This is a genomic window from Pseudomonas schmalbachii (genome assembly GCF_017589465.1).
Taxonomy (GTDB): domain Bacteria; phylum Pseudomonadota; class Gammaproteobacteria; order Pseudomonadales; family Pseudomonadaceae; genus Pseudomonas; species Pseudomonas schmalbachii.
Map to the genome: position 1 here is coordinate 344,289 of NZ_JAELYA010000006.1, position 56,306 is coordinate 400,594.

Sequence of the window (56,306 nt, forward strand, 5' to 3'; positions counted from 1 at the left end):
ATGGCCAGGAGACTTCGATGGAACCTGCCCTCAGACATCACTGTATTCATTGCTACGCTCCAAAGGTGGCGGGTTCCGACGCAGGCGGACCGCCTTTCTTGTCTGTGTTTTCCCAACGAGCGAGGTGCTTTCCGGCCATACCGGCGCTGCCGCGAATGACCGTGCAGCGCCGTGACCGATTCCACCCCGCCTGGACAGCGTGATCGGAACTTCGCAGGCAGTTCGCTGCCGTTGCGGCAAGCGCTCCCCTCGAATCCGGCGAACTTCCGTGCCTCTAAGATCGCAAGTGGCAACCCCCTGCGACTCGCCAGCGAGCGCCATAGTTTTTGTCATCAGCCGCCAGCCCTACCCGACAAGGGTGGGAGGCCGAAAGAGCGGAAAATCACCCGCATGGCACATGAATTGCCCATGAATTCAATGCCATGGAGGTGCAGACGAAACGATGGGTGGGCCCTGCCCCAAACTTGACCGCGCCAGCGCGATTCGGTGACCATCGTTGCACCTGATGGAGGCAGTCCGAAGGCCGTCAACGACGGACCTCGGGCAAGAACAAATACAAAAGCTGTGCAGGTGTCCCGTTATGTCCGTTCCGACGTTCACCTTCTTCACCGAGACGTTCTTCAAGCATCATCGCGAGATCTTCCAGCCGCATCTGGCTGCTATCGGCCTGGGCGAGGAAGCGCTGGACGATCCCGACCTGGAAATCCCCAACGCCAACTTCGTCGAATTGCTCGAAGTGATCAGCCGTGCCGGCGATCCGTCGATAGGCCTGCGCGTTGCCCTGGCCGAGTCGGAAGTCGGCCTGTTCGGTTCGTTCGGCGTATTCGGCGCGGCGGTGCGCTGCGCTGGCGACGTCCGGGCGATGCTGGAGTGCCTGAGCAACTATTTCGTGGTGTGCTGCCAGGGGGTGGAGATCAGTTGGCAGATCGAGGGGCAGCAGGTGTCGCTGCACTACCAGACCATCGATCCGACCGTGATCCAGCGCCGCCAGGACTCGGAGCTCGCCATCGCGCGCTTCCACTGCCTGATACGTCAATTGACCGGCAAAACGGTCACCCCCCATTCAGTCGAGTTCGAACACCCGCGCCCGGACGACATCAGCCTGCACAAGGAGCTGTTCGGTTGCCCGCTGTCGTTCGACTGCGCCACCAACCGCATCGTCTGGCCGGTGGAGATTCTCGACCTGCCGCTGGTCAGCGCCGACCCACGGCTGTTCCGTACCCTGCTGACGGCCCTGGAGGAACAGCGCAAGAAGCGCCTGGCGAGCAGCGACCTGCCGTCACGCATCGCCCAGGCCATCGTCGCCAACCTGCCCAGCGGACGGATCGGCCAGGACCAGATCGCCCAGAGCCTGTGCATGAGCACGCGCACCCTGCAGCGGCGCCTGCAGATGCTGCAGATGGACTTCAACGAACTGGTCGAGGAAATCCGCCGCCACCAGGCGCTCGACTACGTGGCCAACAGCGACCGCAACATCACCGAGATCGCCGCGCTGCTCGGCTACAACGAAACCAGCTCGTTCAGCCGCGCGTTCCGGCGCTGGACCGAGACATCGCCCAAGCAGTACCGGCAGCAGACGCAGCGGCGGCTGGTCGGCTGAGTCTGCAACGCGCCTGCGTTTCCCATCACTCGTAGGGCGGGTGCAACCCGCCACCCGCGTCATGCCAATTTGGCGGGTTTCACCCGCCCTACGCAGCCCTATCGGTGGGTGTACCTGTAGGAGCCAGCTTGCTGGCGATCATTCGAGCCAACTGGCTACTTTGTGCTTGCCGGTGGTTCTGGGATCGCCAGCAAGCTGGCTCCTACAAAAAGCCCCTCGGCCACAGGACGGTTGCTCCTGCATGACCGTAGGGCGGGTGCAACCCGCCATCTGCGCCGTGCCAATTTGGCGGGTTTCACCCGCCCTACGCAATTGGATTTCCGCACTCGCGGGACAATCCGTAGGGTGGAAAACCGCGAAGCGTTTTCCACCATCGCCAGCCCCTCCGATCGCTCAGCGAATGAACACCTGCAACCCCGACAACCCCATGTCGCCGCCCGGCAGATGCACCTGGCCGGTGCGTTTCAGGCTGTCGGCGTCGTACACCGCGATGTCGTTGTAGCCGCCGGCGATGTATACCTTGCTGCCGGCCTTGTTCAGGCTGAGGGTGTAGTAGGTGTGGTCGATGTCCACCGCGTTGAGCAGCTTCTTCTCCCTGGCGTCGAACTTGGCCAGGCGGTTGAACACGCCGTACATCAGGTCCGGGTTCTTCGGCGAGCGCATGGTCGAGGAATACACCTCCGTCAGCGGGCCGAAGTCCTCGGTGCTGGTCTTGCCGGTGGCCAGGTCGACGGTGAAGGAACCGTAGAGGAATTTCGCCTCGGCCAGGTTGCGCTTCTCGTCCTTGAACTTCGCCGTGTTGTAGTGAATCTCCAGCTTGTGCAGGTAGTTCTGGTACACGCCGCCTGCGGTCACCAGTGCCGGCGGGCTGTACAGCGGGCGCTGCCAGTTGCGCGAGGGGATGGCGACGTCGTACTTGCCGCTCTTCACGTCCATCCGGTAGATATCCGGGCCGACCATGTACAGGCTGCCGTCGTCGGCCGCAATCATCCCGGAGATCTGCCGCGGCACCGGGAAGGTGCGGACCGGCTTGGCGTCCATGCCGCCGTCGGTGGCGTAGACCTGCAGGCGCGAGTCTTCCACCTTGTAGCGATCGTTCAGCAGCAGCGTCGGGTTCACCGCGCTGTAGACCTCCTTGCCATCCTGGCTCACCGCGACGGAATAGATTGCCCGCGCGCGCTCGCCCGGCTGCAGCGCCAGCTTGGCATGGAAGGTGGTCTTGCAGGTGTCCAGCTCGATGCCGTAGAGGGCGCCGAAGTGGTCGGTCAGGATGTAGGCGATCTTGCGGTCGGGCGAGATCTGGAACGAGCCCGGGCCGAACGCGCCGGGCAGCTTGCACTGCTTGTACAGCGTATCGGTGCCCATATCGACGACGTTCAGATTGCCCGGATAGTTCACGGCGACCAGATACTCGTGGCCGGCCTTGAGCGCCACAGCGGAATCGTTCGCCGCCTGCACGGAGGCGGCCAGTGCCAGGCCGGCGAAGGCGGTTGCCAGGGTGCCGATGGTTTGCAGCTTCATTGCATTTCCCCTTGGTTGCGGTTCGCCGGTCAGTGGTCTTTCGGGAAGACGGTGCTGAGGTTGCGCCAGTTCGAGGCGGAATCGGCGGCATCCTTGTTCCAGTCCGGGTAGGTATTCATCATGTCCGGCACCTGCGCCGGCCACCAGCAGGGGTCGGAGCAGCCGTAGAGGTCGGATTCCATCGGCTGGCAGAGCGAGGCGACGCCGCCGAAGGCGTCGATCTCCCACCCCGGGTCGGTGCTGGTGGTGCAGCCGGCGACGCTGCTCATCGCCACCACTTCCTCGATGCGGTCTTCGGCGGCGGCCTGTTCCAGAATCTGGGCCTTGTTGTTGATTGCCTTGAGATGTTTCATGTCAGTGCGCCTTCCGCGGAGTGATATGGCGGTCGATGAATCCGGGGTTGTGGGTCATGATCCGGCTGTAGACCTCGATGCCGAAGTCGACCCAGTCCCGCATCAGTTCGCAGTAGTGGTAAACGGGATGCGCCGGATCGCCGAAGCGGGCGTAGCTCTCGTGGTAGCAGCCGCCGGAGCAGAGGTTGCGGATGCGGCAGGTGTTGCAGCCGGTGTTGCTGCGATCCAGCCGCTGGGAGAGGAAGTCGTTCAGCTCGACCTGCTTCACCCCGCTGTGCACGTTGCCGAAGGTCGGCAGCGAGGAGCCGGTGAAGCGGTGGCAGAGATTCAGCTCGCCCTTGTGATCGACCGCCAGCATCTTCAGCCCGGCGCCGCACGGCAGCGCCTTCTTGTGCCCTTCGTGGATGTCGGTGATCAGCTGGTGCAGGTTGGAGAAGCCGATATTGCGGCCCTGCAGCGCCTCGTCGAGATAGCGCCGCCCCAGTGCCTTCATGTTGGCGAAGACCTGCTCCAGCTCGTCGTGGGTGAGGTTGAAGCTGCTGATATCGCCTGAAGTGACCGGCGCGAAACCGACTTCGGCAAAACCCAGTTCGTTGAACAGGTGATCCCAGATCGTCTCCACATCGGTCACGCCGGTGGTCAACGTCACCCGCGCACCCACCGGGCGGCTGTTGTAGCGCGACAGCAGCATGTCGGCCTTGCGCCGCACCACATCGTAGGTGCCCTGCCCGCCCACGGTGATGCGGTTGCGGTCGTGCACGGTCTTCGGCCCGTCGATGCTGACCGACAAACCGAAACGGTGCTTGTTGAGGTAGTCGACGATCTCTTCGGTGAGCAGCGTGGCGTTGGTGGTCATGACGAAGTCCACCTGCTTGCCCAGCTCGCCGAAACGCCGCTCGCAGTAGTCGACCATATGCTCGATCAGCGGGCGGTTGGACAGCGGCTCGCCGCCGAAGAACACCACGGTGTAGCGCTGTTCGTCCGGCGACTCCTTGATGAGCATTTCCACCGAAGCCTCGGCGGTTTCCGCGCCCATCTTCTTGCCGGCCGACGGCTTGTCCAGGTCTTCCTTGTAGCAGTAGGTGCAGCTCAGGTTGCAGCCGGTGTTGACGTTCAGCACCACGGTATTCAGTGCGGTGCGCTCGACCCTTTTCGTGCCGATTTCCGGGGTCAGCGGCGAGCCGTCGCTGACCACTTCCAGCGCGATCAACTCGCGCAGGGTTTCGTCGATTTCGGTGTTGGCGAAGCGTCCGTTCAGACGCTGCGCCAGTTCTTCCGGCGAGCAGGCCTGCCCGCGCAGGGCATCGATGATCCCGCCGGTGAGTTCGTCGCTGGCGAACAGCGACGAACTGGGGATGTGGAACAACAGGCGGTCGGCGTCGACCTGCACTTCATGCAGGTTGCGTTCGACCAGATTGAGGATGGCGCCCATGGCAATCTCCCGGAACTCTTGTAATCAGCCCGCCGCACACAGCGGGCACTCAGGTTCTGTCCGATCCCCGGCTTACGGGATCGGCGGGTTGTTCCAGCGCTGCACGGTGACGATCATCTGGCCCTCGCCCTTCAGCGACTTGCCGCCCTCCTCCACCGCCGCGACCACCTTGAGGTTGCCGGCGTTGTTGCCAGTCTTCTTGCGCTGCGGGTTGGGGCCGGCGTCGCCCGGCACGAACACGCCGCTGGCGGCGTCCATCAGGCCGGCGAATTTCACGTCCTGGTCCTCGTGGGCCTGCTTGTCGAACGGCTCCACCGACCACTTCGCCGGGAACACGCCGATTCGGTACGGCTGGCCGTCGGCGCCCTTGCCCCAGGCTTCGGCGTCGAAGCGGCCCTGCACCTTCGGCGTCGAACCGCCGTTGCCACCGACCCGCGCCACGGAGAACTCCGGCACCACCTTCACTTCGGCGATGTCCTTGTACAGCGCGAGACTGGCGCCCTTCGCCGCGCCGACGCTGACCTCATGCACACCGGCCACGGCATCGGCGGCGGCCTTGACCTTGACGCGGACCTTCTGCGGCGACTGCTCCAGCACCTGCAGCACTTCCACGCCCGCGCCGAGATCCGGCTTGCCGGAAAGATCGCTGCCGACCAGGGTCAGCTCGGCCTCGCTGCCGGCCTTCAGGTAGCCCGGCTGCACGGCGAGCAACTTGCTCTGGCCCTCTTTGGCGGCGGTGATATCGAGGCCACGCTCGTCGTGCTCGGTCTCGAACATGCGGCCCTTCATTTCGCCATTGAGCGCGCTGAACACCTGGCGCATGGCGACATCGCCAACCTTGAGGTTGGCGCGCCATTCGTAGCCGCTGAACAGCACCGCGCTGCCCTCGCCATCGAACGGCGTGCCGTCCGCATACTGGCCCTTGACCTGCACGGCGAACTGGTCGCCCGCGTCGGGCTTGACCGTCATCACCCCGCGTACGTCGCCGCGACTCGGCATGTGTCCGCTGAAGCTCCACTGCCCGGCCAGGCTGGCAGCCTGCGGACGCTGCTTCTGCCAGTCGCCCCAGGCCGGGTTGTCCAGCGCGTACTGCTCGGCCAGGGCCGGCACGATCTTGCTGCGGGTGATACCCAGCCAGTCGCGGTCGCGGGACTTGGTCTGGTATTCGAGGGTCGCGAACTGGCCGACGTGGAAATCGACCAGGTGATTCCACTCCTCCGCCGGACGCCGCTGCAGCGCCACCCGCGCGCCGGAGTGGCAGCGGCCGCACATCTGGGCGACCAGCGGATCGAATTTTTCCACCGTGTTCAGACGGCGCTCCATGGCGTAGCGCATACCATCGGTCTCGCTCGGCGCCAGACCCTGGGTGTCGGCCAGGTATTTCACCAGCTCGCGGCGGTCGTCATCGGCGATCTTCAGGCCATGCATGATCTGCATGCGGGCGATGGTCATCACCCAGCCCTCCGGCGTCTTGCGCTGCTGGCTGATGCGGCTCAGGCCATTTTCGCCTTCCGGGGTATGGCAGCCCTGGCAGTTCTGCTTGAGCAGGGCGGCGCCATCGGTAGCCGCCTGGGCCGCCGGGGGTTGCATCACCGCGGCGATGGCCACCGCCAGTGCGCTGGCGCCGAGGTAGTAGCGGAATCGGTTGCTGTTCACGGACAAAGCTCCAGACGTTGTTCTTGTTGGGTGCCCACCGCCAGCCGGCGCTGCGGGCCTGGTCCGGATGCTACGGAAGCCGCCGCCAGGCAACTTGTCATCGCGTGACCAGTCGGCTTGTCATTTCCCGCCATCCGACGACCGCTCCGGGCCGCCGGGCGCTGGCGGCGAGTGGCAAGCCTGCTGGCGGGTACGGACAAGCCATTGACGCAACGTGCGGGGCAACATCGGCCAGACTCGAAGCGATCACAGGAACGCGGCTACGAGGGATTCGTAGGGCGGGTGCAACCCGCCAATCCACTCGATAAATGGCGGGTTTCACCCGCCCTACGCCAAATCGACACCGCTCGAATCGAGGCCCTACGACAGCACCGAGATCACCGCGCTGGCCGGTGCGACGCTGGAGATGGAGATGGAGATGGAGATGGTCTGTCTGTATGCGGCGCGGCACAAGCTTGGGGAGCAGGCGTAGCAAGCCCGCCCCTTGGGAAGCACCGGTGTTGTGACGCCCTCACCCCTGCCCTCTCGCAGAGGGAGAGGGGGTATGACGGCATCGGGATGCATATCGTGCCAACCGGCAACTCCGGCCAGTCTCCTCTCCCCCTCCCGCCCAATATCCGCCTGCCATACTTGTCCCCATGGTCAGCGCCACATTCCGCTTCTACGAGGAACTCAACGACTTCCTGCCGGCCGCGCGGCGTCGGCAGGTGTTCACCTGCGCCTGCGCGCAGGCGGCCACGGTGAAGCACATGATCGAGGCGCTCGGGGTGCCGCATACGGAAGTCGAGCTGGTGCTGCTCAACGGCGAGTCGGTCGGCTTCGAGCGGATGATCCTCGATGGCGACCGCCTCGCCGTCTATCCGCGGCTGGAGGTGCCGAACATCAACCCGCTGCTCAAGGTGAACGCCCATCCGCTGCGGGTGCTGCGCTTCGTCGCCGACGCGCACCTCGGCGGGCTGGCCAGCCTGTTGCGCATGTGCGGTTTCGACACCCTGCACGACAACCATTTCGAGGACAGCCAGATCGCCGAGCTCGCCGCCCGCCAGGGCCGCATCGTGCTGACCCGCGACCGCGAGCTGCTCAAGCGGCGGATCATCAACCACGGCTGCTACCTGCACGCGATCAAGCCGTCGCTGCAGTTGCGCGAGCTGTTCGAACGCCTCGACCTAGCCCGCAGCGCGCGGCCGTTCAGCCGCTGCCTGCACTGCAACCTGCCGCTGCACGAGATTCCCGTGGAGCAGGCGCGCCCGCACGTGCCGCCACAGGTCGCCCGGCTCTACTCGCACTTCCTGTTCTGCGATGCCTGCCGCCGGGTGTATTGGGAGGGGTCGCACTGGCGCAGCATGCGGGCGCTGTTGGCGCCGTTGCTGGATTTGCATTGAGGGAAGAATGTTGGGCTTCGCTGCGCTCAGCGCCAGCGGCTCCCTCAACGACGTTTCGCGGGCATGGCCCGCTCCTACGGATGACCCGGAGCTAAGGCAAATTCCTGTAGGAGCGAACCATGCCCGCGAAATACAGGCTGCTCCACAGCCGCATTTGCAGGGCATGCCATGTAGGTTGGTGCTGAACGCAGTGAAGCCCAACAATGCACCCGGCAATGCTGGGCTTCGCAAGCTCAGCGCCAACCTACGCGCCAACCGTTGGTGGAAATGAAAACGGGCCCCGAGGGGCCCGTGGCATATCAGAAGTGGTACTGCAGCAGCAGGCTGGTCGCACTCTGGTTGGTATCGAAGAACTTGCTGTCCTCGATGCCGTACTTGTTCGACCAGTAGTCGTACTCGATGCCCACCAGCAGCTTGCGCGGCTCGGAGCCGAGCGCCTTGCCGAGGTCGTACTTCACCTGCGGGTTGATGTGCAGGTTCTTGTGGTAGCTCTGCTGGTTCGGCGTCTCGGCGTCCTTGCTGTTCACCGCCCAGTGGATCACGCCGTCGAGGATGATGTCCGACTTGCCCACCGGGAAGTGGGTGCTCCACGCCGGCACCACCTGCCAGACGCCATCCGGCGAGCGGTTGCCCTGCGGCATGCGGTAGTAGAAGTTCAGCTTGAAGAAGTCGAAGCCGGGGATCGCCAGGTCGAAGCCGGGGCCGAAGCGGAAGGTTTCCACGTCGCCTTCGCCGAACTCGTAGGTGGTCGCCAGCAGCACATCCTTGACCGGGCCGAACGACAGGTCGCGGCCGCTCAGCTTGCCGATGGAAAAGCGCGGGGTCAGCTCGCCGTAGTAGGCGTGGCTGCCGTTGATGCTCTTGCCGCCGTTGAACCAGGTGTTGTCGACGAAGGCGAACACATCGCCCCAGTTCCACAGGCTGAAGTGCTCCAGGGTCACGGTCTGCTGGATATGCGGATCGACCTGGAAGTCCTTGCCCCACAGGTAGGTAATGCTGTTGTCCATGAACAGCAGCGGCGACGCCGACCTGGCCTGGCCGACCGTGCCGAGTTCCTCGACGTCGGCCGGCGGCGGGTTGTACAGCGCCAGCGGCATCTTCTCATCTGCCAGGACCGCCGAGCTGGCGGCCAGTGCTCCTAAAAATGCAACCAGGGAAAAACTGCTTCTCATGCTCGCCTCGTATTTATTGTGATGACGCTAGGCAGTGAACGAATTGGCTTTTGTTTCTTGTGCCTGCCCTGGCGGAATTCCGGGCGAGGGTTTCCCCCTCGTCCGTCCCCTTCTCCAGGACGCGAAAATCCCTGCTCCCGTTTGCTCCCGCGGGATTTCGCGATGTGGGGAATCCGTGCGGAAAGGAGCCGCCCCCACGCGGGACAGCCCTTCCACGCCGATCAGTTGTTGCCGGCGAGAATCACGCGCTGGCGGATGCGGTCGGCCATCACGGCGAGGATCAGCAGCACACCGAGGACGATGGTCTGGGTGTAGGCACCGATGCCGATCAGGTTCATGCCGTTCTGCACCAGGTTGATGAACAGCGCGCCGAGCACCACGGCACCGACCCGGCCCTGGCCGCCGCTCAGGCTGACGCCGGCGATCACGCAGGCGGCGATGGACTGCAGCGGCATGTCCGCGCCGAGGTTGGCTTCGCCGGTGTCCAGGCGGGCGGTCAGCAGCAGGCCGGCGATGGCGGTGATCACGCCGACCATCAGGTAGCAGGCGAATTGCACGCGGGCGGTGCGGATGCCCGACAGCTCGGCGGCGCGGGCGTTGCCGCCGGTGGCGTAGATGTGGCGGCCGAAGCGGGTCCAGTTCATCACCAGGTACAGCGCGACGATCAGCACCAGGGCGAACAGCACCGGCACCGGAATGCCGAGCAGCGAGCCGAAGCCGAAGACCTCGCCGAAGTCGCCCGGCATGCCGTAGACCGGGGTGCCGCCGGTGATGAACAGGGTCAGGCCGAAGACGATCGACGAGGTGCCGAGGGTCATCATGAACGGCGGGACGCGGAACTGCGAAATGCCGAAGCCGTTCAGCGCGCCGACCGCGATACCGGACAGGCAGCCGGCGCCCATGCCGGCGGCGATGGCCAGGCCCGGTGCATCCGGGAAGGCGGCGAACACCGCGGCCATCACCGTGGCGCCGACCACCGAGGCCAGCGCCATGGCGCTGCCGACGGAAAGGTCGAGGCCGCCGACCACCAGCGCGACCATCTGCGCCAGGGCGACGATGACCAGGTACACCGACTGGCGGGCGACGTTCTGGATGTTGTCGCCGCTGAGGAATTCGCTGCTCTGGGTGGCGAAGAACAGGCAGGCGGCCACCAGGATCAGGGGCAGCACGCCGATCTTCACGAACACCAGGTGGTTGAAACGGCGCAGGGCGTTGCCGCGGGACGCGGTCCCGGCTTGGGTCAGGGTAGTCATAGCTGCATTACTCGAAGAAGTGCGAGAGGACGCTTTGTTCGTTGATGTCGCTGCCGGTGAGTTCGGCGGCTACCTGGCCTTCGCGCATGACGTACAGGCGCCGGGACAGGTTCATGACTTCGCTGAGATCCGAAGAAATCAGCAGGATGGCGGCTCCCGCCTCGCAGAGTTCCTTGAAGAACCGGTAGATGGCCGCACGGGTCGTCACATCGACGCCGACGGTGGGCTCATCGAAGATGTACAGGTCGGTCGGCTGGGTCAGGCCCTTGGCCAGCAGCACCTTCTGCTGGTTGCCGCCGGAAAACTCGTGGGCATTGCGGTCCAGGCGCGCGGAGGGGAAGCCCACCCGCTCGGCCAGTTCCGCCGACCAGCTGCGCTCGCTGCCCTTGTGCAACCACCAGCCACGCGCCACCGGCTTGCGGTGCAGGGCGCTAAGCGAAAGGTTGTCGCGGCAGGCGTGCTGCAGCAGCAGGCCCTCGTTCTTGCGGTCCGAGGTCAGGTAGAAGATCCCGGCGCGCAGCGCCTCCTGCGGATGGCGGGCGACGAAGGGCTGGCCCTTGTAGAGGATTTCGCCGGCGGCGATGCGCTCGACGCCGAAGCAGGCGCGGCCGACTTCCGACTTGCCGCAGCCGACCAGGCCGGCAATGCCGACGATCTCCCCGGCGCGCACGGTCAGGTCAGCACCGCACACCAGGCCGCTGCGGGTATGCAGACCGCTGATGCGCAGCACTTCCTTGCCGGGCAGGGTATCCATGTGCGGATAGACCTGCTCGACCTGGCGGCCGGTCATCAGCTCGACCAGATCGTCATGCCCGATGCTCGCCGGCACGGTCGCCACCAGGCGGCCGTCGCGCAGGATGGTCATGCGATCGCCGATCTCCTGCAGCTCGTGCATGCGATGGCTGATGTAGATGATGCCGACGCCGTTCGCCTTGGCCTTGCGCACCAGGGCGAAGAGCTTGTCCTTCTCGTTCTCGGTGAGCGAGGCGGTGGGTTCGTCGAGGATCAGCACGGAAAGCTCGTGCTGGAATGCCTTGCAGATTTCCACCATCTGCTGCTCGCCGCGGGTCAGGTCCTGCACCAGCGTATGCGGGTCGATATCGAAACCCAGGCTGTCCAGCGCCTCGCGGGCCTTGCGCTGCATCTCGCCGCGGGCGAGACGACCGCCATGGGTCTTCTCCGCGCCGAGGAACAGGTTGTCCGCCACCGACATCTGCGGCACCAGGGAGAACTCCTGGAACACCGCGCTGATGCCCAGGCTGCGCGCATGCTGCACCGACTGCAGGTCGACTTCGCGACCGTCGAGCATCAGCTTGCCGTCGCCCTTGTTCGCCCCGGCGATGATCGAGATCAGCGTCGACTTGCCCGCGCCGTTCTCGCCGAACAGCACGTGGACTTCGCCGGGCAACACCTCGAAGTTGACATCGTCGAGCGCGACGACACCGGGATAACGCTTGCCGATGCCGCGGCACTGCAGGCGTGGCGTTCTGGCCGCGAGGGCCTGGACTGCCATATTCATGATCGAAAACCCGCCTTTACTTCACGGTGAACACTGGCTTGAAGCCGTTCGGCGCCAGCGCGTCGCCCAGCGGAATCTGCTTGGCGTCGCCCTTGGCGAAGACCCTGCCGATCGGCTCGACATTCTTCATCAGCGGCTGGCCTTCGGCGGCGCGTACCGCCAGGTCCACCGCGATGCGCGCGGTCAGTACCACCGGCGCCATGCCGGAAGCCTCGATGCGGCCACCGGCGAGGTTCTGGTACACGCCCGGGGTCAGGTACACCGAGACCACCTTGGTCTTGCCGGCCAGGCCGCGCGCGCGCAGCACCGGCACAGCGGCTTCGGCGGTCACCGCGCCGCCGGCGATGTAGTCGATGTTCTTGTGGGTCTGCAGCACGTCCTCGATCAGGCGCGACTGCACCTCCTTGCCGAGGTCGCCGTACTTGGTTTCCACCAGTTCGATGGCGCTGCCCTTGATCGCTTCGTTGAAGCCTTCGTTGAACAGCTGCACGAAGCCGGCGCCGGCCGGGCCGGGGAACCAGGCCACGCGCACGGCGGGCGAACCGGCCGGGTGCTGGGCGGCGAGGAACTGGCCGGCGCGCAGGCCTTCGTTGCGCGGGCTGGTCAGGACGCGGGCGGCGATCTTGTCGGACTTCACGCCGTTGAAGGCATCGATCACCGGGATGTTCTTCTGCGCCAGTTCGGCGACCAGGTTGGCCGTGCCCTCCTCGGAAATCGCCCCGAGGATCACCGCGTTGCCGCCACCGGCGACGCAGTTCTCGACCTGGGAAATCTGGTTGTTCAGCGCGGTGAAGCCGCCGGCGTCGAGCACCTGCACGGCCACGCCCTGGCGCCTGGCCTCCTCGACCACGCCGTAGTTGGCGGCAAGCCAGAAGGCATCCTTCATGTGCGGGAAGGAAACGCAGAGCTTGAGGGGTTTGCTGGCCTTTTCCAGAGGCTGGTAGTCGACTTCCGTGGCCTTCGACTGCTCGTCGAGGGACATCACCTTCAGCGGGAACCAGTCGGCTGCGTGGCTCGCCAGCGGAGCCGCCAGCAGCAGTCCGAGCGCCACAGCGGAAATCGCGGATTTATTGTTGATCTTGGTAGCCATAAAAAACCCTGCAAAGTTTTTATTTAAAAGGGAGGGTATTCCCACTCGCGCGCCAGCCAATTGCATGAACTTATCGATGCAATCGAGAAAGGCAATTTCTAATGGGAGACGTGGGCTTCCTGCCGGAATACTCGCAAATAAACCGTATAACCGGAGATATCGATGGGCGCGGCGGAAATGATTGCCGCTTGTGCAAATTTATAGATTTCGAACAAGCCGATATCTAATGACTTTTTTGATGATCCGACATAACCCGTTGGCAATGGCCTGATTCAAGTCAGAATTCCCGGCACCGTTCATCGACCCCCGAAACACACGAAAGCCCCGCCATGCATGGCTCGCATAGCCGCCATGCAGCCCTCGGCAATGCACGAAATGCATCGACCCGATGCCTTGTGCGAATTGCAGGAAGTGCATCGCGCATATGCGGAAGAGCGCGCCGCCACTGCACTTCCACGCACTTCAGGATCTGCCCGCGGCAGTCATAGCCTGTTGGTTATGGAGATGCCCCGAAAAAATCATTCGACGTTTATGACCCGGGCTTTTAATACTTGAGTCGCAGCACAGCCGGAACCGGCTTTCGATTGACATATCGCAAACGGATATTTGCGCGAGCGATCCAGACTTCGCCCCATCTGAATATTTGCAGAGGCAGTTCTAATAAAATGACTATCGATACTCCCGAACTCAGCCTGGGAACTTCCCAAAAGTCAGTAAACAAGGATTTCATCCCGTTCACCGGGAAGGAATATCTGGAAAGCCTGAATGACGGCCGCGAAGTCTGGATCTATGGCGAGCGCGTGAAGAACGTCGCCGAGCACCCGGCCTTCCGCAACTCCGCCCGCATGATCGCCCGCATGTACGATGCCCTGCACGATCCGGCGCGCAAGGACATCCTCACCGTTCCCACCGAATGGGGCGGCTTCACCCATCGTTTCTACCGCGCGGCCAACAACGTCGCCGAGCAGGTCGCCTCCCGCGATGCCATCGCCGAATGGCAGAAGATCGCCTGGGGCTGGATGGGCCGTTCGCCGGACTATAAAGGCTGCTTCCTCGGCACCCTCGGCGCCAACGCCGGCTTCTACGAAGGCTACGAGCAGAACGCGCTGAACTGGTACCGCAAGGCCCAGGAAAAGACCTGGTTCATCAACCACGCCATCATGAATCCGCCGGTCGACCGCGACAAAGGTCCGGACGCCGGCAAGGACGTGTTCATCCGCGTGGTCAAGGAAGATGACAAGGGCATCTACGTGACCGGCGCCAAGGTGGTGGCCACCGCTTCCGCCCTGACCCACTACACCTTCATCGGCCACGTCGGTCCGGTCGCCTTCCAGGACCCGGCCTACTGCCCGGTATTCATCACCCCGACCAACGCGCCGGGCGTGAAGCTGCTCTCGCGCATCTCCAACGAACAGCGCGCCGCCGTACTCGGCAGCCCGTTCGACTACCCGCTGTCCAGCCGCCTGGACGAGAACGACGCCATCCTCGTGCTCGACAACGTGTTCGTGCCCTGGGAGAACGTGTTCATCCACAACAACCTGAAGCAGGCCAACGCCTACAACACCGGCTCCGGCTACCTGGAGCGCGCCTCGCTGCACGGTTGCACCCGCTTCGCGGTGAAGATGGACTTCCTCGTCGGCCTCTACAGCCGCGCCCTGGAAATCACCGGCGCCAGCACCTTCCACGGCGTGCAGTCGCAGCTCGGTGAAGTCATCGCCTGGCGCAACGCCTTCTGGGCGCTGTCCGACGCCATGGCCAAGAGCGCGATGCCGTGGAACGGCATGATCCGTCCCGACCCGCACTTCGCCGGCGCGTACCGAGTGCTCAACCAGATCGCCATGCCGAAGATCAAGAACATCATCGAGCAGACCGTCGCGTCCGGCCTGATCTACCTGAACTCGCACACCGCCGACTTCAAGAGCCCGGAAATCCGCGGCTACCTCGACACCTATGCCCGTGGCTCGGGCGGCGCCAGCGCCGAAGAGCGCGTGAAGGTGATGAAGATGCTGTGGGACGCCATCGGCACCGAGTTCGGCGCCCGTCACGAGCTGTACGAGATCAACTACATCGGCTCCAACGACGTGACCCGCCAGACCAACCTGTTCGCCGCCCGCGGCACCGGCATGCTCGCCAACTGCCAGGCCTTCGCCCAGACCGCGATGGACGAGTACGACCTGAACGGCTGGACCGTGCCGGACCTGATCAACCCCGACGACGTCAGCATCCTGACCAAGCGCTGAAACCCGAGCCGGAGAAAACAACAATGTCCGTCAAGCTGTCAGTTTCCAACGAAGCGCCGGAAGACTTCGATTCCCGCACCTTCCGCAACGCCATGGGCCAGTTCGCCACCGGCGTGGTGGTGATCACCACCGAAGTGGACGGCGAGGCCCACGCGATGACCGCCAACGCCTTCATGTCCGGTTCGCTGGAGCCGCCACTGGTGCTGGTCTCGGTGGCCTGCACCGCGCGCATGCACGAGAAGATCCCGGCCGCTGGCGGCTTCGGCATCAGCATCCTGTGCAACGAGCAGGTGGACACCAGCCAGCACTTCGCCGGCAAGCCGACCCCCGCGCACCAGCCGCAGTTCGAACAGATGGGCGAGCTGCCGGTAGTCGCCGGCGCCAACGTGCAACTGGTGACCCGCCTGGTCGAGGCCTACCCGTGCGGCGACCACACGCTGTTCGTCGGCGAGGTGCAGAAGCTGAAAGTCGCGGAGCAGCCGGTCAAGCCGCTGCTGTTCCACGGCGGCCGTTACTCCGAGCTGGCCCAGGCCTGCTGACAGCGATTCCCCTTTAGGGCCCTGCCCCGGCGGGCCCTGTTTTATTCGAGTGAACGATCATGGCCAGAGTGATTGATGTTGTTCAGGTGACCTACGAGTCGCCGGACCTGGACCTGTCGGAGCGGTTCCTCACCGACTTCGGGCTGACCCGCGCCGTGCGCAACGACGCCGAGCTGTACATGCGCGGCGCCGGCCAGCAGCACCACATCCACGTCTCCCGCAAGGGCGAGAAGGCGCGCTTCGTCGGCGCCACCTTCGAAGTGGAATCCCGTGCCGACCTGGAACAACTGGCCGGCTTCGCAGGCTCCTCGGCGGTGGAACCGTCCAGCGAACCGGGCGGCGGTCAGCAGGTGCGCATGACCATGCCCGACGGCTTCGAGATCCGCGCGATCCATGGCCGCGAGCGCGCCGAGCCGCTGCCGACCCGCGACCGCCATCGCTTCAACGCGGCGCGCTCCAAGGAACGCATCAACGCCTCGATCCGCGTACAGACGTCGCCGTGCCAGGTCACCCGCCTCGGCCACTTCGTCCTGCACGTGACCAGCCATGACGAATCGGTGAAGTGGCTGAACGAACGCTTCAACCTGCTGCCGTCCGACTACTTCCTGCCGCCAGGCGAGGAAGGTCCGGTGGTCGGCACCTTCCTGCGCCTCGACCGTGGCGCCGAGCTGGTCGATCACCACTGCCTGCTGGTGCTGCAGTCCGACTGGGTCGGCGTGCACCACTGCTCGTTCGAAGTGGAAGACCTCGACGCCGTGATGTGCGCCCACGACTTCCTCGTGCAGCAGGGCTGGACGCTGGACGTCGGCGTCGGCCGCCACCTGCTCGGCAGCCAGATCTTCGACTACTGGAAGGACCCGTTCGGCTTCCGCATCGAGCACTACACCGATGGTGACGTGTGCGATTCGACCTTCCAGCCGGGCACCTTCAACGGCACCGCGGACCAGACCACCCAGTGGGGCATGGAACCGCCGCAGGACTTCTTCGAATAAGCGTTTGCGGGCGCCACGCGGCGTCCGCCTGGAGTAACCATGAGCCAGACAAGAGTGTCTCCGCCGGAGGCAACGGCCCCGCTCGCCCCGGAAACCCGCGAGCGCCTGATGCGCGTCGGCACCGCCAACGTCGCCAACGCCCTGTTCAAGCGCGGCTTCCGCAATGTCTACCTGCTCGGCATCGCGCCGCTGTCGGCGGACCAGGGCCAGCTCGTCGGCCCGGCCTACACCCTGCGCTTCATGCCGGCCCGCGAAGACCTGGACAGCATGGCCAACTACGCGCGCAACGATAACCTGCACCGCGTCGCCATCGAGCAGTGCCCGGAAGGCGCCGTGCTGGTCATCGACACCGGCAACAGCACCCGCGCCGCGGCGATGGGCGACATGATGGCCGCGCGCCTGAAATTCCGTGGCGCCGCCGGCGTCATCACCGACGGCGGCTACCGCGACGCCCCGGCGATCCGCGAAGTCGGCCTGCCCTGCTTCCAGCGCCAGGCCGCCCCGCCCGCCACGCCCATCGCCCTGCACCCGATCGAGCTGAACGGCCCGGTGGGCTGCGCCGGCGTGCCGGTCTACCCGGGCGACGTGATCGTCGGTGACGGCGAGGGCGTGGTCTGCATCCCGCACCACCTGGCCGACGAGATCGCCGTGGAAGCCCTCGATGCCGTCGAGTACGAGGCCTTCGCCGCGCTGCACATCGCCCGTGGCCGCTCGATCCTCGGACTGTTCCCGGCCACCCCGGAAAGCTACGCCGAATACCAGCAATGGGTCGCCGCCGGCCGCCCGGCCATCCAGGAGTGAATCCATGAAAGGCATTACCACCCCCATCGACTTCAAGAGCCTGGAACTGCTGGTCCACCGCGAGGACCTCGACCCGGCCAAGTGGATCGACTTCCCAGACTACGGCTTCCGCCAGTACTTCCTGTGGAAGAACGAGGAAACCGGCGCCTCCATCGCCATCCTCGAATACGACAAGGGCGGGCGCATTCCGGTCAAGCACGTGCATGCCTCGAACCAGTTCATGTACTGCCTGGAAGGCGACTACGAGTACACCGACGTCGGCATGCGCCTGAAGCCCGGCACCTTCTACATGAACCCGAAAGGCAACCCGCACGGGCCGACCATCGCCCACGAGCGCAGCGTGCTGATCGAGATCTACGACGGCCCCCATTACGACGAGAAGCCGGTCTTCCACACCGACGAATCCATCGGCGGCTTCCTCGCCAAGAAAGACTGAAGTCCCCGTGCGGACCGAGAAAAGAATTCTGGAGAACAAGATGTTTGATTCGCAAAGCGTGCTCAACCACTTCGCCATCGGCGAAGTCGCCAGCGGCGGCTACGTGGCCGGCCAGGGCTGGCTGCCGACCGAAGGCCGCGAAGCCTTCGACGCCATCTGCCCGGCCGACGCCAGGGTCGTTGCGAAAGTCGCCGGCGCCACCGCCGAGGACTACGACGCGATCATCGCCAAGGCGGTGGAAACGCAGAAATCCTGGCGCATGGTCCCGGCCCCGCGCCGTGGCGAGCTGGTGCACCGCATCGGCCAGCTGATGGAAGAGAACATCGAGCAACTGGCCGGCGTGATCGCCCTGGACACCGGCAAGACCCTGCCGGAGTGCCGCTTCGAGCTGAAGGAAGCGATCGACATGGCGTACCTGGCCACCGGCCTGTCGCGCCAGCTGTCCGGCGGCACCCAGCAGTCGCAGCGCGACAGGCACCGCATGTACGAGCAGTGGCTGCCGCTGGGCGTGGTGGGCGTGATCTCCGCCTACAACTTCCCGGCCGCCGTGTGGGCGCAGAACGCCTTCCTCTCGGCGATCTGCGGCAACACCGTGATCTGGAAACCGAGCCCCAAGGTGCCGCTGACCGCCATCGCCTGCCAGCGCCTGGCCGTACAGGCCATGCAGGAATTCGGCGCCGACGGCGTGTTCGCCCTGTTCATCCCGGGTGACGACCGCATCGCCGAGAAACTGGTCGCCGACACCCGCGTCAACCTGATTTCCTTCACCGGTTCCACCGGCGTCGGCCACAAGGTCGCCAGCATCGTCAGCTCGACCCTCGGCCGCCGCTACCAGCTGGAGTGCTCGGGCAACAGCGCGATCATCGTCGACGAAACCGCCGACCTGAAGCAGGCCGCCCGCGCCATCGCCAACTCCGGCGCCGGCACCACCGGCCAGCGCTGCACCAGCGCGCGCCGCGCCATCGTGCACAAGTCCATCGAGGCCGAGCTGATCGAACTGCTGAAGAAGACCTACGCGCAGATCCGCATCGGCCACTTCACCGAGCCGGGCGTCATCGCCGGCCCGCTGATCGACAAGGCCGCCATCGACCACTACCACGCGGCCATCGCCGACGCGGTCGCCCTGGGTGGCAAGGTGGAATTCGGCGGCAAGCGCATGGACCGCGACGGCTACTACGTCGAGCCGACCTTCATCAGCGGCTGCCAGCCGGACTGGCCGTGCATCCAGCGCGAGACCTTCGCGCCGGTGGTGTACCTGCTGACCTACGAGACCATCGAGGAAGCCATCGCCATCAACAACGGCGTGGCCCAGGGCCTCGCCGCCGGCATCCAGAGCACCAGCCTGTACAACATCGAACTGTTCCTCTCCGCCGACGGCAACGACTGCGGCATCGCCAAGGTGAACATGGGCACCACCGGCGCCGACGTCGGCGCCTCGTTCGGCGGCGAGAAGGAAACCGGTGGTGGCCGCACGGCCGGCTCCGACGCCTGGAAGATGTTCATGCGCCGCCAGAGCGTGTGCATCAACTGGAGCGGCACCACTCCCTGGGACAAGCAAATCGTACTTTGATCGAGGACACCAACATGCTGAAGCAACGCGTCTATTCCCCGTCGGTCAACGAGCCGGCCGACAAACTCTGGTCCAACGCCATGACCGTCGGCGGCTTCGTCTTCGTCTCGGGCATGACCGCCCGTGGCGCCGACCGTGAAACCGTCCTTGGCGAGAACGAGTACGAGCAGGCCAAGGTGGTGTTCCAGAAGATCAAGGACATGGTCAGCGCCGCCGGCGGCGTGATGAACGACATCGTGAAAATGACCATCTTCGTCACCAACATCAAGAACAACACCCAGGTCTGGAAAGCCCGCGAAAAGTTCTTCAGCGGTGACTTCCCGACCTGCACCCTGGTCGAAGTCAGCTCGCTGGCCAAGCCGGAAATCCTGCTGGAAATCGAAGCCATCGGTTACGTCGGCTGCAGCGGCGAAAAGGCGGCCTGATCCATGAAGCTGATGTCCTACGTCACCAGCCACCGGGCGAGCTTCGGCATCGTCGAGGGCGAGTGCATCTACGACCTGGGCTCGCGCCTGGGCGACAGCTGCGCGGACCTGAAGACGGCCATCCGCAGCGGTGCGCTGAAGCAGTTCGAAGGGCTGGCAGGTTCCGTCGAGGCGGACTTCCGCCTCGGCGACGTGGTCAACCTGCCGGTGATCCCGAACCCGGGCAAGATCATCTGCGTCGGCCTGAACTACGCCGCGCACCGCGAGGAAGTGAAGCGCGCGGTGACCACCGAGCCGACCATGTTCGTGCGCTTCGCCGAGTCGCAGTGCGGCCACGAGCGTCCGCTGGTCTGCCCGCGCGAGTCGGATGCCTTCGACTACGAAGGCGAGATCGCCGTGATCATCGGCAAGGGCGGCCGCCGCATCGCCCAGGCGAACGCCCTTGAGCACGTGGCGGGCCTGGCCTGCTACAACGACGGCTCGATCCGCGACTGGCAGGCCCACGGCACCCAGTGGACCGCTGGCAAGAACTTCCCGGCCACCGGCGCCTTCGGCCCGTGGATGGTGACTGCCGACGAGCTGCCGGCCGACAGCGTGCTGAGCCTGACCACCCGCCTCAACGGCGAGCAGATGCAGCACACCACCACCGACCTGATGCTGTTCCCGATCGCAAAACTGATCGAGTACATCTCCACCTACCTGACCCTGGAAGCCGGCGACGTGATCCTCACCGGCACCCCGGGCGGCGTCGGCTTCCGCCGCGAGCCGCCGGTGTTCATGAAGGATGGCGATATCGTCGAGATCGAAGTCAGCGGCATCGGCATCCTGCGCAACCGCGTCGTCAAGGAAGCCTGATCCAGGCTTCGGGGATGGCGCCGCCACCCGCGGCGCTGCGTCCCAACCGTGTTCGCGTCCACGCGCGCACTCCCGGCCGTAGTGATTCCATCGCTGCGGCCGGACACTTTTTTCCGGGCCATGCGTCCGAACCGTTGCGGTATCCCGCGGGCACAATCCGCGGGACTTTCCCTGTCAGCCCCCGGCCCACATTCCGGTAAGCTCACCCTGACAGTCCACCGGAGGCGGCAAGCGCCACATCGCTGGGAGAACGAGATGTCCCGAATCGACTGGTATATCCGCGCCAACCTCAAGCTGCGTCACCTGGAGCTGCTGGTGGCCCTGGACGACCTGCGCAACGTGGGCAAGGTGGCGAGCTATCTCAACGTCAGCCAGCCGGCGATTTCCAAGACCCTGGCGACCATCGAGGAAGGCGTCGAGGTGCCGCTGTTCGACCGCACCCCGCGCGGCCTGGAGCCCACCGAGCACGGCATCTGCCTGATCCGCCACGCGCGCCGCGTGCTGGAGCAGATGGTCGCCGCCCGCGACGAACTGCTGGATATCACCGAAGGCCGCGTCACCCGCGTGTCCCTCGGCGTGCTGCCGGCCGCCGCCGTGCTGCTGGTGCCGAAGTTCATCGCCATGCTGGAGGAGAAGTCCAACGAGGTCAGCGCCTCGGTGACGGAATCGCACACCGACATCCTCCTGCGCATGCTGCGCGCCGGCGACATCGACCTGATGGTCGGCAACCTGCCGCAACGTGCGCTCGGCGCCGAGTTCGAGAGCGAACTGCTGTACCGCGACCCCATCGTGGTGGTGGCCCGCCACGACCATCCGCTGACCAAGGCCAGCCCGCTGCAGTGGGAAATGCTCAACGACTACCCGATGGTCCTGCCGACCCAGGCCGCCCACACCCACCACGCCATCGCCGACGCCCTGCTGCAGCGCAACGTGCGCATCTCGCGGCGCAGCGTGGAATCCATCTCCACCCTGACCAACGTCGGCGTGCTGCAGGAAACCGACTCCACCGGCTTCCTCTCCCAGGCCGTCGCCCGCCACTTCGAGAAGCTCGGCCTGCTGTCGATCCTGCCGCTGGACCTCGGCAACGTGGACATCGAGATCGGCCTGATCTGGATGACCGACCGCGGCCTGTCCAAGGCCCAGCAACTGGTACGCACCCTGTTCCGCGAGACGCGGGATGCGATGAGGACGAAGGCGGGGCACTGACGCTCGTAGGGCGGATGCAACCCGCCACCCGTGTCGGGCCGATTTGGCGGGTTTCACCCGCCCTACGCAACTGGGTCGGGCCTCCGTAGGTTGGGCTGAGCTCCGCGAAGCCCAACGCCCCCGGCACATCAATGGCTCCGCACCTTCACCATGACGAACAGCTTGACCCGGTCATGGATCTCCTGCAGCGCATGGCGGAAGGCATCCGGCGCCTGGCTGGTGGCGGGGTCGGCGAAGCTCCAGACGATGACTTCCTGCGAGTGCGGCAACTGCAGTTCCTCGTCGCCCGACCGGTCGCACAGGTCGATCAGGTAGTCGAAATGCTCGCCGGCGAATTCGTCGATGGACTTGCAGCGCAGGCCCTCGGCGGACACCCCGGCATGCTCCAGCGCATCGATGGCGCGCGGATCGATCTGGGTCGGCCGCACGCCGGCGCTGTGCGCCTCGAAATGCTCGCTGTCGGTATGCCGCAGCAGCGCTTCGGCCAGTTGTGAACGCACGTCATTGGCGACGCATACGAACAGGACTCGCGACTTCTCCGCCATGGCAGGCACCTTTCTAACCGCTGGGTGGGATGGACCCAAGACTAACCCCGGCCGGCCGCGTTGCCTTGTGCGGTAACGAAAACTTCATGTAGCGCGCGGCCCGGGATCAGCAACTCGCCTGCGACCTGCGGCGATGGTCCGCCAGGGAAACGCCCGTCCACTTGCGGAAGGCCCGGTAGAGCGCGCTCGGTTCGGCGAAGCCCAGTTCCTCGGCGATCTCGCTCACGCTTCTCGACGAGTGATCCAGGTATTCGAGCGCCATGTCCCGGCGCAGCTGGTCCTTGATCAGGCGGAACGATTGCCCCTCTTCGTCCAGCCGGCGGCGCAGGGTGGACTGGGTCATGTGCAGGCCTTGCGCGACGCTGGCGAAATCCGGCCATCCGGCATAGGGCAACGCGCGCAGGGTGCGGCGGATGTGTGCCGCCAGGCCGTTGGAGTCGCGGTACTTGCGGATGACATGGCCACCGATGTCCCGCGTGTAGTCATCGGCTGCCACGCTGTCGCGGATGACCGGGAGCTGCATGCAGGCATGCTCGAATTCCAGCGACGTCACGGGCTGCGCGAAGCGCAACGGCGCCTCCAGCAAAGCGCGGTAGTCGGCGCCGCGCGGCGAGTCGGCAAAGGAGAAGTCCACCGCGAGCAACGGAATGCGCCGTCCCACCAGCCAGCAGGCGAGTCCGTAGAGAGTGAACAGCAGGTACTCGTGGGCGAGCAGGCGCGGCGTGCGCGGCCCCGGCGTCTCGTGGATGAGCAGGCGGCAAATCTCGCCGTCGCAGGCCAGCTCGCAGGAGAAATCCTCCAGCAGCAGGTTGAAGAACTGCGTCATATGCGCCAGGGCCTGCCCGAGGGTCCGGCAATGCACCGAGGTCGCGCACAGCATCCTGGCGCTGCCGATCTTCATCCGTCGCGAATCCTGGCCGTAGAACTCGTCGCCGAGCAGCGCCACGACGCGCACCGCCAGCTCGCGGTAGGCGGTCGCCGGGATGCGGGCGGACGGCTCGCGCAGCAGTTGCGCGGCAATGCCGGCGCGCTCCAGCACCTCCTCCGTAGCGATGCCCCGCTCGTGCAGGGGCTCCAGGAGAGCCTGGGCGAATTGAACGGAAAGACTGAACTCTTCCATGTTCCTCATGCGTTGTTGTTATCGGGGAATCGGGGAAGCGGCGTGGCAAATACTCTCAGCCATTTTGCAGTTTTTGGCCATGGTTGATGCCCCGCGGGTTCCCTACTCTGCCCTGGCAACTTCGAGCGGAGACAGGAAGCCCATGAACGAAATGATCCATCAAGTTGAAGTCACGACAGCCGCCCCGGACGCGATCTCGCCGGCCGAGCGCGAGGCCCGGGTCCAGTTGGCGGCGCTGTACCGGGCCCTGCACGCCTATGGCATGACCGACCTGATCTACAACCACATCACCCTGCGCGTGCCCGGCGAGCCCGAGCACATCCTGCTCAACCCGTTCGGCATGCTGTACAAGGAGATCACCGCCTCCAGCCTGTACAAGATCCACCTGAACGGCGAACAGCTCTACAAGCCCGACGACGGCTACGCCATCAACCCCGCGGCCTACGTGATCCACACCGCCGTCCACGCCGCCCGCCCCGACGCGCATTGCGTCATCCACACCCACTCGCGCGCCGGCTCGGCGGTTTCCGCGATGGCCTGCGGACTGCTGCCGGTTTCCCAGCACTCGCACATGTTCCACGGCCGCATCGGCTACCACGACTTCAGCGGTCCGGTGGTCGACCTCGCGCAACAGGCGAAGCTGGTGGAAGACCTCGGCGATCACGACGCGCTGATCATGCGCAACCACGGCCTGATGGTCTGCGGCCAGACGGTCGCGGAAGCCTTCTTCAACATCTACTGGCTGGAATCGGCCTGCCGCATCCAGGTCGACGCCATGGCCGCCGGCGAACTGACCATGCCCAGCGCCGAGGCGCTGGAGGTCAGCCGCACCCTGTTCGCCAGCATCCCGAACAAGGGCGTCAGGGAATGGGCCGCGGTCATGCGCGAGCTGGAGCGCAACGACCCGTCCTTCCGCGACTGACGCCATCCCTCCGAGTTTCCCCGCCAACAAGAACAATCAGGAGTGAGAAATGAACTCGATAGCGAAGAACCCTCTCGACCAGGACTGCCCCGTCTCCGTGGCAGAACTGGGCAGCGATGTGCGCTGCCATACCCTGCAGGCCGGCAGACCGCCGCTGTTCATCGAGCCATGCAACGATGCGCTGCGCGATCGCGCCGCCTTCCGGGCCTGGAGTGCGCGCATCCGGCCGGTTCTCGACCAGTTGATCGTCGAGCACGGCGGCATCGTCCTGCGCGGCTTCCCCATCGAGGAAACCGCCGACTTCGGCAACCTGGCCGAACTGTTCCCGGCATTCTCCAGCGGTTATGCCGGCGGCGTCGCACCACGCTCCACGATCAGCGGACGGGTCATGGAGGCGACCCGGCTGGCGGCGCCGGTGCGGCTCACGCTGCATTCGGAAATGGCCTATATGCGCGACTATCCCAAGCGCATCGCCTTCTTCTGCCGCCAGGCCGCTCCCGTGGGCGGCGAGACGCTCATCGGCGACATGCGCACGCTGGTGGACGAACTGCCGGCGGAACTGGTGGACAAGATCGCAAGGCTGGGCATCCGCACCACCCGCAACTACGGCGCGAAAAGCGATGGGATGGAGGGGTCGGTGGAGATCATGGAGTCGATCGGCTGGAACGTCGCCTTCGGCACCGATGACCCGCAGCAGGTGGAAACCCTGTGTGCCGAGCGGGGCCTCGAACCGCTGTGGAACGACAACGGCACGCTGACGGTATTCAACCGCACCGAGCCGTTCGTCATCCACCCGCAGACCGGCCGAACGCTCTATCGCGCACTCGTGCATATCTACCGCCCCGACAAGCGCCCGGAAGGCGAAAACACCGAACTCTACGAAGCGATCCGCAAGACCCAGAAGCACCCGAGCGGGACCTTCCTCGGCAATGGCGAGGAACTGAGCGGGCAGGAAGTCGACGCGTTCGAGGCAGTCATCGACAGGCACACCCACTACTGGCCATGGCGCAACGGCGACGTGATGATCCTCGACAACCTGCAGGTCTGGCATGGCCGCAATCCCTACGAAGGACCGAGGGATGTGCAGGTCGCGCTGCTCGACTGATACGCGAAGCCCAGCGTCATCATCGTTGGGCTTGCCGGGTAGGTTGGGCTGAGCTTGCGAAGCCCAACTGAGTTGGAGTCGGCCCCACCCGATGTTGGGCTTCACTGCGTTCAGCGCCAACCTACGCTGTCCGCCCCTTCGTAGGGTGGACAACGCGAAGCTTGTCCACCTTCGCCACCCTCCAGCCGCTCGGGGAGCTGGAGAACGGCCCACTACCCAAGACGGGGAGTCCCCCGCGGCGGCGAACCGGCCTAGCCTGATACGGCTATGGTTTGCCCGCGCAGCAGGCGATCCGCTGCGCCGGCACGGAATGACTACAAGAACAACGACGCCGAGGTGCCATGCAATGACTGAAGACCTGAGTGCCCTGGAATGGCAGGCGCGTGTCGACCTGGCCGCCTGCTACCGCCTGATCGAACTGTTCGGCTGGAGCGACCTGATCGCCAACCACGTATCCATGCGCGTGCCCGGGTTCGAGGATCAGTTCCTGATCAACCCGTTCGGCCTGGCATTCGACGAGATCACCGCCTCCAGCCTGTTGAAGATCGACCTCGACGGCAACCAGCTGAGCGAGTCGAGCTACCAGGCGAACAAGGCCGGCTTCACCATCCACAGCGCGGTGCACCAGGTGCGCCACGACGCCAACTGCGTGCTGCACCTGCACAGCCTCGACGGCATGGCCGTGTCGGCGCTGGAGGAAGGCCTGCTGCCGCTGTTCCAGTCGTCGATGTTCCTCACCGGCGACGTCGCCTACCACGACTTCGAAGGCCCGGCGCTGAACCTGGAAGAACGCGAGCGCCTGCAGCGCGACCTGGGCGAGCGGCACGTGATGATCCTGCGCAACCACGGCACCCTGACCGTCGGCGCCACGGTGGCCGAAGCCTTCGTCCGCATGCACATGCTCGAACGCGCCTGCGCCGCGCAGATCCGCGCGCTGAGCACGGGACGCCCGCTGTGCCGGCCCTCCGAAGAAGCACGCCTGCATACTGAAAAAATGGGGCTGAACAGCATGTTCCGCTACTACGCACCGCAGGCCTGGCCGGCGCTGCTGCGCAAGCTCAACCGCGAGATGCCCGGATACGACAGCTGAAGCGGCCCCGCACGACAGAAGGAGAATGACGTGAGCCTTGCAAACACCCGTGTCGGCATCATCGGTGCCGGCGCCATCGGCGGTTTCTTCGGCATGCTGCTGGCGCGTGCCGGCGCGCCGGTGCACTTCCTGTTCCGCAGCGACTTCGCGACGGTCCGGGAACACGGCCTGCAACTGCAGAGCAAACAGTTCGGCGACTACCGCCCGCAGCCCCTGCACGCCTACGCCGACGCGGCGGACATGCCGCCCTGCGACTGGCTGCTGGTGGCGGCGAAGACCACCGGCAACCCGGCCCTGGCGCCGGTGATCAACCAGGTCGCGGCACCCGGCGCGAAAGTCGTCCTGCTGCAGAACGGCCTGTCGGTGGAGGACGCCATGCGTCCGCTGCTGCGCGACGACCTGCACCTGCTCGGCGGGCTCTGCTTCGTCTCCGCACACCGTCGCGGCAACGGCGTGGTCGAGCATGTCGCCGGCGCCCGCCTGACCCTTGGCTACCACTCCGGCGCGACGACCGCGGCCGAAGCGCAAACGGTGCTCGACGAAGGCGCGGCGCTGTTCGCCGCCAGCGGCATCGATGCCAAGCCGATGGCCGACATCGCCCATGCCCGCTGGCAGAAGCTGCTGCTGAACATCCCGCTGAACGGTCTTTCCGTCGTGGTGCAAAGCGGCTCGCTGGCGATGATGAGCCACCCGCAGACCCGCGCGCTGGTGCGCGAACTGATGGAGGAAGTGGCGGCCGGCGCGGCGGCGTGCGGGCATCCGCTATCCGCCGCCAGCCTGGAACAGGCCTGGGCCGCCACCGACGTGAAGGCCGACTACCACCCGAGCATGTACCTCGACTTCGCCGCCAAACGGCCGCTGGAACTGGAGGCGATCTATGCCGCGCCGCTGGCCGAAGTGGCCAGGGTCGGATTCGCCATGCCGAAGATCGAAATGCTCTACCAGATGCTGAGCTTCCTCGACGCGCGTAATCGGCAGTAGTCCTGGCGACATTCCGGATCAGCCCTCCGCGCAATTCGATCATGCGCGGGACCGGGTGAAGGCGGCGGGCACTCCCCATAGCGGATAGTGCCCACTGGCTATGCCCGGCCCGACACCTACTGTCCTCGCAACCGCTCCGCCGCCGCCAACAACGCCACCTCGGCGCCGCTCCACCCCAGGCAGCCATCGGTGATCGACACGCCGTAGCGCAGTTCGCCGGACAGCGGCTGGCAGCCGTCGAACAGGTGGCTCTCCAGCATCACTCCACGCAGCGAATCGTCGCCGGCCAGGCGCTGGTCGATCACGCTTTCCAGTACCGCCGGCTGGCGCAGCGGGTCCTTGCCGCTGTTGGCGTGGCTGCAGTCGACCATGATCCGCGCGGCGATGCCCTGGCGCTGCAGGCTTTCGCGGGCGATGCGTACGCTTTCCGCATCATGGTTCGGGCCGGAATGGCCGCCGCGCAGGACCAGGTGGGTATCCGGATTGCCCTGGGTCTGCACCAGCGCCGGGCGGCCCAGCGGGTCGATGCCGAAATGCTGGTGCGGGTGCGCCGCCGAGCGCATGGCGTCACTGGCGATGCCGACGCTGCCGTCGGTGCCGTTCTTGAAGCCAACCGGCAGGTCGAGTCCGCTGACCATCTCGCGGTGCACCTGCGATTCGCTGGTGCGCGCGCCGATCGCTGCCCAGCCGAGCAGGTCGTCGAGGTAGCCGGCCACCAGCGGTTGCAGCAGCTCGGTGGCGACCGGCAGGCCGAGACCGAGCACATCCAGCATCAGCCGGCGCGACAGGGCGAGGCCGGCGGCCATGTCGCCGCTGCCGTCGAGCTGCGGATCGTAGACCAGGCCCTTCCAGCCGACCGTGGTGCGCGGCTTTTCCACATAGGCGCGCATCACCAGCAGCAACTGGTCGTCCACCTGCGGCGCCAGTTCGGCGAGGTGGCGGGCGTAGTCGAGGGCGGATTCGGGATCGTGCAGGGAACAGGGGCCGACCACTACCAGCAGGCGCGGGTCGCGGCCATCGAGGACGGCGCGGATGGCCTGGCGCTGGTGCTGCACACGGGCAGCCAGGGCGGCGCTCAATGGCAGGCGCTGGCGGAGTTCGGCGGGCGTCGGCAGCGGCAGTTCGCGGCGACGGGAGGACGGCAGCGGCAGATCGAGCAGTTCAGCGGTCTGCGCGGGGCGGATCAGGGCGGAAACGGAAGAATTCATCTGGGGGCATCCTTGGCCCACGCGGTCATTACCGCGCGGCGCGCTATCTGGGTATTCGTTTCGATCGACTCGGGGCGGTGGCGGCAACGGTGCTAAATCGCCAGGCGTAGCTGCGGTAATAGGCGTAAGTGGTATAGGCGGTCATGTTTCGATCCTCGGTTGATTGCGTGTGGCCTTGCGGGCCGGAAAAACAAAAACCCCGGTCGGGTTGCCGACCGGGGTTCTGAAATCTGTCTGGTTGGCGACCCTGCTTGCTAGGGCGCCTGTGGGGTATCAGGCGCGCCTGTGGCTAAACCAATACCCATAAAAGAAATAACCGGCAGCAGCGGCCAGCGGCTGGACGCGAGCAGCCGCGGTGCGGATGGCACCGGTGCAGGCGAGCAGTTGGCAGGGAAGGCTGTGCGACATTTCGTTTTTTCTCAGTGAACTGGAATAGGAACTTACTGCATAGCTATCGGCCATTTCAATCGATGATTTCTATCGGGGCTGAAAAGGCGTCCAGCGGGCGGGCTTGCAAAAGGCCGGGCGCCTGTTGAAAATGAGATAAATTATCATTTGAAATCGATTCCTGCGGCGCCCCATGTCATCCCATTCCCTTTCCGTCCAGGCGCTCTATCGCGAGCACCATGGCTGGCTGCACAGCTGGCTGCGCAGCAAGCTGGGCAACGCCGCCGATGCCGCCGACCTGGCGCAGGACACCTTCCTGCGCGTGCTGCTGCGCTCCGACCTGCTGGAGCTGCGTACTCCGCGCGCCTTCCTGCGCACCGTTGCGCGCGGCCTGGTGATCGACCACTGGCGCCGTGAAGAACTGGAACGCGCCTACCTGGAATCCATCGCCCATCTGCCGGAAGCGGAAACCCCATCGGCGGAAACCCGCGAGATGCTGCTTGAGCTGCTGGAAAGCATCGCGCGCATGCTCGACGGCCTGAAGCCGAAGGTGCGCACCGCCTTCCTCCTCGCCCAGTGCGAGGGCATGCCTCACGCGCAGGTCGCCGAACACCTCGGCGTCTCGATACGTTCGGTGGAGCGCTACGTGGCCGACGCGCTGTACCACTGCTACCAGTTGCGCTACGCCGAATGAACGCCGCGACACTGGAAGCGCGGGTGGTCAAGCAGGCCATCCAGTGGATGTTGCGCCTGCAGGGCAATTCCGATGTCGAGCTGCACGCCGCCTGCGAGCACTGGCGCGCGGCCCATCGCGATCACGAACTGGCCTGGCAGCGGGTGAACGGCCTGAACCAGGAACTGCAGACCGGCTTCCACGCCGTGCCCACCGCCCGCGTGGCGCTGGACACCCTGGAAAACGCCAGCCAGCGCCTGCGCCGCCGGCAGGCGCTGAAGCTGCTCTCGACCGTGCTGGTCGGTGGTTCGGCGCTGTGGCTGAGCCGCGACATCGCGCCCTGGCAGCGGCTGACGGCCGACCATGGCACCCGCGTCGGCGAGCGCCGCCGCGTCATGCTGGCTGACGGCAGCGAGCTGCAACTGAATACCGACAGCGCGGTGAACCTGCGTTTCGACGAGCGCCAGCGCCTGCTCCTGCTGGAGCGCGGCGAGATCCTCGTCAGCACCGCCCGCGATGCCCATCGGCCATTGCGTGTGCGCAGCCGCGACGGGCTGTTCGAGGCGCTTGGCACGCGCTTCGTGGTGCGCCAGGACGACAGCTCCACTCGCCTCAGTGTCAGCCAGGGTGCGGTGGCCATCGCGCCGAGCGGCCTCGGCCACAGCGTCGCGGTCGCCGAGGCCGGACAGAGCTACGAGGTCGACGCCCACGGCGCGCGCCTGGCGCAGCGACCGAACATGGACAGCGGCGCCTGGGCCGAGGGCCTGATCGTCACCCGCGACATGCGCCTGGCCGACTTCCTCGCCGAAGTCGCCCGCTACCGCCACGGACACCTCGGCTGCGCGGCGGAAATCGCCGACCTGCGCCTGTCCGGCGTATTCCGCCTGGACGACACCAACAAGCTGATCGACCTCCTCCCGCAAACCCTGCCGGTCCGCGTGCAGCGCCGCACCGACTGGTGGATCACGGTGGAAGCCCGCACCTGATTCACCAACCTACGGAACCCATACATGGATGCTCTGCGTCCGAGCCAAAAGCATCGACGCGGAGCGCCGAAGGCGGCGTTTCCACGTAGGGTGGATGGCGCTCTTCCATCCACCATGCCGGGGCCGCATGCGCGGCCATGGTGGATCGATGGAGCGTGATCCACCCTACAAAAGCCGGTTCCTCGTTTCCATGTTTTGGCGGGTTGCACCCGCCCTACGCAAGACACAATCCCACGAGCTAAATGCGAATTATTTTTGTCGGGTTTTCCCGCGTCGCCCGGCAAGGAGGAAAAGCCACTCGAATCCTCCTTCGCCCACGGAACACTTCATGACCGCAGTCCACGCCAACACCGACCTCCCCGCCCTGCCCCGCACCAGCCGCCTCGCCGGCGCGGTACGTGGCGCCCTGTTCTGTGCCGCCCTCGGCAGCGCCCTGCCGCTGGCCGCTGTGGCCGCGGATGCCTCCAGCATCACCGCCAGCCGCGCCTATGCCATCCCCGCCGGGCCGCTGGGCGATGTGCTGAACAGCTTCGCCCGCGAAGCCGGCATCACCCTCTCGGCCACCCCGGAGCAGACTCGCGGTCTGAATTCAGACGGCCTGAACGGCACCTACAGCGTCGACCAGGGTCTGTCGCGCCTGCTCGCCGACACGCCGCTGGAGGCGGAGAGCCAGGGCGACGGCAACTACGTGCTGCGCGCGGCGGCGCCGAAGGATGTGCTGGCGATGCCGGCCAGCGAGGTGTTCGCCCTCGGCAATGCGCTGGGCAGCACCGACGGCTACCTGGCCACCCACAGCCAGATCGCCACCAAGACCAGCAAGTCGCTGCTGGAAACCTCGCAGAGCGTCTCGGTGATCACCCGCGAGCAGATCGACGACCAGGGCTCGAAGACCGTGCAGCAGGCCATGCGCTACACCCCCGGCATCTTCACCGGCCAGGTCGGCGCCTCGAACCGCTACGACTACGTGGTGATGCGCGGCTTCGCCGACAACAGCGTGGACAACATCTACCTCGACGGCCTGAAGACCATGGGCGACAGCGGCACCTTCAGCTCGATGCAGGTCGACCCGTTCTTCCTCGAACGCATCGACGTGCTCAAGGGCCCGTCCTCGGTGCTCTATGGCCGCAGCCTGCCGGGCGGGCTGGTCGCGCTGACCAGCAAGAAGCCGCTGTACGAGGACTTCCACCAGGTCACCGCGACCGTCGGCAACATGAGCCAGAAGGAACTGGGCTTCGACTTCAGCGGCCCGCTGGATGAGGAGAAGCGCATCGCCTACCGCCTGATCGGCCTCGGCAAGGGCGCCGACACCCAGGTCGACCACACCAAGGAAGAGCGCTACGCCATCGCCCCGAGCCTGGCCATCGACTTCTCCGACGACACCACGCTGACCCTGCAAAGCTACCTGCAGCACGATCCGAACGGCGGCTACCACAGCGGCGTGCCGGCCGACGGCACGCTGTTCCAGCACAACGGCCAGCACATCTCCCGCGAGTTCTTCGACGGCGAGCCGAGCCTCGACGACTTCGACCGCACCCAGCGCATGTTCGGCTACCAGCTGGAGCACCGCATCGACGACGTCTGGTCGGCGCGGCAGAACTTCCGCTACCTCGAATCCGATGTCGACCTGTCGCAGGCCTACGGCTACCAGTGGGTCGATCCGACCGATCCGACCAACAACAACCTGAATCGCTACTTCTCCGGCGCCAGCGAGCACCTGGAGGCGTACATCATCGACAACATGGTCCAGGCCGAATTCGACACCGGCGCGGCGCGCCACACCCTGCTCACCGGCCTCGATTACCAGCGCCGCCGCGCCACGGTGGACTGGACCTCCGGCATGCTGGCGCCGATCGATGCGTTCAACCCGGTGTACGGCAACGACGCCGTCACCTTCTTCCCGGACGACAACCACACCCGCCGCCTGGAGCAGACCGGCCTGTACATGCAGGACCTGATCGACCTCGACCAGTGGCGCTTCTCCCTCGGCCTGCGCCAGGACTGGGTGAGCGTCGAGGACAAGAACCGCAGCACCGGCGGCAAGAGCGACGACGACTGGGAGAAGTTCACCGGCCGCCTCGGCGCGCTGTACCTGTTCGACAACGGCGTGGCGCCGTACATCAGCTACTCCGAGTCGTTCAACCCGAACGCCTTCTCCGACGCCAACGGCCAGCCGCTGGAGCCGACCGAGGGCAAGCAGTGGGAAACCGGCATCAAGTTCCAGCCGGAGGACGGCCGCAGCCTGTACACCGTCTCGCTGTTCCACATCACCCAGGAGAACGTCGCGTCGAAGGAGCCGCAGGACAACTTCTTCACCTCGGTCGGCGAAGTGACCTCCAAGGGCGTGGAGCTGGAGGCGCACATCCAGGCGACCGACAACCTCAAGCTGCTCGGCAGCTACACCTACACCGACATCACCTACAGCAAGTCGCTGGACGGCAACCAGGGCCACACGCCGAACCAGGCGCCCAAGCACATGGCATCGGTCTGGGCCGACTACGCCTTCAACACCGGCCCACTGGACGGCCTGAGCATCGGCGGCGGCGCGCGCTACGTCGGCGAGACCTGGGCGGACAAGGAAAACACCCTGCGCGTGCCGGACTATACGCTGCTCGACGCGCGCATCGGCTATGACCTTGGCAAGGTCGGGCTGAAGGGTGTGGACGTCAGCCTCAACGCCAACAACCTGCTGGACGAGGACTACGTCGCCTCCTGCTACAGCCTGGACTTCTGCTACTTCGGCGAGAAGCGCAATGTCACCGCGACGGTGAACTATCAGTTCTGACTAGAAGGGGCAGTTCTGATCAGGCTGGAGAGCCGCCACTTGGCGGCTCCTCTCGCGGCGGCTCCATGCGCACGCCGCGCGCCAGCTGGCGGAAGCGCGGCAGGAAAGCCTGCGCGCGGCCCATGTCGAAGTGCGCGGCATGGGCCTCCAGCGCGGTGCGCAGGGCGGATTGCAGTTCCGCCCTGGCGACCCGCTCGGCCTGCCCCTTCAGTTCACCCTCGCCGATCCCGCCCGGCAACACCCGCTCCAGCGCGCCGAGGGCGACCAGCTCCGGCGAGTTGTCCCCGTCGCTGCCCGCGCCAGCGTCCTCGCCACCCCGTCCCAGCATGCGCAGCAGACTTTTCCGCAGCGTCTCCAGCAGCGTCGGCGTGCGCTGCGTGGCGCGCTGCATCATCGCCAGGTAGCGCACCCAGTTCTGGTAGCGCTTGACCGCCCGCGGCGTGCGCAGAGCCGCCGCGACCACCGGGTTCCAGATCGCCAGCGCCTGGCGGAAGGCCGGCGAGTCCTTCACCACCGGGTCCGGCCGGCGCAGCAGCGCGACCAGCAGCAGGACCAGGGTCAGCGCGGCGAGCGGCAGGCTGTAGGGCATCACGCGGGTTTCCAGTTGTTCCGAGGCATTGGCGAAGTAGGCGGCCACCGCTTCCTCCGCGCTCGGCGCCTGCGGTGTCGTGGAGCCGGCAGTGCCGCCCGGAGCGACAGGCGCCTGGACGACCACGGCGGGCGCTTCGCCGGTTTCAGGCGTCGGCAGCCAGCCGCCCAGCAGCGCGCCGAAGAAGCCCACGGCGATCAGCAGCGCCAGCGGCCACAGGTGGCACAGGTTGCGCAGCCAGGTCGGCCACTCGAACTCCCTGGCCGGTGGCGCCTCATCCTGCAGTTTGGCGCTCGCCTGCGGATCGAGCTGCGGCATCGGCACCTCGATGTTGATCAGTTTCTCCAGATACTGCCGCGCGTATTCGCGACGCACCTGGCGGGCCCGCTCGGCATCGGTCTCGTGGCCGCCGACGGTCGCACTGTCGACCAGTTCCTGGGCGACTTTCTCGAAAGCCAGGCCAACGCACGCCTCCACCCGCTCGCGGGCCATGCCGAGCACGACGAACACCCGCCCCGACGAGACCAGGAAGTTCACCGCCTCCATCACCTCCAGTACCGCTTCCGGGCGGCAGCGATCGAGGTCGTCGATCAGCACCAGCATGTTGCGCGGCTCCAACGCCTTGGTGACCTCGCCGAACTCGACGGCGAAGCGCTGGCGGAAACTGGCCTGCACGCCGAGGTCACGCACCGACGCGCGGTTCGACAGCGACGCCACCAGCGCCCCGGGATCGACACCGAAAGCGCGCAGGCGCAGCAGCGCGGTCACCAGCGGCGCCAGCACTCCGGCGGTCAACCCGACGGTGCGCAGGTGGGAGAGCAGATCGCCCTCCGCCGGCGCGCTCTTCGCATCGCCGATCAGCAGACGGCCGAGGTCGCCGATCAGGGCGAACCAGCTGTTCAGGGCGCTGATCGGATAGGTCAACAGCAGCCCGACGGCGAAGGCCACCACCAGCGACAGCAGCCAGTAGCGCCGGCCGCGAATCCACAGCAGGCGCAGGCGATAGATGATGCCCTCGTAGTGCAGCCAGCCGGGAATCGCCTGGTCGCGGATGGCGCTGAGCATCGCGGCGAGCAGCGCTTCCTCCTTCTGGTGGTGCCAGGCGTTGAACCACACGCAGCGCACGCCGAAGCGCCCCAGGTCTTCCTTCAGCAGGCCCATCAGCGAACTCTTGCCGCTGCCCCAGTCGCCGGTGATGGCGATGGTCAGCGGCGCCTCGGTGCGCTCGTTGCGCAGGAAGGCGGACAGGCCCCAGGCGCGCGGGGCGAAGTCCAGGCGGTCCTCGGTGATCGCGGCGAGCGGCCGGTCGGAAGCGAAGGCGTCGGCGATGGTTTCGTCGATCCGCGTCTCCGGCGTCGGCGGCGGGCGCATGGCGGCAGCGCCGAGGGAAACGAAGCCGAGCAGCCAGGCCAGCCACACCCAGGGTGCCGGATAGCGCGCGTAGCCGGGGCCGGCCGGCGCCCAGCTGCGGCCGCCGTCGCGGGTCAGGTAGCGCTGGTCGGCGAAGCCGCTGGCCGTGCCGTTGCCATCGGCGCCGACGAGGACGTCATGGAGCTTGCCCTGCGGCGGCTGGGTCAGCCAGCGGAAGCCCTGCAGCCGGTCGCTCGTGGCGTTCAGGTCCTGGCGGCCGACGGAGGTCCTGTCGGCGATCAGGAACAGCGCGCCGGCGCGTTCCTGCAGGGCGCGGATCGGCAGTCGGAAGTCCGCGCTATGCAGGTTGGACATGTCGCGCAACGACGAGTCGCCGGCGCTGTAGCCGTAGAGGTCGCCGCTGCGAGTCATCAGGATCACACCGCCGCCGTTCAGGGCGATGTGCTCGGCGTCGGGCAATTGGACATTCTCGGCGATCCCCTTGGAGCCGCCCATACGCGCGATGTCCAGCCGGCCATCAGTGGAGAGAAAGGCCAGGGTGCCGGTTTCGGGGTCGAGCGCCGCATCCGCCAGCGCGAAATGGACCGTCAGGAACTCCTGCCATCCTGCAGTCCTGTCCCAGCGCATCACCAGCCCCGCGCGACTGACCAGCCAGCCATCGCCCACTTCGCTGTAGCCAATCGCCAGCCAGTCTTCCCGGCCGTAGCGCTGGTAGAAGGCTTCGCCGAACTCGACGGTACGCTCCGGCATCCCCGCGTTCCACGTAGCACCGCCATCGGTCGTCGAGAAGAAACTGCCCGCGCTACCCACCGCCCAGCCGCGCAGGTTGTCCGCCAGAAAGAACACCGACTGCAGAGTCGGCCCGCGTGACTGAACCGGCGGCATCTCCGGCTGCCGGAGCTGCGCCGGCGCATTCGGCGGGGTGTCCGGCTGTATCTGCAGTTGTTGCGGCGGATTCGGTGGCGCGACCTCGCTTCCCTTCTGTCCGGCCTGCTCCGGCCTTTCCGGGCGCATGTCCGCCCAGGCTGTGGAAATCGGCAGCCACATGGCAGCCTTGGCCGGCTCCTTGCCCCGTGGTTCCGGCGACGGTGGCGGCTCATATGGCTGTTGCTGTTGCTGTTGCTGTTGCTGTTGCTGTTGCTGTTGCTGTTGCTGTTGCTGTTGCTGCTGCTGCTGCTGCTGCTGCTGCTGCTGCTGCTGCTGCTGCTGCTGCTGCTGCTGCTGCTGACGGGGAGCCTGCGGCGTCTGTGTGGGCGTGGGAAGCCTCTGCTGCGCCCAGTGCGCGCCGCCATCCGCCGAATGCAGGATCAGCCCGTCGCTGCCGACCGCCCAGATATTCCGCCCGGCCGCATCCGCATGCAGACCGTTGAGCACCCCGCCGATCACCGGCAGGCGCAGCGCCGGGCGCCGTTCCAGCGGATAGCGCCACCAGTCGAGGCTGAGCGCGACCGGCGGGTTGAACGGGTCGGGCCAGGGCTGCTGTGTAAAGCCGGCGAGGCTGACGGCGGCCAGCCAAAGCGGTGCCGCAACCAGGGCGATCACCCGCCCCGGAAGGCGTCGGCCAGCGCTTGCCTGCTTCGTCGCCGCCTGCATTCCAGATCCCTCGCAGCGCCTCTCTCCCTGACGCTAGACGCCCCGCACGGGCCGGTCAAAGCAGGCTATCGGCTCATCCGGCGCTTCTGGATCGCAACTGGCCACCCCACCCTCCGTCACACCTTGTCACATTTGCCTACCCGGATGGGGTGGGCCATCGCCCCCCTTCGGGTACGTAGCCTGTGCAAGGAGTGATGTCCCGTTTCATCCCGTACGCAACTCTGACCGGAACTCCGGCCAGTGCGCGGCATGGATGCCGGAGCAAGCGGCGATCCAGGCCGCCCGCACTACCTGCGAGACAATAAAAACAATCTGGCGCGCGCCAGCAGGAGTTACCGAATGAGTGAAGCAGTCGAGCAGTACCTGCCGTCATCTTCCACGGCCGGGCAATCCGCCCAGTCGATGAAGGCGACCTATTCCAAGGTGATCTGGCGGCTGATGCCGTTCCTCATCATCGCCTTCACCATCAACGCCATCGACCGGCTGAACGTCTCCTTCGCCAAGCTGCGCATGGGCGAGGACATCGCCCTGACCGACGCCGCCTATGGCATCGGCGTGGGCGCCTTCTACCTGGCCTACATCCTCTTCGAGATTCCCAGCAACCTGTACATGCAGCGCACCGGCGCCCGCGCCACGCTGACCCGCATCATGGTGCTGTGGGGCCTGGTCACCGTGGGGACCGCCTTCGTCACCACGCCGAACCAGCTGATCGCCGCACGCTTCCTGCTCGGCATCGCCGAGGCCGGCTTCTTCCCCGGGGTGATCCTCTATCTCACCTACTGGTTCCCCAGCGCACTGCGCGGGCGCATCACTGCGGCATTCCTGATGTCGGCGACCATCGCCGGGATGATCACCGGTCCACTGGCCGGCACCATCATGACCCACCTGGACGGCGTGCTCGGCCTCAAGGACTGGCAGATGCTGTTCGTCGTGACCGGCCTGCCGGCGGTGGCGCTCGGCCTGTTCGGCTGGTTCTGGCTGACCGACCGGCCGGAACATGCCAACTGGCTGAGTGCTGAGGAAAAGACCACCATCCGCGACCAGCTCGCCCTGGAACATCGCCCCGACGCCGGCCATGGCCGCTTCGTCGACGTGCTGCGCGAACCGGGCGTCTACCTGGCGGGCCTGGTGTACTTCTGCATCTACAGCGGCTCGAACACCGTGTCGTACTGGATGCCCAGCCTGATCCGCGGTTTCGGCCTGGAGGACATGCGGACCATCGGCATGATCGCCGCCCTGCCCTTCGCCCTCGCCCTGGTCGGCATGTACCTGCTCGGCCGCAGCTCGGACAAGCACCAGGAACGCCGCTGGCACCTGGGCGGGACCATTCTGGTGAGCGCGACCTGCTTCTTCCTGCTCGGCTTCGCCCAGGGCCACCTGGTACTGGCGGTGATCCTCATGACCATCGGCTCGGCGGCGGCGCTGTCGGCCATCCCGCTGTTCTGGACCATTCCCCCGTCCCTGCTCAGCCCCGGCATCGCCGCCGGCGGTATCGCGGCGATCAGCTGCATCGGCGGCAGCGCCGGGGTGGTCAGCCAGATCGCCGTCGGCGCGATCAAGTCGGCCACGGGCAGCCTCTACGTGGCCTTCGACATGATCGCCGTGGTCCTGGTGATCGGCGCGCTGATCCTGCTGATCGGCATTCCAGCCAAGCGCCTGAAGAAGCGCCCGCACTGACGGCAAGGCTCCAGGTACTGCAGAAAGCGAAAGGCCCCGCACATGCGGGGCCTTTCTTTTGGGTTCAACCCGCCATGGCACCTCCGGATTGGCGGGTTGCACCCGCCCTGCTCGCCGGCAACAACCTCGGACGCAAGAAACTCCGCAAAAGAAAATGCCCCGCAGGTGCGGGGCATTTTTCGTACAGCGCGGCAGCTCTTAGAACGGGATATCGTCGTCGAAGCTGTCGTAGTCCTGCGCCGGCGCGGGAGCCGGTTGCGACTGCTGTTGCGGCGCCGGGCGCTGGGCCTGCTGCGGGCGCTGCTGTTGCGGCTCGCGCGGAGCGCGCGGGGCATCATCGCCACCCGGACGGCCGCCGAGCAGCTGCATGTTGCCGTTCATGTCCACCACGATCTCGGTGGTGTAGCGGTCCTGACCATCCTGGCCCTGCCACTTGCGGGTGCGCAGGCTGCCTTCGACGTACACCTGCGAGCCCTTGCGCAGGTACTCGCCGGCGATCTCCGCCAGACGGCCGAAGAACACCACGCGGTGCCACTCGGTGCGCTCCTGCTGCTGGCCGGTCTGCTTGTCTTTCCAGCTTTCGCTGGTGGCCAGGGTGATGTTGGTCACCGCGTTGCCGTTGGGCATGTAGCGGGTTTCCGGGTCACCACCGACGTTGCCAACCAGAATGACTTTGTTAACCCCACGGGCCATGACTATCTCCTGAAAGGCTCGACACTTCCCCGCTCAGGCTTGCGCCAGACGCTCGAGGGAGATGCGATCCACTTGTTGGGTATCTACTTTGACATAGGCGGCGGCCTCTTCGACCACCACCATGACGTCTGCCACGCCGGGCAGCGCCTTGAAACGCTCGGCCAGCGACGCATCGCGCAGAGCCTCGGCGGACAGAGGCAAGCGAACGCTGGTCACATATGGCGGCTCGCGCATGGTAACAGCAATCGCCAGCCACAGGGCGGCGAGCAGCGCACAACCGATGAACACCCCGTCGAGGCCGCCATGCTGGAACATCCAGCCGCCGACGATGCCGCCCAGCGCCGCGCCGAGGAACTGGCTGGTGGAGTACACGCCCATCGCCGTGCCCTTGCCGCCGGCCGGCGATACCTTGCTCACCAGCGACGGCAGCGAGGCCTCCAGCAGGTTGAAGGCGGTGAAGAAGATCACCGCGCCGATCACCAGTTGGGTGACGCTATGACCGAACTCCAGGAAGTACAGCTCGCTGACCATCAGGGTGGCCACCGCGCCGATCAGCACGCGCTTCATCCGGCGCTTCTTCTCGGCGTAGATGATGAACGGCACCATGCCGAAGAAACCCACCAGCAGCGCGGTCAGGTAGACCCACCAGTGCTCTTCCTTGGGCAGCCCGGCGCGCTCGACCAGCGCCAGCGGCAGGGCAATGAAGCTGGCCATGAGGACCGCGTGCAGCACCAGGATGCCGACATCCAGGCGCAGCAGGTCGGCGTTCTTCAGGGTCGGCAGCAGCGACTCCTTCGCCACGCTGGATTCGAGGTGATGCAGCGGATGATCCGCCTTCGGCACGAAGAACAGGATCAGCAGCAGGCCGACCAGCGCCATGCCGGCGGTGAACCAGAAGAGTCCGTGCAGGCCGAACAGGTGGGTCAGGACCGGCCCGAGGACCATGGCCACGGCGAAGGAAACGCCGATGCTCATGCCGATCATCGCCATCGCCTTGGTGCGGTGCTGTTCGCGGGTGAGGTCGGAGAGCATCGCCATCACCGCCGCCGAGATCGCCCCGGCGCCCTGCAGCACGCGGCCGGCGATGACGCCCCAGATGGAGTCGGCGCTGGCCGCCAGGGCCGCGCCGGCGGCGAAGATCAGCAGGCCGACGATGATCACCGGACGACGGCCGATGCGGTCGGAAATGGTGCCGAATGGAATCTGCAGGATGGCCTGGGTCAGGCCGTAGGCGCCGATCGCCAGGCCGATCAGGGCCGGGGTCGAGCCGGCCAGGTCCTGGCCGTAGGTCGCCAGTACCGGCAGCACCATGAACATGCCGAGCATGCGGAAGGCGAAGACCAGGGACAGGCCGACGGCCGCGCGAGTCTCTGTGCCGCTCATGCGCTCAGTGTGGGTATCGTGCATAAGTCCCTCGAGGGAAGTCAGGGCGGGCATCATGCCCCGCAAGGCGTAGCCACCCGCTCCCGGGTGACCGGCGGCGTTCTGCGCCGAAAATAGCCGCGCATTCTAGCAGTCCTCGCCCGTTGCAGCACAGACGCGCCACTTTGCCGCGCGAAGGCGGCGCCCCGTATACTCAGTCGTTTTCGCCCGCCAAGCGAGGCCGCTGTGGACAAGATCCTCATCCGTGGGGCACGTACCCACAACCTGAAGAACATCGACCTGACCCTGCCACGCGACAAGCTGATCGTGATCACCGGCCTGTCCGGCTCCGGCAAGTCATCCCTGGCCTTCGACACCCTCTACGCCGAGGGCCAGCGGCGCTACGTGGAATCCCTCTCGGCCTACGCCCGGCAGTTCCTCTCGATGATGGAAAAGCCCGACGTCGACACCATCGAGGGGCTGTCCCCGGCGATCTCCATCGAGCAGAAGTCCACCTCGCACAACCCGCGCTCGACCGTCGGCACCATCACCGAGATCTACGACTACCTGCGCCTGCTCTACGCCCGCGTCGGCATCCCGCGCTGCCCGGACCACGACATCCCGCTGGAGGCGCAGACCGTCAGCCAGATGGTCGACCAGGTGCTGGCGCTGCCGGAGGGCAGCAAGCTGATGCTGCTGGCGCCGATCATCCGCGAGCGCAAGGGCGAGCACCTGGCGGTGTTCGAGGAAATGCGCGCCCAGGGTTTCGTCCGCGCGAGGGTCAACGGCAAGCTCTACGAACTCGACGAGTTGCCCAAGCTGGACAAGCAGAAGAAGCACTCCATCGACGTGGTGGTGGACCGCTTCAAGGTCCGCCCCGACCTGCAGCAGCGCCTGGCCGAGTCCTTCGAGACGGCGATCAACCTGGCCGATGGCATCGCCCTCATCGCACCGATGGACGGTGAAGAAGGCGTCGAGGAAATCATCTTCTCCGCACGCTTCGCCTGCCCGATCTGCGGCCACTCGATCAGCGAGCTGGAGCCCAAGCTGTTCTCCTTCAACAACCCGGCCGGCGCCTGCCCGACCTGCGACGGCCTGGGCGTGAAGCAATTCTTCGACGCGCGGCGGGTGGTCAACGGCGAGCTGACCCTGGCCGAGGGCGCCATTCGCGGCTGGGACCGGCGCAACGTCTACTACTTCCAGATGCTCGGCTCGCTGGCCCAGCACTACGGTTTCAGCCTGGAGGAGCCGTTCGACGACCTTTCCGCCGAGCACCAGAAGGTCATCCTGTTCGGCTCCGGCCGGGAGAACGTCGACTTCCGCTACCTCAACGACCGCGGCGACATCGTCAAGCGCGCGCACCCGTTCGAGGGCATCCTGCCGAACCTGGAGCGCCGCTACCGCGAGACCGAATCGGCCACCGTGCGCGAGGAGCTGGCCAAGTTCCTCAGCACCCAGCCCTGCCCGGACTGCCACGGCACCCGCCTGCGCCGCGAGGCGCGCCACGTATGGGTCGGCGACAGGACCCTGCCGGCGGTTACCGCGATGCCGGTCGGCGAGGCCTGCGAGTATGCTGCCGGCCTGAGCCTGACCGGGCGCCGCGGCGAGATCGCGGCGAAGATCCTCAAGGAAATCCGCGAGCGCCTGCAGTTCCTGGTCAACGTCGGCCTCGACTACCTGACCCTCGACCGCAGCGCCGACACCCTGTCCGGCGGCGAGGCACAGCGCATCCGCCTGGCCAGCCAGATCGGCGCCGGCCTGGTGGGCGTCATGTACATCCTCGACGAGCCGTCCATCGGCCTGCACCAGCGCGACAACGAGCGCCTGCTGGCCACCCTCACCCACCTGCGCAATATCGGCAACACGGTGATCGTGGTGGAGCACGACGAGGACGCAATCCGCCTCGCCGACTACGTGGTCGACATCGGCCCGGGCGCCGGCGTGCATGGCGGACGGATCGTCGCCGAGGGCACGCCGGACGAGGTGATGAACCATCCCGACTCGGTGACCGGCAAGTACCTTTCCGGGCGCAAGAAGATTGCCGTCCCGGCCGAGCGCACGCCACGCGACAAGAAGAAGCTGCTCAAGCTGAAAGGTGCCCGCGGCAACAACCTGCAGAACGTCAACCTGGAAGTCCCGGTCGGTCTGTTCACCTGCGTTACCGGCGTCTCCGGCTCGGGCAAGTCGACGCTTATCAACAACACCCTGTTCCCGATCACTGCGACTGCACTGAACGGCGCCACGACGCTGGAAACCTCGGCGCACGAGTCCTTCGACGGCCTGCAGCACCTGGACAAGGTGGTGGATATCGACCAGAGCCCGATCGGCCGCACCCCGCGGTCGAACCCGGCAACCTACACCGGCCTGTTCACGCCGATCCGCGAGCTGTTCGCCGGCGTACCGGAGGCCCGTTCGCGCGGCTATGGGCCGGGGCGCTTCTCGTTCAACGTCAAGGGCGGCCGCTGCGAGGCCTGCCAGGGCGACGGCGTGATCAAGGTGGAGATGCACTTCCTGCCGGATATCTACGTGCCGTGCGACGTCTGCAAGGGCAAGCGCTACAACCGCGAAACCCTGGAGATTCGCTACAAGGGCAAGAGCATCCACGAGGTGCTGGAGATGACCATCGAGGAGGCCCGCGAATTCTTCGACGCGGTGCCGGCGGTGGCGCGCAAGCTGCAGACGCTGATCGACGTGGGGTTGTCGTACATCCGCCTGGGCCAGTCGGCGACCACCCTGTCCGGCGGCGAAGCGCAGCGGGTCAAGCTGTCCCGCGAGCTGTCCAAGCGCGATACCGGCAAGACCCTGTACATCCTCGACGAACCGACCACCGGCCTGCACTTCGCCGACATCCAGCAACTGCTCGACGTATTGCATCGCCTGCGCGACCACGGCAACACCGTGGTGGTGATCGAGCACAACCTGGACGTGATCAAGACCGCCGACTGGCTGGTCGACCTCGGCCCCGAGGGCGGCTCCAAGGGCGGCCAGATCATCGCCACCGGCACGCCGGAACAGGTCGCCGAGATGCCGCAGTCGCACACCGGGCGCTTCCTCAAACCGCTGCTGGAGCGTGATCGCGCCTGATCCATGTGGCCAACAAAAAGCCCCTGGCTCCTCACGGCGCCAGGGGCTTTTTGTTGCGCGTTCCGTAGGGGCAACGGTCTTGCATCCTACGTAAGAGGCAGAACTCGCGTAGGTTGGTGCTGAACGCAGTGAAGCCCAACGATGGCGATGTTGGGCTTCGCGCTGCTCAGCGCCAACCTACGATGAGCATTGCAGCCCGCGAAAAACGGCGTCGCCGTCAAATCTGCGACTGCAGATAATTCTCCAGCCCGATCTTGTCGATCAGACCGAGCTGCTGCTCCAGCCAGTACGCGTGGTCTTCCTCGGTATCGACCAGCTGCGCCCGCAGGATGTCGCGCGAGACGAAGTCCCGGTGCTTCTCGCACAGGGCGATCCCCTTGGCCAGCGCGGCGCGCACATCGCGCTCTAGCTTGAGGTCGGTGGCGAGCATTTCCGGTACCGTGCTGCCGGCATGGACGTCGTCCGGGCGCATGTCGGGCACGCCTTCAAGCAGCAGGATGCGACGCAGCAGTGCGTCGGCGTGCATGGTTTCCTCTTCCATCTCGTGGTTGATGCGCTCGTAGAGCTTGCTGAGGCCCCAATCTTCGTACATCCGCGAATGGATGAAGTACTGGTCGCGGGCGGCGAGCTCGCCCTTGAGCAGGGTCTTGAGGTAGTTGATGACTTCGATATCGCCCTTCATGCGAGGAAACCTTGCAGTGTTTATGGAATAACCAGGATGCTCCGATGTCCCGCTCATCCGGGTCAAGCGAAAAGTACAGCGCCCCACGGAGGGGCACTGTGAGGAGTTGATCGAGCGCAACGGTCAATGAGAACAGCCTGGGACCTGCAACCCCGACCTGTCCCGGGGCTATCCCGGGACGGGTCAAGGCTGTTCGGTCTTGGCTCCTCGGCGCTTAGGCGATATCGAAGCGGTCGAGGTTCATCACCTTGGTCCAGGCAGCGACGAAGTCCTTGACGAACTTCTCCTTGGCATCGGTGCTGGCATAGACCTCGGCATAGGCGCGCAGCACCGAGTTGGAGCCGAAGATCAGATCGTTGCGGGTGCCGGTGAATTTCACCTTGCCGCTCTTATCCCTGCCTTCGAACACTTCCGCCTTGCTGTCCACCGGCTTCCACGTGGTCCCCATATCCAGCAGGTTGACGAAGAAGTCGTTGCTCAGCTCGCCGACCTTGTCGGTGAACACACCGTGCTGGCTGCCATCGTAGTTGGCGCCCAGCACCCGCAGGCCGCCGACCAGCACGGTAAGCTCGGGCGCAGTCAGGGTCAGCAACTGAGCCTTGTCCACCAGCATGGACTCGGTCGGAACACCGAGCTCACCCTTGCGATAGTTGCGGAAGCCGTCGGCAAAGGGCTCCAGCACGCCAAAGGATTCGACATCGGTCTGATCCTGGCGGGCATCGACCCGCCCCGGCGCGAAGGGCACATCCACGCTTACGCCGGCAGCCTTGGCGGCCTGCTCCACGCCCACGTTGCCAGCCAGCACGATCACATCCGCCAGAGAAGCCTTGCCGGAAGCCTGCTGGATCTCCACGAGCTTGGGCAGGGCCTTGATGGCGCGCTGGTTGACCTCCCAATCCTTCTGCGGTGCCAGGGCCAGACGAGCGCCATTGGCGCCGCCGCGCTTGTCGCCGCCGCGGAAGGTCGAGGCCGAGGCCCAGGCCACCGAGACCAGATCACCCACCGAAAGCCCGGACGCGGCGATCCTGGCCTTGAGATCGGCGATATCGGCAGCGCTGGGGTTATGGGTGGCGGCAGGCAGCGGGTCCTGCCAGATCAGGTCTTCCTTCGGCACTTCCGGGCCGAGGTAGCGCGCCTTCGGTCCCATGTCGCGGTGGGTCAGCTTGTACCAGGCACGTGCGAATGCATCGGCGAAGGCCTGCGGATCGTCCAGGAAGTGCTTGGAGATCTTGCCGAACTCGGGGTCGAAACGCAGGGTCAGGTCGGTGGTCAGCATGGTCGGCTTGTGGAACTTGCCGGGGATGTGCGCGTCCGGAATGATTTCCGGTGCATCCTTGGCCACCCATTGCTTGGCGCCGGCCGGCGATGTGGTCAGCTCCCACTCGTACTTGAACAGGTTCTCGAAGAAGTTGTTGCTCCACAGCGCCGGGGTCTTCGTCCAGGTGACCTCGATGCCGCTGGAGATGGTGTCCTTGCCGTGACCGCTGCCGAAATCGCTGATCCAGCCCAGCCCCTGGGCCTCGATCGGCGCACTCTCCGGTTCCGGCCCCTTGTGCGATTCGGGTGCGGCGCCGTGAGCCTTGCCGAAGGTGTGACCACCGGCGATCAGGGCGACGGTTTCCGCATCGTCCATGGCCATGCGCCCGAAGGTGGCGCGGATGTCCTTGGCTGCGAGCATATAGTCGCCGCTGGCGTTCGGCCCCTCGGGGTTCACATAGATCAGCCCCATGTGGGTGGCACCGAACGGTGGAGTCAACTCGCGGTCATCGGCGACACGCGCCTGGTCCACACCCAGCCAGGCGATCTCGGCGCCCCAGTTCACGTCCAGGTCCGGTTCCCACACGTCTTCGCGACCGGCACCGAAGCCGAACGTGCGGAAGCCCATGGATTCCAGTGCCACGTTACCGGCAAGGACCAGCAGGTCGGCCCAGGAGATCTTCTGGCCATACTTCTGCTTGATCGGCCAGAGCAGCCGGCGGGTCTTGTCGATATTGACGTTGTCCGGCCAGGAGTTCAGCGGTGCAAAGCGCTGCTGGCCACGTCCGCCGCCCCCGCGACCGTCGGTGGTGCGGTAGGTACCGGTGGCGTGCCAGGCCATACGGATGATCTGCGGGCCGTAGTGGCCGAAGTCGGCTGGCCACCAGTCCTGCGAGTCGGTCATCAGCCTGACCAGATCCGCCTTGAGGGCCTTGTAGTCGAGCTTCTTGAATTCTTCGGCGTAATTGAATTTCTCGCCGAGCGGGTTGGACTTGTCTGAATGTTGGTTGAGCAGATCTACGCGAAGCTGGTTGGGCCACCAGTCCCTGTTGGTAGTGCCACCTCCAGCGACATGATTGAACGGGCATTTTGCTTCATTCGACATTACTTTCTCCTTTGTCCTCATCAGATCGAACGCATCGACTGTGGTCGAATAGAAGAAGCCTAGACCCGGTGCAGCAGGCGAACCAATAAACGGAGCATAACGACCCGATAGATTCACTCTTTCAGACAGGATTACCGGAACTTGCCTACAGCTTGCCGGTTCAACAAGCAGCGGCGCAGCGGGCAGATTCGGACATGCGGGCGGCATCCGCCAACGGGGCTACTCACTTGGAGAAGCGGTGACGGACGTGGAAAAGCGGACTAGCGGCTGGTGCAGATACCTTTGCCGAGCGCCAGGTCCGAAGGTGATAAGCAATGAGGCGGTCAGAACTGTGGATTGTCAGGGACGACTTTGTCCGAGCCAATATCCCTGCGGCACCGACTCTTCGTACCGCAAATTGCACATCCTGATAACGAAAAAACCGGGCACAAGGCCCGGTTCTTTCGTACAACCAGTAGCTTACTCGGCAGCTTCTACCGCTTCGCCACCGACAGCACGGTCAACCAGCTCGACGTACGCCATGGGGGCGTTGTCGCCGGCGCGGAAACCGCACTTCAGGATGCGCAGGTAGCCGCCCGGACGGTTGGCGTAGCGCTTGCCCAGGTCGTTGAACAGCTTGCCTACGGCAGCTTTCGAACGGGTACGGTCGAAAGCCAGACGACGGTTGGCGACGCTGTCTTCCTTGGCCAGGGTGATCAGCGGCTCGGCAACGCGACGCAGTTCCTTGGCCTTGGGCAGGGTGGTTTTGATCAGTTCATGTTCGAACAGCGACACAGCCATGTTCTGGAACATAGCCTTGCGGTGCGCGCTGGTGCGGCTCAGGTGACGACCACTTTTACGATGGCGCATGGTTCAATTCCTTTCCAAACTTTACGTTCGGTGATTACGACGATCAGGCAGTCGCCTTGTCGTCTTTCTTGAGACTTGCCGGCGGCCAGTTATCGAGGCGCATACCGAGGGACAGACCGCGAGAGGCCAGAACGTCCTTGATCTCAGTCAGGGACTTCTTGCCGAGGTTCGGAGTTTTCAACAGCTCGACTTCGGTGCGCTGAATCAGGTCACCGATGTAGTAGATGTTCTCCGCCTTCAGGCAGTTGGCCGAACGTACGGTCAGTTCCAGGTCATCGACCGGACGCAGGAGGATCGGATCGATCTCGTCTTCCTGCTCTTCAACGACAGGCTCGCTGTCGCCCTTGAGGTCCACGAACGCTGCCAGCTGCTGTTGCAGGATGGTAGCGGCGCGACGGATAGCCTCTTCAGGGTCCAGGGTGCCGTTGGTTTCCAGATCGAGGACCAGCTTGTCCAGGTTGGTACGCTGCTCGACACGGGCGTTCTCGACCACGTAGGCAACACGACGTACGGGGCTGAACGAAGAGTCGAGCTGCAGACGGCCGATGCTACGGCTTTCGTCTTCATCGCTCTGACGGGCATCAGCCGGCTCGTAGCCACGGCCACGAGCGACTTTCAGCTTCATGTTCAGCGCGCCGTTATCGGCCAGGTGGGCGATAACATGGTCACCGTTGACGATCTCGACATCATGATCCAGCTGAATATCGGCAGCGGTAACCACACCCGAGCCCTTTTTCGCAAGGGTCAGCGTCACTTCGTCACGACCGTGCAGCTTGATAGCCAGGCCTTTCAGGTTGAGCAGGATTTCGATGACATCTTCCTGAACACCTTCGATCGCGGAGTACTCGTGGAGTACACCGTCGATCTCGGCCTCGACTACTGCACAGCCAGGCATGGAGGACAACAGGATGCGACGCAGCGCGTTGCCCAGGGTATGGCCAAAACCGCGCTCGAGAGGCTCGAGCGTGATCTTGGCGCGGGTCGGACTGACCACCTGCACATCGATGTGGCGGGGGGTCAGGAACTCATTTACCGAACTCTGCATGGATGCACCTATTTTCTAGCCCTTACTTGGAGTAGAGCTCGACAATCAGGTTTTCGTTGATGTCGGCGGACAGATCAGCACGAGCCGGAACACTCTTGAAGGTGCCCAACTTCTTGTCAGTGTCCACTTCGACCCACTCAACGCGACCGCGTTGGGCGCACAGCTCCAGAGCCTGGGCAATACGCAGCTGGTTCTTCGACTTCTCGCGAATAGCAATCACGTCACCAGCCTTGACCTGGTAGGACGGAATGTTCACGGTCTGGCCGTTGACGCTGATGGTCTTGTGGGATACCAGCTGACGAGATTCGGAACGAGTGGAACCGAAGCCCATGCGGTATACGACGTTGTCCAGACGGCATTCCAGGATCTGCAGCAGGTTCTCACCAGTGGAGCCCTTGCGGCGGGATGCTTCCTGGTAGTAACCACGGAATTGACGCTCCAGAACGCCGTAGATACGACGGACTTTCTGCTTCTCACGCAGCTGCAGACCGTAGTCGGACAGGCGGCCACGGCGCTGGCCGTGTTGACCCGGGACGTTTTCGGCCTTGCACTTGGAGTCGAGGGCGCGAGCGCCGCTCTTCAGGAACAGGTCGGTGCCTTCACGGCGAGACAGTTTGCACTTGGGACCAATGTAACGAGCCATTCTTCACTGTCTCCTATTACACGCGACGTTTTTTCGGCGGACGGCAGCCGTTGTGCGGGATCGGGGTCACGTCGGTGATGCTGGCGATTTTGTAACCGCAAGCATTCAGCGCGCGAACAGCCGACTCGCGACCCGGGCCCGGGCCTTTGACATTCACGTCGAGATTCTTCAGACCGTATTCCAGAGCGGCCTGACCGGCACGCTCAGCTGCAACCTGGGCAGCGAACGGGGTGCTCTTACGCGAGCCACGGAAACCGGAACCACCCGAGGTAGCCCAGGACAGAGCGTTGCCCTGACGGTCGGTAATGGTCACGATGGTGTTGTTGAAAGACGCGTGGATATGGGCGATCCCATCAACCACTGTCTTTTTGACTTTCTTACGAGGACGAGCAGCAGGTTTTGCCATGACTAAATTCCTGAGCGATTACTTGCGGATCGGCTTACGCGGGCCCTTACGGGTGCGCGCGTTGGTCTTGGTACGCTGACCGCGAACCGGCAGACCGCGACGATGACGCAGACCGCGGTAGCAACCGAGGTCCATCAGACGCTTGATGTTCATGTTGATTTCGCGGCGCAGATCACCTTCGGTGGTGATCTTGGCAACTTCGTTGCGCAGCTGATCAATCTGCTCGTCGCTCAGATCCTTGATCTTTGCTGCCGGGTTTACACCGGTGGCAGCACAGATGCTCTGTGCGGTAGTGCGACCAACACCATAGATGTAGGTCAGCGAGATAACAGTGTGCTTGTTATCCGGAATGTTTACGCCTGCAATACGGGCCATTCAGAAAAACTCCAATTGACAGCTACCCGGCGCCCAGGAAGCCAAGAAAGGGCGCGGATATTAGCGCTGTAATAACAAATAATCAACCCGGCAGCGCACTAGCTGCCGGGCTATAACGCGTGACTCACACTCAGCCTTGGCGCTGCTTGTGACGCGGCTCCGCGCTGCAGATCACCCGCACGATACCTTCGCGACGGATAATTTTGCAGTTACGGCACAGCTTCTTAACCGATGCACGAACTTTCATCAGTGACTCCTCTAACCTTACGGGCGAATCAGCGCAGCAAGCCGCTGCCGTAGCCCTTCAGGTTGGCTTTCTTCATGAGGGATTCGTACTGATGGGAAACGAGGTGCGATTGTACTTGGGCCATAAAGTCCATCACAACCACCACCACGATCAGCAACGAGGTCCCGCCGAGGTAGAACGGTACGTGAGCTGCCACCACCAGGAACTGGGGCAACAGGCACACTGCCGTCATGTACAGGGCGCCGAACATGGTCAAACGGGTCAGCACACCATCGATGTAGCGCGCAGACTGTTCGCCCGGACGGATACCCGGAATAAACGCACCGGACTTCTTGAGGTTTTCCGCGACGTCCTTGGGATTGAACATCAGAGCTGTATAGAAGAAGCAGAAGAAGATGATCCCTGCACTAAACAGCAGAATGTTCAGCGGCTGCCCCGGAGCGATCGCTTGCGCGACGTCCTGCAGCCAACCCAGGCCCTCCGACTGACCGAACCAGGCACCCAGGGATGCCGGGAACAGCAGGATGCTGCTGGCGAAGATGGCCGGGATTACACCCGCCATGTTCACTTTCAGCGGCAGATGGCTGGTCTGCGCTGCAAACACCTTGCGACCTTGCTGGCGCTTGGCGTAATGCACGGCGATACGACGCTGACCACGCTCGATGAACACCACGAACGCAATGATGGCCACAGCCAGAAGGCCGATGGCGATCAGGGCGAAGATGTTGATGTCACCTTGACGCGCGGATTCGAAGGACTGGCCGATTGCTCGGGGCAGCCCAGCGACGATGCCGGAGAAGATCAGCATGGAGATGCCGTTGCCGACACCCCGCTCGGTGATCTGCTCACCCAGCCACATCATGAACAGTGCACCCGCCACGAAGGTGGTGACCGACACGAAGTAGAAGCCGAAGTCGTTGGAGAAAGCCACGCCCTGGCTGCCCAGGCCAACGGACATGCCGATGGCCTGAACGAGTGCCAGGACGAGTGTGGCGTAGCGGGTGTACTGGCTAATCTTGCGACGCCCAGACTCACCCTCTTTCTTCAACTGTTCCAGCTGCGGGCTGATCGCGGTCATGAGCTGCATGATGATCGACGCCGAAATGTACGGCATGATCCCCAGTGCAAAGATACTCATGCGCTCCAGCGCGCCGCCGGAAAACATGTTGAAGAGGCTAAGAATGGTCCCCTCGTTCTGCCGGAACATCGCCGCCAAGCGATCGGGGTTGATGCCGGGAACTGGGATGTGCGCGCCGATCCGATAGACGATGATCGCCAGGAACAGGAAACGCAGACGTGCCCAGAGCTCGGACAAACCACCACCGTTGCTCAGCGCAGAGAGAGCACCTTGCTTAGCCATTTAGTCCTCGAATTTGCCGCCAGCTGCTTCGATGGCCGCACGCGCACCTTTGGTGGCGGCGATACCTTTCAGGGTGACCGCGCGAGTAACGTCGCCGGACAGCATGACTTTCACACGCTGTACGTTCTGGTTAATCACGTTGGCATCCTTCAGGGTCTGCAGGGAGACGACATCGCCTTCCACCTTGGCCAGTTCGGAGGTACGCACTTCGGCGCGATCCATGGCTTTCAGGGAAACGAAGCCGAACTTCGGCAGACGACGGTGCAGAGGCTGCTGACCGCCCTCGAAGCCCGGAGCAATGGTGCCACCGGAGCGGGAGGTCTGACCTTTGTGACCACGGCCACCAGTCTTACCCAGACCGCTACCGATGCCACGGCCCGGACGGTGCTTTTCGCGACGGGCACCCGGCGCGGAACGCAGATCGTTCAGTTGCATGGATTAACCCTCCACACGCAGCAGGTAGTAAGCCTTGTTGATCATGCCGCGATTCTCAGGAGTATCCTGAACTTCTACGGTGTGACCAATGCGACGCAGGCCGAGGCCCTTGACGCAAGCTTTGTGGTTGGCCAGACGGCCGTTCACGCTCTTGACCAGAGTGACTTTTACGGTTGCCATGGTTAGAGAATCTCCTCGACGCTCTTGCCACGCTTGGCCGCTACGGACTCAGGGGACTGCATGTTCTTCAGGCCCTTGAAGGTCGCGTACACCACGTTCACCGGATTGGTGGAGCCGTAGCACTTGGCGAGAACGTTCTGCACACCAGCCACTTCCAGAACGGCACGCATGGCGCCGCCGGCGATGATGCCGGTACCTTCCGAAGCCGGCTGCATGTACACCTTGGAGGCGCCGTGAGCGGACTTGGTCGGGTACTGCAGGGTGGTGCCGTTCAGATCGACCTGGATCATGTTGCGGCGGGCAGCTTCCATCGCTTTCTGGATAGCGGCCGGCACTTCACGCGCCTTGCCACGACCGAAACCGACACGACCTTTGCCATCGCCAACTACGGTCAGCGCGGTGAAGGCGAAGATACGGCCACCTTTTACGGTTTTGGCGACGCGGTTAACTTGAACCAGCTTCTCGATGTAGCCTTCGTCGCGCTTTTGATCGTTGTTTGCCATAACTTAGAACTCCAGTCCGCCTTCACGAGCGGCATCAGCCAGGGCCTTGATACGGCCGTGGTACTTGAAGCCAGAACGGTCGAACGCCACTTGAGTGACGCCGGCAGCCTTGGCGCGTTCGGCGACCAGTTGACCAACTTTCTTGGCTGCGTCGATGTTGCCGGTGGCACTTTCGCGCAGATCCTTGTCCAGGGTCGAGGCGCTGGCCAGGACCTTGCTGCCGTCGGCCGCGATGACCTGGGCATAAATGTGCTGGGAGGAGCGGTACACGCAGAGGCGTACGGCTTCCAGTTCGCGCATCTTCAGGCGTGCCTTGCGAGCGCGACGCAGACGGGTTTCTTTCTTGACGCTCATTTGCTATGCCCTACTTCTTCTTGGCTTCTTTACGAAGGACGACTTCGTCGGCGTAACGCACGCCCTTGCCTTTGTACGGCTCCGGCGGACGGAAGTCGCGGATTTCCGCAGCAACCTGGCCGACCAGCTGCTTGTCGATGCCCTTGATCAGGATATCGGTCTGGCTGGGGGTTTCGGCGACGATGCCGGCGGGCAGTTCGTAATCAACCGGGTGGGAGAAGCCGAGAGCCAGGGACAGCACTTGGCCTTTGGCCTGCGCTTTGTAACCAACACCAACCAGCTGGAGCTTGCGCTCGAAGCCTTGGCTGACACCGATTACCATGTTGTTGACCAGGGCGCGAGTGGTACCGGCCATGGCACGGGTCTGCTGATCGCCGTTACGGGCAGCGAAACGCAGCTCACCGTTGTCCTGGATGACTTCAACGGAGGGATGAACTTTCAGTTCCAGTGCGCCCTTGGCGCCCTTGACCGACAGTTCCTGACCAGCCAGCTTGATTTCCACGCCGGCAGGCAGCTTGACGGGGTTCTTAGCAACGCGAGACATGCTGATTCCCCTTAGAACACTGTGCAGAGCACTTCGCCACCAACACCAGCAGCGCGGGCAGCACGATCAGTCATCACACCTTTATTGGTGGAAACGATCGAAACACCCAGACCGCCACGGACTTTCGGCAGCTGATCGACGGATTTGTACTGGCGCAGGCCAGGACGGCTGATTCGCTTCACTTCTTCGATGACAGGCTTGCCTTCGAAGTACTTCAGCTCGATGGACAGCAGAGGCTTGGCCTCGGCGCTGACTTGGAAATCCGCAATGTAACCTTCGTCCTTGAGAACCTTGGCTACTGCCGCTTTCAGCTTGGAAGACGGCATGCTCACGACGGTCTTCTCAGCCATCTGGGCATTACGGATGCGAGTTAGCATGTCTGCTAACGGGTCCTGCATACTCATGGGCTTAACGCTCCTACAAATAGATAAGCCTTGAACTTCTAATCGCCCACAAAACGCCAGGCGGATTAAACCCAGGCTCGGGGGAGCCGGGTATTCTAGAGATCGCTCAAAAACGAATCAAGCCCCAAACGGGGCTTGATTCGTCATCGCGATCAACGGAGCCGTCTCCGACTCCGTTGCGGGACTTACCAGCTGGCCTTGACCAGGCCCGGTACGTCACCGCGCATCGCAGCTTCACGCAGCTTGTTACGGCTCAGGCCGAACTTGCGGTAGAAGCCGTGCGGACGACCGGTCAGACGGCAACGGTTACGCAGGCGGCTGGCGCTCGCGTCACGCGGTTGCTTCTGCAGGGCGACCTGCGCATTCCAACGCTCTTCCGCACTGGTGTTCGGATTAGCGATGATCGCTTTCAGCTCGGCACGCTTTTTGGCGTACTTGGCTACCGTCAGCTGACGCTTCAGCTCACGGTTTTTCATGCTCTCTTTAGCCATGTTCCTACTCCAATCAGTTGCGGAACGGGAAGTTGAAAGCGCGCAGCAGAGCGCGGCCTTCATCATCCGAACGAGCGGTGGTGGTCAGAGTGATATCCATACCGCGGAGAGCATCGATCTTGTCGTAATCGATTTCCGGGAAGATGATCTGCTCTTTCACACCCATGCTGTAGTTGCCGCGACCATCGAAGGACTTGGCATTCAGGCCGCGGAAGTCACGCACGCGCGGCAGGGAGATGGACAGCAGACGATCCAGGAACTCGTACATACGGTCGCCACGCAGGGTGACCTTGACGCCGATCGGCCAGCCTTCACGGATCTTGAAGCCCGCGATGGACTTACGAGCGTAAGTCACTACCGGCTTCTGACCAGCGATCTTTTCCAGATCAGCGACAGCGCTCTCGATGACTTTCTTGTCGCCGACAGCTTCGCCCAGACCCATGTTCAGGGTGATTTTGGTGACGCGCGGAACTTCCATCACGTTCGCCAGCTGAAGTTGTTCCTTCAGCTTGGGCGCGATTTCCTTCCGATAAATCTCTTTCAATCGTGCCATGGTGATCTACCTAGCAGCCTCAAGCCTGAACCGGTTTCTGGTTCGACTTGAAGACACGAATTTTCTTCCCGTCTTCGACCTTGAAACCAACGCGATCAGCCTTGCTGGTTTCCGGGTTGAAAATGGCCACGTTGGAGACGTGCAGAGGCGCCTCCTTCTCGACGATACCGCCTTGCTGGTTGAGCATGGGGTTGGGCTTGGTGTGGCGCTTGATCAGGTTCACACCGCCAACGACCAGACGGTCGTCAGCGAGAACTTTCAGCACCTTGCCACGCTTGCCCTTGTCCTTGCCGGCAATGACGATTACTTCGTCGTCACGACGAATTTTTTGCATGACGGCTACTCCTTACAGCACTTCAGGGGCAAGCGAGACGATCTTCATGAACTTCTCGGTACGAAGCTCACGAGTCACTGGCCCAAAGATACGGGTGCCGATCGGCTCCTGCTTGTTGTTCAGCAGGACAGCGGCGTTGCCGTCGAAGCGGATGATGGAACCGTCAGTACGACGTACGCCGTGCTTGGTGCGAACGACCACGGCAGTCATTACCTGGCCCTTCTTCACTTTGCCGCGCGGAATCGCTTCCTTGACGGTGACTTTGATGATGTCGCCGATGCCGGCGTAACGGCGGTGGGAACCGCCGAGCACCTTGATGCACATCACGC

54 protein-coding genes (2 of these 54 cut by a window edge) are annotated in these 56,306 nt (G+C 64.6%); 20 read left to right on the forward strand and 34 right to left on the reverse strand.

What is annotated here, in order from left to right:
- Positions 1–50: the beginning of a DUF1302 domain-containing protein gene (locus JFY56_RS17030; RefSeq protein WP_408004422.1), read on the reverse strand. 1,762 nt of this gene lie to the left of the window's left edge; the window shows 50 of its 1,812 coding nt (coding positions 1–50); its start codon is at positions 48–50; its stop codon lies beyond the left edge, outside the window.
- Positions 51–580: 530 nt separating this feature from the next.
- Between JFY56_RS17030 and qhpR the strand changes: the two genes are divergently transcribed.
- The gene (gene qhpR / locus JFY56_RS17035) at positions 581–1,600 is read left to right on the forward strand and encodes an AraC-like transcriptional regulator QhpR (protein WP_208315144.1); all 1,020 of its coding nucleotides are present in this window, start codon (positions 581–583) and stop codon (positions 1,598–1,600) included.
- 393 nt (positions 1,601–1,993) lie between these two features.
- Here the strand turns inward: qhpR and peaD are convergent, their stop codons facing one another.
- The 4 genes from peaD to peaA all read right to left on the reverse strand — a co-directional run bounded on the left by peaD (position 1,994) and on the right by peaA (position 6,496).
- Complete coding sequence (gene peaD / locus JFY56_RS17040; RefSeq protein ID WP_208315145.1) at positions 1,994–3,121, reverse strand: quinohemoprotein amine dehydrogenase subunit beta; 1,128 nt, start codon at positions 3,119–3,121, stop codon at positions 1,994–1,996.
- Positions 3,122–3,150: 29 nt separating this feature from the next.
- Positions 3,151–3,474 carry a quinohemoprotein amine dehydrogenase subunit gamma gene (qhpC, locus tag JFY56_RS17045; protein WP_208315146.1) on the reverse strand — a complete coding sequence of 108 codons (324 nt, stop codon included), beginning with the start codon at positions 3,472–3,474 and terminating at the stop codon, positions 3,151–3,153.
- Position 3,475: 1 nt separating this feature from the next.
- A complete protein-coding gene (gene peaB / locus JFY56_RS17050; protein WP_208315147.1) occupies positions 3,476–4,906 on the reverse strand; it encodes a quinohemoprotein amine dehydrogenase maturation protein in 1,431 nt (476 codons plus the stop codon).
- Positions 4,907–4,978: 72 nt separating this feature from the next.
- Entirely contained in the window at positions 4,979–6,496 is a 1,518-nt protein-coding gene (gene peaA, locus JFY56_RS17055) for a quinohemoprotein amine dehydrogenase subunit alpha (RefSeq protein WP_208315212.1), read from the reverse strand.
- Between the two features lie 704 nt (positions 6,497–7,200).
- On the opposite strand from peaA, the gene JFY56_RS17060 reads away from it, so the two are divergent.
- Positions 7,201–7,944, forward strand: coding sequence for a Mut7-C ubiquitin/RNAse domain-containing protein (locus JFY56_RS17060; RefSeq protein ID WP_208315148.1), 744 nt, complete (start codon positions 7,201–7,203; stop codon positions 7,942–7,944).
- Positions 7,945–8,243: 299 nt separating this feature from the next.
- On the opposite strand, the gene JFY56_RS17065 is transcribed toward JFY56_RS17060, so the two are convergent.
- From JFY56_RS17065 to torT, 4 genes are all read right to left on the reverse strand, one after another.
- The gene (locus tag JFY56_RS17065) at positions 8,244–9,041 is read right to left on the reverse strand and encodes an outer membrane protein OmpK (RefSeq protein ID WP_208315213.1); all 798 of its coding nucleotides are present in this window, start codon (positions 9,039–9,041) and stop codon (positions 8,244–8,246) included.
- A gap of 296 nt (positions 9,042–9,337) precedes the next feature.
- Positions 9,338–10,369, reverse strand: a complete 1,032-nt coding sequence (locus tag JFY56_RS17070) for an ABC transporter permease (protein WP_208315149.1) — start codon at positions 10,367–10,369, stop codon at positions 9,338–9,340.
- Positions 10,370–10,376: 7 nt separating this feature from the next.
- Complete coding sequence (locus JFY56_RS17075; protein ID WP_208315150.1) at positions 10,377–11,888, reverse strand: sugar ABC transporter ATP-binding protein; 1,512 nt, start codon at positions 11,886–11,888, stop codon at positions 10,377–10,379.
- Positions 11,889–11,904: 16 nt separating this feature from the next.
- On the reverse strand, positions 11,905–12,978 hold the full coding sequence (gene torT / locus JFY56_RS17080; protein ID WP_208315151.1) for a TMAO reductase system periplasmic protein TorT: 1,074 nt from the start codon (positions 12,976–12,978) through the stop codon (positions 11,905–11,907).
- A 665-nt stretch (positions 12,979–13,643) separates the two neighbouring features.
- Here torT and JFY56_RS17085 point away from each other — a divergent pair.
- The 9 genes from JFY56_RS17085 to JFY56_RS17125 all read left to right on the forward strand — a co-directional run bounded on the left by JFY56_RS17085 (position 13,644) and on the right by JFY56_RS17125 (position 22,042).
- Entirely contained in the window at positions 13,644–15,218 is a 1,575-nt protein-coding gene (locus JFY56_RS17085) for a 4-hydroxyphenylacetate 3-hydroxylase N-terminal domain-containing protein (RefSeq protein ID WP_208315152.1), read from the forward strand.
- A 23-nt stretch (positions 15,219–15,241) separates the two neighbouring features.
- On the forward strand, positions 15,242–15,757 hold the full coding sequence (locus tag JFY56_RS17090) for a flavin reductase family protein (RefSeq protein WP_208315153.1): 516 nt from the start codon (positions 15,242–15,244) through the stop codon (positions 15,755–15,757).
- A 59-nt stretch (positions 15,758–15,816) separates the two neighbouring features.
- A complete protein-coding gene (locus JFY56_RS17095; RefSeq protein ID WP_208315154.1) occupies positions 15,817–16,749 on the forward strand; it encodes a VOC family protein in 933 nt (310 codons plus the stop codon).
- A gap of 39 nt (positions 16,750–16,788) precedes the next feature.
- Entirely contained in the window at positions 16,789–17,550 is a 762-nt protein-coding gene (locus JFY56_RS17100) for an RraA family protein (protein ID WP_208315155.1), read from the forward strand.
- Between the two features lie 4 nt (positions 17,551–17,554).
- Complete coding sequence (locus JFY56_RS17105) at positions 17,555–17,986, forward strand: cupin domain-containing protein (RefSeq protein ID WP_208315156.1); 432 nt, start codon at positions 17,555–17,557, stop codon at positions 17,984–17,986.
- 40 nt (positions 17,987–18,026) lie between these two features.
- Positions 18,027–19,556: an aldehyde dehydrogenase family protein gene (locus tag JFY56_RS17110; RefSeq protein ID WP_208315157.1), complete on the forward strand. Its 1,530-nt coding sequence runs from the start codon at positions 18,027–18,029 to the stop codon at positions 19,554–19,556.
- 14 nt (positions 19,557–19,570) lie between these two features.
- Positions 19,571–19,981 carry a RidA family protein gene (locus tag JFY56_RS17115; RefSeq protein WP_208315158.1) on the forward strand — a complete coding sequence of 137 codons (411 nt, stop codon included), beginning with the start codon at positions 19,571–19,573 and terminating at the stop codon, positions 19,979–19,981.
- 3 nt (positions 19,982–19,984) lie between these two features.
- Entirely contained in the window at positions 19,985–20,836 is an 852-nt protein-coding gene (locus tag JFY56_RS17120) for a fumarylacetoacetate hydrolase family protein (protein WP_208315159.1), read from the forward strand.
- Between the two features lie 255 nt (positions 20,837–21,091).
- Entirely contained in the window at positions 21,092–22,042 is a 951-nt protein-coding gene (locus JFY56_RS17125) for a LysR substrate-binding domain-containing protein (RefSeq protein WP_208315160.1), read from the forward strand.
- A 128-nt stretch (positions 22,043–22,170) separates the two neighbouring features.
- Here the strand turns inward: JFY56_RS17125 and JFY56_RS17130 are convergent, their stop codons facing one another.
- A complete protein-coding gene (locus tag JFY56_RS17130; RefSeq protein ID WP_208315161.1) occupies positions 22,171–22,587 on the reverse strand; it encodes an arsenate reductase ArsC in 417 nt (138 codons plus the stop codon).
- A gap of 106 nt (positions 22,588–22,693) precedes the next feature.
- Complete coding sequence (locus JFY56_RS17135) at positions 22,694–23,707, reverse strand: AraC family transcriptional regulator (protein ID WP_208315162.1); 1,014 nt, start codon at positions 23,705–23,707, stop codon at positions 22,694–22,696.
- Positions 23,708–23,849: 142 nt separating this feature from the next.
- Between JFY56_RS17135 and JFY56_RS17140 the strand changes: the two genes are divergently transcribed.
- The 4 genes from JFY56_RS17140 to JFY56_RS17155 all read left to right on the forward strand — a co-directional run bounded on the left by JFY56_RS17140 (position 23,850) and on the right by JFY56_RS17155 (position 27,805).
- A complete protein-coding gene (locus tag JFY56_RS17140; RefSeq protein ID WP_208315163.1) occupies positions 23,850–24,629 on the forward strand; it encodes a class II aldolase/adducin family protein in 780 nt (259 codons plus the stop codon).
- A 49-nt stretch (positions 24,630–24,678) separates the two neighbouring features.
- Positions 24,679–25,734, forward strand: coding sequence for a TauD/TfdA family dioxygenase (locus JFY56_RS17145; RefSeq protein WP_208315164.1), 1,056 nt, complete (start codon positions 24,679–24,681; stop codon positions 25,732–25,734).
- 346 nt (positions 25,735–26,080) lie between these two features.
- Positions 26,081–26,824 carry a class II aldolase/adducin family protein gene (locus JFY56_RS17150; protein WP_236032773.1) on the forward strand — a complete coding sequence of 248 codons (744 nt, stop codon included), beginning with the start codon at positions 26,081–26,083 and terminating at the stop codon, positions 26,822–26,824.
- Between the two features lie 30 nt (positions 26,825–26,854).
- Positions 26,855–27,805, forward strand: a complete 951-nt coding sequence (locus JFY56_RS17155) for a putative 2-dehydropantoate 2-reductase (RefSeq protein ID WP_208315166.1) — start codon at positions 26,855–26,857, stop codon at positions 27,803–27,805.
- A gap of 116 nt (positions 27,806–27,921) precedes the next feature.
- On the opposite strand, the gene JFY56_RS17160 is transcribed toward JFY56_RS17155, so the two are convergent.
- On the reverse strand, positions 27,922–29,013 hold the full coding sequence (locus tag JFY56_RS17160; RefSeq protein WP_208315167.1) for a 3-deoxy-7-phosphoheptulonate synthase: 1,092 nt from the start codon (positions 29,011–29,013) through the stop codon (positions 27,922–27,924).
- 580 nt (positions 29,014–29,593) lie between these two features.
- Here JFY56_RS17160 and JFY56_RS17165 point away from each other — a divergent pair.
- The 3 genes from JFY56_RS17165 to JFY56_RS17175 all read left to right on the forward strand — a co-directional run bounded on the left by JFY56_RS17165 (position 29,594) and on the right by JFY56_RS17175 (position 33,841).
- Entirely contained in the window at positions 29,594–30,094 is a 501-nt protein-coding gene (locus tag JFY56_RS17165) for a sigma-70 family RNA polymerase sigma factor (protein ID WP_208315168.1), read from the forward strand.
- A complete protein-coding gene (locus JFY56_RS17170) occupies positions 30,091–31,059 on the forward strand; it encodes a FecR domain-containing protein (RefSeq protein ID WP_208315169.1) in 969 nt (322 codons plus the stop codon). The genes JFY56_RS17165 and JFY56_RS17170 overlap by 4 nt, the downstream gene beginning before the upstream one ends.
- Positions 31,060–31,387: 328 nt before the next feature.
- On the forward strand, positions 31,388–33,841 hold the full coding sequence (locus tag JFY56_RS17175; protein ID WP_208315170.1) for a TonB-dependent siderophore receptor: 2,454 nt from the start codon (positions 31,388–31,390) through the stop codon (positions 33,839–33,841).
- A 19-nt stretch (positions 33,842–33,860) separates the two neighbouring features.
- On the opposite strand, the gene JFY56_RS17180 is transcribed toward JFY56_RS17175, so the two are convergent.
- Positions 33,861–37,394: a P-loop NTPase fold protein gene (locus JFY56_RS17180; RefSeq protein ID WP_208315171.1), complete on the reverse strand. Its 3,534-nt coding sequence runs from the start codon at positions 37,392–37,394 to the stop codon at positions 33,861–33,863.
- Between the two features lie 339 nt (positions 37,395–37,733).
- On the opposite strand from JFY56_RS17180, the gene JFY56_RS17185 reads away from it, so the two are divergent.
- Positions 37,734–39,071 (forward strand): MFS transporter, encoded by a 1,338-nt coding sequence (locus JFY56_RS17185; protein ID WP_208315172.1) that lies wholly within the window; start codon positions 37,734–37,736, stop codon positions 39,069–39,071.
- A gap of 198 nt (positions 39,072–39,269) precedes the next feature.
- Here the strand turns inward: JFY56_RS17185 and JFY56_RS17190 are convergent, their stop codons facing one another.
- On the reverse strand, positions 39,270–39,764 hold the full coding sequence (locus JFY56_RS17190) for a single-stranded DNA-binding protein (RefSeq protein ID WP_208315173.1): 495 nt from the start codon (positions 39,762–39,764) through the stop codon (positions 39,270–39,272).
- 33 nt (positions 39,765–39,797) lie between these two features.
- Positions 39,798–41,171, reverse strand: coding sequence for an MFS transporter (locus JFY56_RS17195; RefSeq protein WP_208315174.1), 1,374 nt, complete (start codon positions 41,169–41,171; stop codon positions 39,798–39,800).
- A gap of 201 nt (positions 41,172–41,372) precedes the next feature.
- Between JFY56_RS17195 and uvrA the strand changes: the two genes are divergently transcribed.
- Positions 41,373–44,210, forward strand: a complete 2,838-nt coding sequence (uvrA, locus tag JFY56_RS17200) for an excinuclease ABC subunit UvrA (protein ID WP_208315175.1) — start codon at positions 41,373–41,375, stop codon at positions 44,208–44,210.
- Positions 44,211–44,427: 217 nt separating this feature from the next.
- Here the strand turns inward: uvrA and bfr are convergent, their stop codons facing one another.
- The 19 genes from bfr to rplN form a co-directional block, all read right to left on the reverse strand.
- The gene (bfr, locus tag JFY56_RS17205) at positions 44,428–44,892 is read right to left on the reverse strand and encodes a bacterioferritin (protein WP_208315176.1); all 465 of its coding nucleotides are present in this window, start codon (positions 44,890–44,892) and stop codon (positions 44,428–44,430) included.
- Positions 44,893–45,106: 214 nt separating this feature from the next.
- On the reverse strand, positions 45,107–47,254 hold the full coding sequence (katG, locus tag JFY56_RS17210; RefSeq protein WP_208315177.1) for a catalase/peroxidase HPI: 2,148 nt from the start codon (positions 47,252–47,254) through the stop codon (positions 45,107–45,109).
- Between the two features lie 459 nt (positions 47,255–47,713).
- Positions 47,714–48,103 (reverse strand): 50S ribosomal protein L17, encoded by a 390-nt coding sequence (gene rplQ / locus JFY56_RS17215; RefSeq protein ID WP_208315178.1) that lies wholly within the window; start codon positions 48,101–48,103, stop codon positions 47,714–47,716.
- Positions 48,104–48,146: 43 nt separating this feature from the next.
- Positions 48,147–49,148 (reverse strand): DNA-directed RNA polymerase subunit alpha, encoded by a 1,002-nt coding sequence (locus JFY56_RS17220; RefSeq protein WP_208315179.1) that lies wholly within the window; start codon positions 49,146–49,148, stop codon positions 48,147–48,149.
- A 22-nt stretch (positions 49,149–49,170) separates the two neighbouring features.
- Complete coding sequence (rpsD, locus tag JFY56_RS17225) at positions 49,171–49,791, reverse strand: 30S ribosomal protein S4 (protein WP_208315180.1); 621 nt, start codon at positions 49,789–49,791, stop codon at positions 49,171–49,173.
- A 16-nt stretch (positions 49,792–49,807) separates the two neighbouring features.
- Positions 49,808–50,197 (reverse strand): 30S ribosomal protein S11, encoded by a 390-nt coding sequence (gene rpsK, locus JFY56_RS17230; RefSeq protein WP_003093689.1) that lies wholly within the window; start codon positions 50,195–50,197, stop codon positions 49,808–49,810.
- An 18-nt stretch (positions 50,198–50,215) separates the two neighbouring features.
- On the reverse strand, positions 50,216–50,572 hold the full coding sequence (gene rpsM / locus JFY56_RS17235) for a 30S ribosomal protein S13 (RefSeq protein WP_003093692.1): 357 nt from the start codon (positions 50,570–50,572) through the stop codon (positions 50,216–50,218).
- Positions 50,573–50,702: 130 nt separating this feature from the next.
- Positions 50,703–50,819: a 50S ribosomal protein L36 gene (gene rpmJ / locus JFY56_RS17240; RefSeq protein ID WP_011531897.1), complete on the reverse strand. Its 117-nt coding sequence runs from the start codon at positions 50,817–50,819 to the stop codon at positions 50,703–50,705.
- A 28-nt stretch (positions 50,820–50,847) separates the two neighbouring features.
- A complete protein-coding gene (secY, locus tag JFY56_RS17245; protein ID WP_208315181.1) occupies positions 50,848–52,179 on the reverse strand; it encodes a preprotein translocase subunit SecY in 1,332 nt (443 codons plus the stop codon).
- On the reverse strand, positions 52,180–52,614 hold the full coding sequence (gene rplO, locus JFY56_RS17250) for a 50S ribosomal protein L15 (protein ID WP_208315182.1): 435 nt from the start codon (positions 52,612–52,614) through the stop codon (positions 52,180–52,182).
- A 3-nt stretch (positions 52,615–52,617) separates the two neighbouring features.
- Positions 52,618–52,794: a 50S ribosomal protein L30 gene (gene rpmD / locus JFY56_RS17255; RefSeq protein ID WP_036991154.1), complete on the reverse strand. Its 177-nt coding sequence runs from the start codon at positions 52,792–52,794 to the stop codon at positions 52,618–52,620.
- A 2-nt stretch (positions 52,795–52,796) separates the two neighbouring features.
- Entirely contained in the window at positions 52,797–53,297 is a 501-nt protein-coding gene (gene rpsE, locus JFY56_RS17260; protein WP_009617173.1) for a 30S ribosomal protein S5, read from the reverse strand.
- Positions 53,298–53,300: 3 nt separating this feature from the next.
- A complete protein-coding gene (rplR, locus tag JFY56_RS17265) occupies positions 53,301–53,651 on the reverse strand; it encodes a 50S ribosomal protein L18 (protein ID WP_208315183.1) in 351 nt (116 codons plus the stop codon).
- A gap of 10 nt (positions 53,652–53,661) precedes the next feature.
- The gene (gene rplF, locus JFY56_RS17270; protein WP_090261963.1) at positions 53,662–54,195 is read right to left on the reverse strand and encodes a 50S ribosomal protein L6; all 534 of its coding nucleotides are present in this window, start codon (positions 54,193–54,195) and stop codon (positions 53,662–53,664) included.
- An 11-nt stretch (positions 54,196–54,206) separates the two neighbouring features.
- A complete protein-coding gene (gene rpsH / locus JFY56_RS17275) occupies positions 54,207–54,599 on the reverse strand; it encodes a 30S ribosomal protein S8 (protein WP_084313379.1) in 393 nt (130 codons plus the stop codon).
- A 185-nt stretch (positions 54,600–54,784) separates the two neighbouring features.
- Positions 54,785–55,090 carry a 30S ribosomal protein S14 gene (rpsN, locus tag JFY56_RS17280; protein WP_084929502.1) on the reverse strand — a complete coding sequence of 102 codons (306 nt, stop codon included), beginning with the start codon at positions 55,088–55,090 and terminating at the stop codon, positions 54,785–54,787.
- A gap of 13 nt (positions 55,091–55,103) precedes the next feature.
- Complete coding sequence (gene rplE / locus JFY56_RS17285) at positions 55,104–55,643, reverse strand: 50S ribosomal protein L5 (protein ID WP_208315184.1); 540 nt, start codon at positions 55,641–55,643, stop codon at positions 55,104–55,106.
- A 19-nt stretch (positions 55,644–55,662) separates the two neighbouring features.
- Complete coding sequence (gene rplX / locus JFY56_RS17290; protein ID WP_208315185.1) at positions 55,663–55,977, reverse strand: 50S ribosomal protein L24; 315 nt, start codon at positions 55,975–55,977, stop codon at positions 55,663–55,665.
- A gap of 12 nt (positions 55,978–55,989) precedes the next feature.
- Positions 55,990–56,306, reverse strand: partial view of a 50S ribosomal protein L14 gene (gene rplN / locus JFY56_RS17295; protein WP_003093714.1) — the 3' portion only. The gene runs 52 nt beyond the window's last position; 317 of the gene's 369 nt are visible here — the last part of the coding sequence; the start codon falls outside the window, past its right edge — the gene reads right to left on this strand; its stop codon occupies positions 55,990–55,992.

Coding starts and splice junctions, on each gene's coding strand:
- qhpR (WP_208315144.1), top strand. CDS start 581: ATGTCCGTTCCGACGTTCACCTTCTTCACCGAGACGTTCTTCAAGCAT.
- peaD (WP_208315145.1), bottom strand. CDS start 3,121: ATGAAGCTGCAAACCATCGGCACCCTGGCAACCGCCTTCGCCGGCCTG.
- qhpC (WP_208315146.1), bottom strand. CDS start 3,474: ATGAAACATCTCAAGGCAATCAACAACAAGGCCCAGATTCTGGAACAG.
- peaB (WP_208315147.1), bottom strand. CDS start 4,906: ATGGGCGCCATCCTCAATCTGGTCGAACGCAACCTGCATGAAGTGCAG.
- peaA (WP_208315212.1), bottom strand. CDS start 6,496: ATGCAACCCCCGGCGGCCCAGGCGGCTACCGATGGCGCCGCCCTGCTC.
- JFY56_RS17060 (WP_208315148.1), top strand. CDS start 7,201: ATGGTCAGCGCCACATTCCGCTTCTACGAGGAACTCAACGACTTCCTG.
- JFY56_RS17065 (WP_208315213.1), bottom strand. CDS start 9,041: ATGCCGCTGGCGCTGTACAACCCGCCGCCGGCCGACGTCGAGGAACTC.
- JFY56_RS17070 (WP_208315149.1), bottom strand. CDS start 10,369: ATGACTACCCTGACCCAAGCCGGGACCGCGTCCCGCGGCAACGCCCTG.
- JFY56_RS17075 (WP_208315150.1), bottom strand. CDS start 11,888: ATGAATATGGCAGTCCAGGCCCTCGCGGCCAGAACGCCACGCCTGCAG.
- torT (WP_208315151.1), bottom strand. CDS start 12,978: ATGGCTACCAAGATCAACAATAAATCCGCGATTTCCGCTGTGGCGCTC.
- JFY56_RS17085 (WP_208315152.1), top strand. CDS start 13,644: ATGACTATCGATACTCCCGAACTCAGCCTGGGAACTTCCCAAAAGTCA.
- JFY56_RS17090 (WP_208315153.1), top strand. CDS start 15,242: ATGTCCGTCAAGCTGTCAGTTTCCAACGAAGCGCCGGAAGACTTCGAT.
- JFY56_RS17095 (WP_208315154.1), top strand. CDS start 15,817: ATGGCCAGAGTGATTGATGTTGTTCAGGTGACCTACGAGTCGCCGGAC.
- JFY56_RS17100 (WP_208315155.1), top strand. CDS start 16,789: ATGAGCCAGACAAGAGTGTCTCCGCCGGAGGCAACGGCCCCGCTCGCC.
- JFY56_RS17105 (WP_208315156.1), top strand. CDS start 17,555: ATGAAAGGCATTACCACCCCCATCGACTTCAAGAGCCTGGAACTGCTG.
- JFY56_RS17110 (WP_208315157.1), top strand. CDS start 18,027: ATGTTTGATTCGCAAAGCGTGCTCAACCACTTCGCCATCGGCGAAGTC.
- JFY56_RS17115 (WP_208315158.1), top strand. CDS start 19,571: ATGCTGAAGCAACGCGTCTATTCCCCGTCGGTCAACGAGCCGGCCGAC.
- JFY56_RS17120 (WP_208315159.1), top strand. CDS start 19,985: ATGAAGCTGATGTCCTACGTCACCAGCCACCGGGCGAGCTTCGGCATC.
- JFY56_RS17125 (WP_208315160.1), top strand. CDS start 21,092: ATGTCCCGAATCGACTGGTATATCCGCGCCAACCTCAAGCTGCGTCAC.
- JFY56_RS17130 (WP_208315161.1), bottom strand. CDS start 22,587: ATGGCGGAGAAGTCGCGAGTCCTGTTCGTATGCGTCGCCAATGACGTG.
- JFY56_RS17135 (WP_208315162.1), bottom strand. CDS start 23,707: ATGGAAGAGTTCAGTCTTTCCGTTCAATTCGCCCAGGCTCTCCTGGAG.
- JFY56_RS17140 (WP_208315163.1), top strand. CDS start 23,850: ATGAACGAAATGATCCATCAAGTTGAAGTCACGACAGCCGCCCCGGAC.
- JFY56_RS17145 (WP_208315164.1), top strand. CDS start 24,679: ATGAACTCGATAGCGAAGAACCCTCTCGACCAGGACTGCCCCGTCTCC.
- JFY56_RS17150 (WP_236032773.1), top strand. CDS start 26,081: ATGACTGAAGACCTGAGTGCCCTGGAATGGCAGGCGCGTGTCGACCTG.
- JFY56_RS17160 (WP_208315167.1), bottom strand. CDS start 29,013: ATGAATTCTTCCGTTTCCGCCCTGATCCGCCCCGCGCAGACCGCTGAA.
- JFY56_RS17165 (WP_208315168.1), top strand. CDS start 29,594: ATGTCATCCCATTCCCTTTCCGTCCAGGCGCTCTATCGCGAGCACCAT.
- JFY56_RS17170 (WP_208315169.1), top strand. CDS start 30,091: ATGAACGCCGCGACACTGGAAGCGCGGGTGGTCAAGCAGGCCATCCAG.
- JFY56_RS17175 (WP_208315170.1), top strand. CDS start 31,388: ATGACCGCAGTCCACGCCAACACCGACCTCCCCGCCCTGCCCCGCACC.
- JFY56_RS17180 (WP_208315171.1), bottom strand. CDS start 37,394: ATGCAGGCGGCGACGAAGCAGGCAAGCGCTGGCCGACGCCTTCCGGGG.
- JFY56_RS17185 (WP_208315172.1), top strand. CDS start 37,734: ATGAGTGAAGCAGTCGAGCAGTACCTGCCGTCATCTTCCACGGCCGGG.
- JFY56_RS17190 (WP_208315173.1), bottom strand. CDS start 39,764: ATGGCCCGTGGGGTTAACAAAGTCATTCTGGTTGGCAACGTCGGTGGT.
- JFY56_RS17195 (WP_208315174.1), bottom strand. CDS start 41,171: ATGCACGATACCCACACTGAGCGCATGAGCGGCACAGAGACTCGCGCG.
- bfr (WP_208315176.1), bottom strand. CDS start 44,892: ATGAAGGGCGATATCGAAGTCATCAACTACCTCAAGACCCTGCTCAAG.
- katG (WP_208315177.1), bottom strand. CDS start 47,254: ATGTCGAATGAAGCAAAATGCCCGTTCAATCATGTCGCTGGAGGTGGC.
- rplQ (WP_208315178.1), bottom strand. CDS start 48,103: ATGCGCCATCGTAAAAGTGGTCGTCACCTGAGCCGCACCAGCGCGCAC.
- JFY56_RS17220 (WP_208315179.1), bottom strand. CDS start 49,148: ATGCAGAGTTCGGTAAATGAGTTCCTGACCCCCCGCCACATCGATGTG.
- rpsD (WP_208315180.1), bottom strand. CDS start 49,791: ATGGCTCGTTACATTGGTCCCAAGTGCAAACTGTCTCGCCGTGAAGGC.
- rpsK (WP_003093689.1), bottom strand. CDS start 50,197: ATGGCAAAACCTGCTGCTCGTCCTCGTAAGAAAGTCAAAAAGACAGTG.
- rpsM (WP_003093692.1), bottom strand. CDS start 50,572: ATGGCCCGTATTGCAGGCGTAAACATTCCGGATAACAAGCACACTGTT.
- rpmJ (WP_011531897.1), bottom strand. CDS start 50,819: ATGAAAGTTCGTGCATCGGTTAAGAAGCTGTGCCGTAACTGCAAAATT.
- secY (WP_208315181.1), bottom strand. CDS start 52,179: ATGGCTAAGCAAGGTGCTCTCTCTGCGCTGAGCAACGGTGGTGGTTTG.
- rplO (WP_208315182.1), bottom strand. CDS start 52,614: ATGCAACTGAACGATCTGCGTTCCGCGCCGGGTGCCCGTCGCGAAAAG.
- rpmD (WP_036991154.1), bottom strand. CDS start 52,794: ATGGCAACCGTAAAAGTCACTCTGGTCAAGAGCGTGAACGGCCGTCTG.
- rpsE (WP_009617173.1), bottom strand. CDS start 53,297: ATGGCAAACAACGATCAAAAGCGCGACGAAGGCTACATCGAGAAGCTG.
- rplR (WP_208315183.1), bottom strand. CDS start 53,651: ATGAGCGTCAAGAAAGAAACCCGTCTGCGTCGCGCTCGCAAGGCACGC.
- rplF (WP_090261963.1), bottom strand. CDS start 54,195: ATGTCTCGCGTTGCTAAGAACCCCGTCAAGCTGCCTGCCGGCGTGGAA.
- rpsH (WP_084313379.1), bottom strand. CDS start 54,599: ATGAGTATGCAGGACCCGTTAGCAGACATGCTAACTCGCATCCGTAAT.
- rpsN (WP_084929502.1), bottom strand. CDS start 55,090: ATGGCTAAAGAGAGCATGAAAAACCGTGAGCTGAAGCGTCAGCTGACG.
- rplE (WP_208315184.1), bottom strand. CDS start 55,643: ATGGCACGATTGAAAGAGATTTATCGGAAGGAAATCGCGCCCAAGCTG.
- rplX (WP_208315185.1), bottom strand. CDS start 55,977: ATGCAAAAAATTCGTCGTGACGACGAAGTAATCGTCATTGCCGGCAAG.